The organism is bacterium (genome assembly GCA_016699045.1).
Classification (GTDB): domain Bacteria; phylum Babelota; class Babeliae; order Babelales; family RVW-14; genus AaIE-18.
This window is the reverse complement of the sequence record CP064957.1, coordinates 1,152,604-1,209,701: the sequence shown is the minus strand read 5'-3', so window position 1 is coordinate 1,209,701 and position 57,098 is coordinate 1,152,604. Positions and strand designations below refer to the sequence as shown.

Genomic DNA, 57,098 nt, shown 5'->3' with positions numbered 1-57,098 from the left:
TGATTCTATGATGCCATGTATTCTGAAGCGTTGAAATAAATTTTCACGATCGTTTTTAAAGTTTTTATCATCATTTCCCCATTTATCACCCTTAAGCGATAGAACTAACTCATAATAACGATTACCAAATCTACTATCAGAATGTAACCATATCAGCGGGGTACCTTGGGCTTGATTACGCAACTGAATCATATCTGTTTCATGAATCGTACCAGTCAACCCTGGCACTGCAGATTCTATGGTAAAAGCAGCTTCTGAACTTTGAACCTGAGGGTGCGTTGGGTGCATGACCACTACTTCCCCATGATCTTTACCAAAACGGCTATCTCGATGAGCAACCCAAAACTTAAAAGGATCAAGAACAGGATTAAATTCTTTATATGGATCCATTGCCAACGAAAGTATTTTAATAGAATCACCAAAAGCAACAGGCCCCACATTCATTTCATCACCAACTTTTTGCAACAAAAAGAATGATGCCGCGGTACTCACGCGAACATCATCAATTGGCCCTGCCAAAATTTCTTTGTGTGCATGAGGTTCTTGCGCTTGATTCTGACTGTCGTGGCGACTTGTATGATGAGTCCACAAGCGACGCGCATTTTGGTTTAGATTTACCCGAGCTTTATTACTTGATGCCGGATCCATATCGTAACTAGGTAAGCCAGTCGCAACTGGATCTATCCACACGATAGAATTGTAATGTAATTCTATTCCACGCATCTTGGACCACTGGTCAACAATCTGATCGTTTTGAGCATGTGTTTTTACTAACTCAACAACCCAACCATCATTGGAATCACGTTTGTCATAGCCTGTAACTTCTTGTTTATTTTTATCGCCCAATATAAAAAGGCCTCTGTTAAAATCATGTGAATGAAGAGCAATTGTTTTAAAAATAGCATGTTGCAAATTAAAAACAGTCCCATCATTAAGCTCGCCACCAGAACCTGCCCATACATTGCGTATCTTCCATGAATCATTGATATCACCATCACCATGCACAGAAATTTCTTTTTGCTTGGAAACCGGTGATCTAAAATTCATTGCCGGAATATACAAATTTCTTTGTGTACCAACATTTTCAAGGCGAATAATATCGTGTTCTTTAACGATCTGCCCAAAATCACAATTCCAACGATCTCCTGCATGAGGACCCTTAATAATCCACAACTGAGAATTATCGTCGACACGCGGCGCCCCATAAACAGCAAATCCATGATCAGTTATATTACTCGTATATTTATCATTTCCCGTAGACAAATAACGTTTGTCAGAATGATCCCCGTAGCCATTTTTGTCTTCTCTTTTATCAATACCACTATTGCGATGCCAAAGCCGTACAATACTGCCATAAGTGATAGGACGTTTTCCATCAGTTTTCGCTACGCCGGTGTGTGCTTTCTTAAAGGGATCGGAAGACTCTACACCCTTTGACGTAGGCACAAGTAACACTAAGAACGCTACGAGAATCGTTCTTTTTCTCGTTTGCTTCATCGCTCATCTCCTTTTTATAAAAAAATACACGACATGATTATTCTTAAAAAAAATGTATGCCACTCACTCCTTCTTGTTATTTTATTAAACTTAACCACCAAATAAATTAAACATATTTAATAAAACTTTTCTACTGGTATCTCATTATCTCGCCACACGATACTCAATAAAAAACTATAATGCTCACTCCTTATCTTTTTTATAAATAGTCCCATAATCATCAAGGGCCACCATAGCCCCAACATCATTGATCGCTACTTGCTTAAAACCGCAAGCCCCTGTTTTATTGTCGGCTGTTAGACGCAACCAATGATTATTTTTTCGCACCCAACAAAAATAATCATTGCCAACTGCCCGCGAACCAATCATAAGATTTTGGTGGGCAACCGCTATCCGCCCAAACCCTTGGATATGTGCCAGTTTTTCCCATAACTCATTCTCCCAATTAAAAGAAAAAGCTTCTTGAGCAGTATTAAGAGCAACAACCGCACCATCAAAACCAGCATCAAGCGCCATAATACCGTCTAGCGCTTCTTGCCGCCAACCATTTTGCGTATAGCGATAAACTGCTTGCGTTTTTTTATTCAGACCCCAAATAGAATTCTTATTACCAACAACAAGACGATCAAGTTTGATTTGCGAATCGAAGCATTCCCACGCAGCACGCTCGCTATGATAATGCAATGCATTGCCGTGATCATTCAAAGCCCACAGCTGATTATCACTAGAAACGGCAATATCTTTAAAACGCACAATCTCTTCACCGCTCACCATTTTTTGAGAAAGTTTTTCCCACGCATGCTGCAAAATAGATGGCGAATACTGATATAAACACCCGTCAGAACCAAGCGAAAAAATAAGATTTTTAGTACCACAACGCCCAATCGCAAGACGAGCAGCATTGCCAGGAATTATCGAAAAGCCTGACGCAAGATTAATATTCTTTGTCACTAATGGACGCTCATCTGTCTGAATCTGGCTAAATTCATGAACATGTTTTTTCCCCCCACCAAAAGCTACATAACAAACATTGCGCAAGGCAGCATCTTCAAAAGATATCAATTCATTATCGCCACGCTGAGCAGATTTACCCAATCGCAATACACCATTTTCAACCGAAACCCAATAATCGTTCCACGCTGTTTCTGGGCCAAGTAACCCACCATCATGATCACACACTTTAAGCGACTGCTCAACGCCACCAAGCTTGGTAATCAAAGCTCGTTTATTTTTTTTACTGCCAAGGGAAACATGAATTGTTTCGTCTTTTTTGTGATAAGGCACAGAAGAAAAGCGTAAAAAAAGATCCGCCTTAGAACGTGCTTTAAACTGCACCCATCCTTTACCAGGCTCTTTTAATCGCCATGCTTCATTAAAAATTGCTTCGTCATCTCGATCAGGTCCAAAATGAGTGTAAGTACGCCCGCCTGGCTGGATGCCGGGATACATAGTGGCAGCAAGCTTTTGCATTTTTCCTGGAATCTTACGCCAACCAACACCAATGCTGTTGGTGGACGTAATGCCAACACGTTGAAAAATTCTATAATCGTCAGCAATGCCCCAGACCTGTCCATCATGCCCAACAGCAACAGTCATTAAAGCTTTATTGCCAACCTTTTCCCAATCAGTACCTTGTATCAACGCAGGACGAATACCTCGACGAATATACACGTTGCCATCATGACTTACCGCCCACACATTTTGATCAGTACCAACAGCTACATGTGCAACTTGTTCAGGACATGAAACAGGCAGCCAAGCAGTTCCTTGCAAATTTTTATCGGTAACATCTTGCCGAACAAAACAAACACCGTGAGAATCTAAAGCCCACACGGCATAACGAGAACCAACAGCAATATCAACAAAAATATCTTCTGAAATTAATGACCAGTCAGCACCATCATTAAAAACCGGCTTGCCGTCAAAACGAATACCCCACATTTGCTTGTTGCTACCAAGTGCAATACTATCAAACGTAAAGGGTGTTGGCACCTGTTTCCATGCCTGCCCTTGCACGCAACCGGCCGTAATGCCCGTACGTTTGACCAAATGACCTTGCACGGTCAGCCCAAAAACTTCTAACGCGGCATTAACGGCAAGGTGTTTAAGCGGCTCTCCCAAAACAACATCCCAGCTATTTTCATGCTGTTGATACAACAATTTTTCGGTCACACTAACTCTGGCACCATTGCCACGATCAAGCCCCCAGACAATACTAAAATCACCAAATCCTGGATCTTTAAGCGCATAAGTAGAGCAAATCGGCATGCTCAAAAAACTCAGCATAAACAACAAGAATCGAATAGCTTTCATTGCTACACCTTGCATCAAAAGTTAAACCTTTTTAAAATGATATTCAGTGTAGCATCTGAAAAATAATCAAAGTCAAGAAAACTTTATAACAAAGACGATTGCTGAGCGCATCCCTCTTCTTTGACCACATTATGCATCATATTTTTCCCACCGTGTAATTGAAAACCAAGTTCAATAATGATATCAATAAAAGCCATTGGCTTACGGCCAGTTTCTGCTACTTGATGGAACAAACAGGTTGCAGGAGTTAATGCTGGCAAGGTATTTATTTCCAGAATCACCACACGCTGTTTACCGGTTGGGCTTTGTGCCGCCGTTTGATAAAAACAATCAATACGCACATAACCTTTGCACCCAATAACTTGATAAACATCTTGTAATGTTTGCTGCACAAAGGTTGTCGCTTGCTGATCAATGGGCGCCGGGGTAATATTTTGACCATCGCCAGGCAAAAATTTTTCTTGAATCGATAATACCGTATCCTTGGCAACAGAATATGAAGGCGGTAATGCAATTGGATCATCATTACCATAAACCCCGCACGTCAATTCCATACCACGCACGCATTCCTCAATCAACACTTCCTGCTTACCAAAAGAAAAGACATCATCAACCGCCATACACGCTTCGCTAACATTTGCAACTTTATGAACACCCACACTGCAACCATCATCTGATGGCTTAACAATAAATGGATAAGAAAAAGAAGAAGCTAGCTGCTCAATAAAAAATTCTTGTTCCTGCTGGTTTTTGTTAAACCACTCACCAACTTTAAGTAAATAATTATGAGGAACCTCAAATCCTTTTTGCTTCAACAAAAAATTGGTTTGATATTTATTCATGCACAAAGAACTAGCAAGAACACCAGAACCGTTGTATGGCATTTTAAGCATTTCAAGCGCACCCTGTACTGCCCCATTTTCACCCTTGCCGCCATGCAAACCAATAAAAACGAAATCCGCTATTGTTGGCAAATCCGACCAGGCTATTTGTATGTCATCGGAAATAAGCGCACTGATTTCACGCGTTGAATTTTGAATAAGCATGCGTTGCGAAAGCTTGAACAACTTCATCGATTCATGCACAAAAACAGGAATCACTTCGTATTTGTCTGACGAAAGTTTATAACAAACATTTCTACCAGATTCGAGCGAAATTTCACGCTCATTTGAATCCCCACCCAGCAATACCGCAACACGAACTTTTTGAGAGTTTACTACCATACTTTCATCCTTTTGAAGAGACAGAGATGTATTGATACCATAAGCGCGCAATTCACTGGCAATTAAAAAGTTAATCAGCTGCGCGTGACTCATACCAATTTCTGCTGCTTGATGAAAAAGAAAAGTAGCAGGCCCCATGCCCGTTAATGAGTTTGGATCTATAAAATAAACACTACCATCATCTGCTAAAATACCATCGATACGGGCAATCGTTCTAAACCCCAACACCTCTGCCGCTCGCTCACTGGCGCGCATAATCGCTTGCGTATCTTGCTCGCTACACATGGCCGGTGTAATTTTTGCTGCACGACCGGGCATATACTTTTGTTCATAATCAAAAAATTCAGTTCCTTCTTCGGGGATAACTTGCGTCAATGGCAACGAAAACCATTCGGTTGATCCATTAAGATTTTTTTGTAAAGACACACAAACAAATTCCATGCCCTCTATTTTTTGCTCAACAATAACATCTTGAGCAACCTGATTAACATACGCCGCTTTTTTTATAGCATTTAGTAAATCCACCTGCTCATGAACAACAGAAACCCCAAAGCTTGAGCCCTCATGCATCGGCTTGACAATACACGGCAAGCTAACATGCTCAGCACCTAAACGCTTCATCAGCGTTTCAATGTTAAGTGTCGCAATCTGAAAACCACGTATTACAATGCCCGCTGGAACCAAAAGGCCATGAGCTTTCAACAAATCTTTATGGAATCCTTTATCCATACCTGCAGCACTGGCAAAAATTTTGGCACCCAGATAAGGAATGTTATGCACTTCAAGCATACCCTGCAATATGCCGTCTTCAGCATAACGGCCATGCATAGCGATATAAGCAAAATCAATCAGATATTTTAAATCGTCCCATGAAATTTTTTCTGCTTCTCCATTTAACCGATCTACAAAATCTGCAATTTTACCACGATGCAAAAAGTGCCAGGGCAAAAGATAGAGATCACCCTCGTACGTCTGAAAAACCGCCACCACATCATAAAGATTAGTATCTAAATGATCACAAATGGTGCGGCCAGAATTGAACGAAACTTCTCGTTCAAGATTCATACCCCCCATCAAAACACCAATACGAAGTTTTTTGCTGATATTCATTGTTTTAATTTTCTCGTTTTTTTTAAAGTATTTTGTTGGTTAATGTTAACTATTTTTAAGATTTGCCAAGTAAAGCATATAAATTCATAAGCGCTTGGCAATAATTTGATGAAGAAAAAATTGCAGAAGCAACCGATACTATCTGAACACCAGCCTGCTGCAATGAACAAATGTTACTAGCACCAATCCCGCCATCCATACAAATGTTAAATTTAAGATTTTTTTGCTGACGCATGGCAACTAACGCAGGCACCTTATCGCACGCGCTTTCTATAAATTTTTGACCAGAAAATCCTGGATTTACTGACATTATTAAAATTTCATCAAGTAACGACACAAATGGCTCAAGTTGTTCGACGCCTGTTTTTGGATTAAGGGCCAGCCCAGCCTTAATATCTCGTTTTTTTAATTCTTCAATAAGCTTTACGCCATCCTGCACATATCGCACAACTTCGCGATGAAAAACAAAACTATCTTTTTTTTGTAAGTTTAAGCGCGTTACCCATGATGCAGGATTTTCCACCATTAAATGCATTTGCAGTGGCTTAGTTGTAGCACCGGCAAGCGCATTTACCAGCGTCGGCCCCCAGGTAAGATTAGGCACAAAATGGTCATCCATAATATCAATATGATAACCATCAACATGCGAATCAAGGGCTGCTAGCGTTGACGCCAAATTTAAAACATCACATGAAATTAATGAAGGATAAATTTTCATCACGCTCGCTCCTTGTTCATTCACTCACCGCTTCACCCATTTTAACTACTGTTTCTTTTACCTCAGCAGAATTTTTTATTAAATCTGCACGCACTTTGATGGCATTTTTTTTAAACAACAGCACAACGGTTGAACCACCAAATTCAAAAAACCCTGCTTCATCACCTTTTTTATAAGCCTGGTTTTCATGATGCGTTGAAACAATTTTCCCTACAAACATCGCCCCCACAACAATCATTAAAACATCCCCAAAAAGATCTGACTGCAAGGTTATCATGTGTCGTTCATTCTGCACCAACGGTTGTAAACCAGTTGCAAAAGTAATCGGATTAACTGATTCTAAAAAACCATGTATAACAATATTTTTTTGTACAAAACAATTAAAGGGAAAATGATACCGATGGTAATCGTAAGGCGCCAAGCGATAAACCATCATAGTGCCATGTTCATACTGAGCTGCTAATTCATCATTTTTTAAAAAATCAGCCAACGTAAATCGACAGCCTTTAATCAAAAAATCTTGTTCTCGTTGTAAATGCTCAAAAACAAAAAGCTTGGCATCTGCAATACTAATCATCATATTTTTGCGCTGATCAATCAAGCGAGCACCAGGTTTCAAGGCACGCGTAAAAAAATGATTAAAAGAACGATAACCGCCTTCAGGAACAATAAAGTCATTCATACTAATTTTATGATGATCAATAAATGGTTGGATCTTAGCTTTGGTAAATCGAGAGTTTTGATATATCGCCAACAATTTTGCCATAAAACGATGCCGCACCAACACGCGCAGTACTTTGCCAACCGGATGCGTATATAAAAAATTAAGGAGAGCAAACCTTTCGGTTTGCTCTATCTCGAGGCGTCCTTTATTGTAGAACTGAACGCCATTATTTTTTTGAATCTGTTTTAACCACAAGGCCATAATACTCATAATTTTTTATTGCTTTTGAGGCAGCTCTGCATTATTTTGTTGAGCAAAAAAATTTTCATCTATTTCGCCAACAATACGTTCATACATATAAGAACTCAACAAAATTGCCTGTTCTTTAAGATACAAACCAACATTTTTATTTTGATGCAAAATTGATTCTATCAAATGCCAAATAGACGCCATAACTGACAACACTTCTAACGAAAGTTGCGTACCATCTTCAAGAACCGGTATATCAGCTTGGTTGGGCTTGTCTATATTTTCCATCACACCATCAACCACTTCTAATGCCATATCGGTAATATTGTCAACAACTGACGTAGCACCAGGAGTAGATGCAAGATTTTCAGCATCTTCTACCCTTACAACATTTTGATCGATAGCAGCATCACGAAATGTTTGCTGTTGAGACTTAAGATACTTTACTACCGGAACAATATTTCTTTCCACAAATGGCATAATGCGTGCAAATAAATTTTCTGAAAATTCTTGATTATTAAATCTAACTTTAACTTGAATATCTGCAAGGGTCAAAGCATCAAGCATCATAGATTTGGTACAAGAAGAACACTCATCTGCCAAGGTCTTGGTAAGTTCTTCAATAGCACAAGCAAGACGCGTTGTTTGATCAGCAGCTTTAGCGGCTTTATCTTTTTCATTTTGTGCTGTAACGTTAGCAGCCAGCGACAACAAAGAACCTACAATTTCGCACGCCGCTTGTTGACGCTCTCTTTGATCTTGCGCACCAATAGCCTTGCCGACTTTGTCGCATGTTTTAGCAAGATCGCTTAAAAAATTTGCTGTCGCAATTTTTTTGGTCTCAAATTTTTCTTTGTAAGGACACGATGCATACACAGCCCCATTAAAAGCCATAATGCCCATCACCGCACATAATCCATATTTTGTGATAATTTTCATCGCTTCTCCTTGCTATCAAAAAAGATCATTCCCTCACCGTTCACCAACTTGGTTGGTTATAGCAAACAAAACAATCCTACGCAACAAAAAACAATATCAAACCGCCAACTATGGAAGAAAACCATCAAGCGCCAATGGCTGAGAAAAATCAAAATGTTCATCAATCATTAGTTGATGATCAACTAAAAACAAAACAGCACGAACATCAATCCCTGACTCACGCACTGTTTTAAAAAGACTTTCGATCAACTGCCATTTTTTTGCAATTGAATCATCTTTTTTCATTAAGGATTGAGTAAAAGAAAGATAAGCTTCTTGGTTGTACAAAGATAACGATACCGTCTCAAGACGCACAGCGTGATCAACAAGGCGCTCTTCTTGAACACACGTCAACCACCCACTCACCACTTGTTTAAGATTTTGTCCGTAATCATGCGTATGCCACATTAAAAAAGCTTGTTCGCTGTTTGGTTGGTCATGCTTTATAAAACGATAGGTAATCGGTTTACGCACAATCGCAGGTAGAGTTTTTTCATGAGCCTGGCGTATCGGTACGCCATGCCACGCCCAATGAATAACCAGAACATTTCGCTGAATCAAAAAAAAAATATGGCCACCACAAAACTTGCAGCAGCTGAAAGAATAAAAAGATTTTTTTTAATTGATATCATCATAACAACACACTACAAGCAAATATCTTGCACATTAATAACACCGGCCAATTCAATACGATATGAATCATCTTCCATATGAAAAGTTGAAAACTCCATTACTTCTGAAGGTAGCAAAGCGGTGATGCGATGCCAAAGGCCTGGCACAATATGCTGCGTATCGCCCGGCTCCATAACACGATTAGTCTTTTTGTCACCATCAACAAGTTCGATATAAACTTTTCCTGAAAGAACATAAAACGTTTCTTCTTTAATTTTATGATAATGCAATGAGCAGCGACCTCCGGAATTGAACACCAATTTTTTACCGCAATATTTTGCATTATTGACAATCCACTCTTCATGCCCCCAATCTTTAGAAGCAACATAAACAAGCTGATCGTATTTAATACCAAGAATAGAGCGTTGATCGAGATCTACCATGTCTTTATTCATTAAACTAACTCCAAAGAATCTCTTTTTTAAGTGGAGGAGAGAATGGGATTCGAACCCATGATTCCGGGTTAACGGAATAACTGCTTTCGAGGCAGCCGCTTTCGACCACTCAGCCATCTCTCCGCTCCATATAAACGCGCGCGTAGTATCAAAGAAAATAAAAAAATTAAAAAATAATTTGCTTTATAGGTATTTTAGCATATATCTTTACAAAAAGCTTTTCAAGATAACTAAGTTTAAAGCACCCTTTAAAAGAAGTAAATTCATTTTGATAAAAACAGCAACAAAAAAAATTCACCACAATAATGCTTAATTAAGAGGAGCGTCTGATGGAGAACACACGAATAAATTGGAATGCAAGAGCTATCGTTTTAGCCGCAGGCCAAGCAAGCCGTTTTAAAACAAAAAAAACGAAACTTTTATTCAATATTTGCGGCCGTAGCATGATTTTGTATCCACTCAAAGTTCTAGAAGATTTAAATCTTCCCATGACCCTTGTTTTGGGCTATCAAGCCGAAGACGTTAGAAAAGAAATAGAAAAAGAAGGCGTAGCAAAAACACAATTTGTTATTCAACAAGAACAAAAAGGAACTGGTCACGCCGTTGCTTGTTCTGAAGAAACGTGGGACCAAGATGACATTCTTATTTTGTATGGCGACACACCACTTATTTCAAAAGAATTAATTAGAACATTACTTATTGAGCATCAAGAAAGCAAAGCCATCATATCTTTTTGCTCAACGCTCGTTTTGGATGCTAGCGGCTATGGTCGCGTAATTGGTTATAACGACGGAATCGTTAGAATTATCGAAGAAAAAGATTGCACCGAAGAACAACGCGCTCTTAATCGTATCAATGCTGGTATTTATGTTATGAAAAAAAGTTTTTTGAAAGAAAACATTCATCACATAAAACCAAGCCCAGTATCCGGAGAAATTTATTTTACTCATTTAATCAACATGGCAAGTGATCAAGGACTTCCTGTCCACGTAGTCAATGTTCCTTATGATAATGTCCGTGGCGTTAACACACTTCAAGAATTATGGTCAGTTGAACAAATTAAACGATCAGAATTCATTAAACACTGGATGCTACAAGGCGTACGCTTTGAATTGGCACAAAGTATTCACATTGATATCAATGTTGAAATTGGTGCTGGCTCATTTATTGGTACTGGCGTACATTTGTTGGGTAAAACAAAACTTGGTGAGGAAAACACCATTGGCGCATTTTCAATCATAGAAAACACAATAACGGAAGATAACGTTAGTATTCACTCGCACTCGGTAATTCAAGACAGCACCATTCACCACAACGCACACATTGGACCTTTTGCACGTTTAAGAAATAATGTTATTATTGGAGCACATGCCGAAATTGGCAACTTTGTTGAAATTAAGCAGACAACCATCGGCGAAAAAACTAAAATGAAGCATCTTTCATACCTTGGCAATGCAACCGTTGGTTCAGGTGTTAATATTGGCGCGGGCACCGTTTTATGCAATTATGACGGCGAACGAAAACATCCAACAACCATTGAAGATAATGCATTTATTGGCAGCAACAACACCTTGGTATCGCCAATCACCATCGGCAAAGATTCCTACACCGCAGCAGGATCTACCATTACCAAAGATGTCCCACAAGACAGCCTTGCTATTGGTCGCTCAAAACAAGTAAACAAAGAAGGATACGCAAAAAAAATACGCGAGAAATTACAAAAAAAAACATGTTTAAACAATGATCAAGAAGATAAAAAATCTTTAAACTTTCTTGGCGCCGTAAAAACAACGAACTCGGAACATAACGAACTATGATCACTATTTTTCACACCGCAGACGTACATTTTGGCGTTGAAAACTATGGCAAAATTGATGCAGCAACCGGCATTCACACACGCTTACTTGATTTTAAAAATGCGCTTGAAGAATGCGTTAATAAAGCGGTTGCAGAAAACATAGACCTCTTTTTGCTGTGTGGGGATGCGTATAAAACCGCATACCCCACCCCCACCCAACAAAAGCTTTTATGCAGTCTTTTGCTCAAACTGCATACAGCAAAAATTCCGGTTGCTATCGTGATTGGCAATCACGACCATCCACTCAGCTTTGGCAAAGCAAACGCATTGGACATTTTTGCTTATCTTCCACTCGATAGTTTTTATGTTTTTTCAAAACCTGAAGCAATAAAGATCACTACAAAAAATGGCCCCGTGCAAGTCGTTGGCATTCCATGGCCAACCCGCAACACACTGGTTGCCAACACCGAACATCGCTTCAAAAACAATGCTGAAATTGCCACTTGTTTGTCTGAAAAAGTTGGCCACATTATCAACTCACTAGCACAAACACTGAACCCCAATCTACCTGCAATTTTAGCGGGACACTTAACAGTAAGCAGCGGTATTTTTTCAGGTTCTGAAAAATGCGCTATCTTTGGTACCGATCCAATTTTTTTACCATCACAACTTGCCATCTCACCTTTTGATTATGTTGCTCTCGGTCATTTGCATCGTTATCAAAATCTTAACCCAAAAGGCTTCCCGCCGGTTGTCTATTCAGGCTCCATTGAACGCGTAGATTTTGGCGAGCGAAAAGAAGATAAAGGTTTTTGCCGCGTCACGATAGACAAAAAAGCGGCCGACAAAACCGAATGCAACGTAGATTTTGTACACGTCAACACACGACCAATGATCCAAATTGAAGTAAAACTGACAACACTAGGCAACCAAACAGAACAAATTTTAGACCAACTCAAGAAAAAAAATCTGACGAATGCTATCGTTAAAATTGTCTACCATGTCCCTGAAGCGAGTACTGACACCGTTGATGTTTTAGCACTACAGCGAGCATGCAGCAAAGCTATGTACCTGGTCGGCATTTTCCCCAAACACACGCTTGCCACTCGTGAACATCGGGCCCAACTTAAAGTAGATATGGACTTACCAACGATGCTGCGCAACTACTTTGATGAAAAAAAAGAAATTGCCGATAGAAAAGAGCTTTTAATTAAAAAAGCTCTTGAATTAAATGAAACCATACAAACCTCACCGACCCAAGAATAAATAACCCAAAATCATTACTCAGCCAATACAAAATTACCCATTTCGTGATTCGTTGCCCCATTATTTTAATTTCTGTTATGATATAACGAGGCAAAAGGGGGAATCAGAAAAGAAACTGATTTGGGGAGACTCTAATGAAGTTTGGGCGGTTATTAATAATTTCTTTTATCTCGACACTTGGCATGACATCGACGATCATGCCTGGCAATATTCATGATATCAAAGGCACGTGGAATATTCTTTCTCCAGAAAGCCGCATCAGACTATCTCCTACTTGCGGCGCTCTTGGCATAGAAATGGGCTACATAGAAAAACTGTATCACTTTAGCAATCAAGACGATGCTACTGTCCATTTGATAAAACAACTCTTTCACGCTTTTCCAGGAAGTATTGCTCCCTCACAATTTGGACTGGCAGCAAAATTCACCACAGCAACCATCGGCGCATTATTAAATACACTCGAAAAAACACACAAGAAAAGCAACGATGATCGTTTTACTGCAATTGTCCATACTGTAGTAACCGACCAATCACTTCAAAAGGCAGTCGGATCTGAAACTCTTTCTGAGGACTATCAAAAATATCAAGCAAGTGAGTCCTTAGACCATCAAATAATCGCCGACCTTAAAAACAAGGCGACCCACCATCTTAAAATAAGCTTCAAAGATGCAAAGAAAAAAACACTCCTCGAGTTATTAAAACTCTTAGAAAGTCTTCCAGAAGAAAGACTCAATGACGAGGTCAAAGAACTCATTACAAAATGCAAAGCATGGGAACAAATCGATACCACAAAAAAACAACTTTCAAAAGATTCCATAGCAATATTCAAATCAATCGAAACATTTGCTCATACGTTAATCGATGCGTGCGACGAATGCAATCCGGCAAAAAATGCCGATGAATCCTCAGCATCTTCGGCTTCTTCTTTACAATTGAAACAAAATTTAATCTATCGGCCCTACACCGCGCAGCACGCCTTATTAGCATGGGTTTATAAAACAATCAATAGCAAAAAAGACTTTGTACCTTTTTTTCAAAAAATACATGCGGATTTATTTACCGAACAAGTCGATTTTCTTGATGCAGAGTGGCTCAGTGAATGGGTAGACGATATTTTTCAAATAGATGACAATATCAACCTTCATACAAAATTTCTTAAAACATTTGCTCCAAAAACCTCTCAAGAAGTTATAGAACTATGCGATGACAACTATTTTGATGAACTTTTATTCATGGAAGTAAAATATCAATTATACGGACAAAATATACCGATACTTCCAAACAGTAGACAAATATTCTTTCGCTCACACAAGTTTTCAGACTGCTCAGAAATGTTACTACTCAATTTATGCAATATCATAACTTATGATAAAAAAACAGGAACATTTGGCAACCAACCTGAAAATCTAGTTATGCCAGACATGCTAAAAAATTTCTATGCAGAAGAAGATATCAATGGCATAAAGATAAACGCTCTCGAAAAAACAACGGGAGATTTAACCGTAAGACAATCATGGAGTAATCTTCTTCAAAACAAGCCATACATTATTTACCACAACGCATGGAACCCCAACAATTCTAATTATTACTATGAATTTCCAAAAGATAGCCCCGAAAAAATTGTTGGTTTCATTAAATTGCCCGATATAATAATCCCTGAAAACATACCAACAGGACAAAAAACATTAATTGCAAAAAACATGTCTACCAATCATGTATCAGCTAACTCTCCCTCGCACACCTTTAACTATGTGACTGTTAATAAAAATTCTTATTTACTCGTTGAAAATGACGAGTATGAACTTTTTGAAATCATGCCGTTCATAAGAAATATCATCATTATGATGGACAGAATTTGGCATTTACAACTATTTTTGGACAAAAAACAATCTATCCATAATTTTTTTCAATCATCATTTTTCAACTCAACATATTTTAAACAATTATGTGACAAATGCGACTTTGAAATAGATAAAAAAATTCTTCCTAACCTGGATTATGAACTCAAAGAATATTCCTTTTCTCTTAGCAAAAAATCATGTAGCGCTTTTTTTTATATAGCACTTGTACCTCCTCGGCATATTTATGCTCAACGCTCTCCCATGCCTAGTAGCTTATTAGACTACGCTCAACCACTACAAAAATACCTTAATCAAAATTTAGAAAAAATAAAAAATCCAATAGCACCACTTATTTTTGATCTCTACCGACCATCTAATTCCGAAGCTCAAACTATTTATAGGTTTTTTACTCAAAATCTATTTGAAGATGATGAAAAAACTGAAATCATAGAAGATATCATTGAATCAAAAAAAACAGAGCCAGAGCTCGCTTCGTTAGTAAATCAACTTATAAAAAATCTTAACGTTAAAGACAATCTAGAAGCACAATTAGCAATAGCTAAAAGCCTACATGACGGTATATATTTTATACGTAATAATCGTAATAACTTTCATACAAAAGAAGCACTTGCTCTCTTTGTAAATAAAATAATTGACCATCACAATACTTCTGTTTTATTAGAAATTTTCGATTATATTATCCCATTGCTACAAATACTCAATGACAACGATACCATCACAAAAATAGCCGATTGGTTCATACACAAAAGCACGCACGAAAACACAGAGCAAGCTCTTCCGGCTTTAAAATTGTTACTTGATTTGGTCATCAACGATAATCACGATTTTTTTTCCGCAGCAACCACAGCTGCAAATCATACCATTTTGAACGAAAATCATACACTCTACAACATCGCGACTAAAATAATAATAACACTCATAAATAAGGATTATGAACCAGCGCTACAAGTCGGAACTGCTTTAGCAGTTAAAAAAGAACAATCCAAAATTACTTTCATATTTTTAGAACTTCTGCTTAAAAAAGGTTATGCCCCAGCTTTGCAACCAATAACGGACATAGCTTCTCAATTGAGCAACAGTGATAATTACGAATCAAAAAAACTTGGCTTCCAATTTTTCAAAGCACTCATAGAAAAAAATTATATTCCTGCTCTTGATACCGCTACAACTACTGCCATTCAACAAAATTTTGATAAAAATCCTGAATATAAAAAATTTGGATCAATGCTTTTAAAAACACTTATTGAAAAAAATTACGAACCAGCGCTACAAGCAACTATCGATCTTGCCATTAAACTTTGCTCACGAGACAATACCGAAGATAAAGATTCTGGTTTATTTTTGTTAAATCTTCTCATCACAAAAAACTGTCGTTCCGCTTTTGAAATAACAACTCAAACAGCTTTCGAATTATCTTCAAATAATAATGAAACAATTGCTTTTGCTTGCTTAAATTTATTAGAAAAACTTGTCGAAAAAAAATATGCTAAAGCATTGAGACATGCCTACCAAGCAGCATCTAATAACTTACAAAAAGATGATTTCCTTAAATCTAAATCAATGACACTACTTAAAGCTCTTTGTGCACAGCACTATATCCCTGCTCTTAAAACTACCTTGCAACTGGCGATAAACAATAGCAATAAATCAATCGCAGAACAGCACTTATCACTCGAACTTTTCGACACACTATTTCAACAAGGATATGAACCTGCAATAAAAGCAGCTCTTCCCATAATCAAGGAAAAAAGCAACGGCCCGAACAAACGATTACAAGGCTTTGCATCTTTGCTCAAAAAAAATATCGACAAATACTATGACATACCCCCAGATTTTGAATTTTAATCAACCCACCAAAAGATTGTATCAAAAGTAAAAAAGCATATGCGGCCGATATTTAAAGAAATATTTGCCGCATATGCTTTTTATGAGCCAACAATTTTTGTAAGAAGATTTTCAAATCTTATTCTGCTGAAATTATCTTTTTTAAAACGGCGATATAATCAGAAAAAGCTTTCTGCCCTTTGAGCGTAAGGTAATACGTCGTTTGTGGCTTATTGGCAACAAATGTTTTTTCATTTCAACATACTCATGCTCTAAAAGTTCCCGCATATGCGTTGTCATATGACCATCAGAAAGATCAAACATTGTTTTAAGGCCGCTGTACGTACACGACCCAGACACCAACAAATATGCCATAATTCGTGTCCGAATGGGTTGATGGAGGACACGATCCAATACATCATGCATCGCCCATCCTTACGATTGAACTATGTTTTTTTGTACATACCAAAGAGCTGCACCCATGATAATAAAAGTACACCCTTGATAAGCAACAAGATACGCCCACAAATGATTGATGGAAAGTTGACTAATACAAATACCAATAATGCCAGCAACAATATTTGCCCAAGCTGCAACACTCACAATGCGCGACGTAAATTGACCAAACCAAACAAATAAAGTTCCAATTAAAATAAGAACGATCGGCGAAATGATTTCAGTCTGTCCCACAAACGCTAACGCAGCAGACATAGCTACTGGAATGATGGGAAACAATTTGCCAACTTCAAACAATTGTTCTAGAAGAGCATTGCGCTCAGATTTTTGATGACGAAACAACCGTGGAATAAAACCAAAAACACACCAATAAAATATCGTTCTTAAAACAAAAATAAGCGCAGGCGCTGCCGTTGTAACACCAAAAATAAATGGATCAATCGTCGTATTTAAAAACCATTCTGCCAGTGGAATAAGCGCCACGCCGGTTCCCATCACCATCATCTTAGGTCCCGAAATTGCTACCTTGAGATTGCCTTTAATCACTCCGTAGATATCATTTATTTGACGCAACGCTGCTTGTTTATCGATTGAAAAAGCCGCTTGTTCGTTACTTATCTGCCGGTTCATAAAATACCCTTTCTTTGAAAAAATTAACCCAAAAGCCAGTAAAATAAGGTAGAAGATCATCCCTTTCTAAATGTTTAAAAAAATAGTACTATTAAAACAATAGTTAATTAAGCGCTAAAAGTCAACCACCAACGAAACCTTATTTAACTCATATGGCTGAAAAACTGGGAAACATTAGCCAAAAGACCATTCTTGGAGTATTCTTGATGGTGAGGATACTTATGGAAACAAACCAAAAAATACAATTAACCAAATACTTGGCCCACTGTGGGCTTTCATCGCGTCGAAAAGTGACCGATTTGATCAATGAAGGGCTTATCGCCATCAACGGGGCTATTGTTAAAAACCCCAGCGAACGCATAGACCCTACCGCTAGAATCACCTGCCAAGGCAAAGTTGTTCGACCTGAAAAGAAGATCTATATCCTTCTTAATAAACCCGAAGGATACGTCTCCTCGCTGTCAGACCCAAACAACGAGAGAACCGTTATGGAGTTGGTCAACTTGCCAGGCAAGCAACGCATTTACCCTGTCGGGCGCCTTGACCAAGATACGACCGGTGTCTTGATTATGACCAATGATGGTGATCTGGCTCAACAACTTGCTCATCCACGCTTTGCCAGAAAAAAAGTTTACCACGCCGTCATTGACCGCGCATTGCATGAACGCGATTTAGAAAAAATTAGAAACGGCATAACACTCCGTGATGGTAGAGTTAAGGCTGACCGTGCCTATTTTGTACAAGGAAAAGGCAGGCACCATATTGGTATTGAGTTGCATAGTGGTCGCTACCACATTATTCGCAGAATTTTTATGCATCTTGGTTATCACGTGGGCAAGCTTGACCGTGTTGCCTACTCTTCGCTTACTAAGCGCGGCGTAACTAAAGGTAACTGGCGCTATTTGACTCAAGAAGAAGTTGCCATGCTTCATGCACCAGAAACAGTGCACACACCAACAAAACGCAATTCAGATTCTCGTTCAAAATAAACTTTCTTGTAATTAAAAAAAAATAACCTACGAGGTAAAAAATCGTAGGTTATTTTTTAAGTAAACCACACTCATATTTTCTAAAGTATTCTCTCTCTATCTCTCACTCATTATATTTTATTTAATAAACAAAATGTTAATTTTAAAAAAAACAGATCGAGTAGAAAAGTTTTTTTCTTGACATAGAATTATCAGGCTGCTACCCTTTTGCAAGCATAAGTCAACAAGCTAAGATTGAATGATAATTCAGTAATATTTTTGTAAAAAAATCCCTAAATGAACAGTACTTTTGTATTGTTCGCCCCCCCAACCCTCCAGCTTGTCCTAAGTTGGAGGGAGTTTTTTTTAGACGCATTTTTTATTTATTCTTGAACAATGGTAACCTGACTCGCAGGCCCACGCTTTTGTTGATTATTTTTTTTAAAAACAGCACGCACAACGTATGCAGACTTATAAAAAATCGCGGCTTGATCAATATAACTACATGTTTCTAATGGCGCAGCGTTAAGTGGCGCGCGCGGAATAAAGCCTTGTTTATTTAAACGATAAACTTCATAACCAACCAACAGGCCAATCTCACTGGTCACAACAACTGGTTGCCATGAAATGAGGTGATGATCTCCAACGCACTCAACCTTGACACAATGCACCGAGGGAAAATTAAGCGTATTAATTTTTTCTTTTTTTTCAGTAGGGAAAGAAAAAATCGATCTATTTTTTTTTCCACAACTCGTAAAAAAAAACAAAGAAAAACATACTACAGAAACAATCAAAAAATGCATGCCAAAAATTATCATATGCTGTAAATTATTCAGAAAAAATTAATCCAAATTCTTCTGCAGCTTTTCGTAATTCAGCAGCATCATCGTCGGACAATTCTTTAGTCAACTGAATATGCTCATACAACGACTGACTAGTTCCGTGAACATAACTCACAAATTGTTGGGCAAACTGTTTGACATATTCTATCGTCAGTTTATCCAAAAAGCCTTCTTTCAAAAGAAACAAGAAAAGAACTTGATCAACAAATGAATAAGTTACATGCTCGTCCTGCTTTAATAACTCAGTCGCACGCCGACCACGGTCAAGAATGCGCCGACTTGCACGGTCAAGTTCTGAACCAAACTGCGCAAATGCCAACAACTCATTATATTGTGCCAAATCAAGTTTAAGCGTACCCGCTACTTTTTTAATAGCTTTTGTTTGCGCAGAACCACCAACGCGAGATACCGATAAGCCAACATTTACTGCTGGACGCATCCCACTATTAAACAAACTGGTATCAAGAAAAATTTGACCATCCGTTATTGAAATAAGATTGGTCGGAATATAAGCAGAAATATCATCACCCTGAGTTTGAATAATTGGCAACGCCGTCAACGACCCGCCACCTTGTTCTACAGAAAGCTGGCCTGCACGTTCAAGAAGACGTGAATGGATATAAAAAATATCCCCAGGATACGCTTCGCGCCCCGGCGGACGACGCAACAACAACGATAACTCACGATACGCAATCGCATGCGCGCTTAAATCGTCATAAACAATCAAAACGTCCTTGCCTTTACTCATAAAATATTCACCGATGGTGCAACCAGAATACGGCGCTAAAAATTGGTTTAACGCAGACTCTTTAGCGTCGGCATTCACCACAATGCAATATTCAAACGCGCCATGTTTTTCAAATTCATAAATAATTTTTGCCGTACTCGATTGTTTATTCCCAATCGAAACATAAATACAGATAACGTTATTACCCTTTTGATGCAAAATGGTATCAATAGCAATAGCCGTCTTGCCGGTTCCTCGGTTGCCAATAATCAGTTCTCGCTGACCACGGCCGATGGGAATTAAACTATCGGCAACCACAATACCTGTTTCCATCGACCGGTTTACGGGGCTGCGCTGGGCAATACCAGCAACCGCATGCTCAACTGGCATCTCTTTTTCTGCCTTTATTTCGCCATACGCATCAAGCGGCATGCCGCGAGCATTAATAACACGCCCAACAAGCGCTTCGCCTACAGGAATACAAAAAACAGAACCAGTACGGTAAGCAACTTCTCGCTCAATAACCATATTGCTGCTATCAAGCAAAACAACGGAAACGTAATCTTCATCCAAATCTAGAATGATTCCCTTGCCACCATTTTCAAATCGTATAAATTCGCCAAAAATAGCACTTGTCAGTCCATACACCTTACAAATACCATCACCAACTTTGATAACCGTCCCAATTTCTTCTAATTTTTCTTGCGGTTTATCACTTAATGATTTCTCAAGAATAGAAATTATATCCGTATCTCTTTCTACCATAGTCTCACTCGTCGAAGCACTGAACGTTTTACATTTTCTAAATGTTGCGTAACTGAACTTTCCCACAAAAGCGTTTCACCTTTTACTTTGATACCACACACTAATGCAACATCAACGAGAAAGGTAACCTCCACCTTTTTGACGTTGGGAATTTTTTCTAATGTTGTAATCACATCATGTTGTTCTTGATCTGTTAACTCATGGGATGTTGTTACTTCAAAGAGTAACATATTTTTACGGATGCGATACAACCGGATTACCTGACAGACAATATCGTAAATCATTTCAATGCGCCGATGTTTCAGCAACGGCTTAATTAAACGTACAATGGTTTTACAAATATTGAGGGTTTCTAAGATTTTTTTGAGCATCAGCTCTTTAACTTCATCACTAATCGTTGGGATGTCTAAATAAACACAAATATACTTATGTTTTTTAAAAAATGACTCTAATACTAGCAAGCTTTGATAACATCTATCATCAAGAAGATCTTGATACAAATTCATCAATGCTTCCGCATATTTTTTAGCAAGAGATTCACTTTTTACAATCATTGTGGGGTTGTGTTTATTGAGCCAAACTGTTCAATACATCTTTTAAGGCCATGCCGACCTTTATCATGAGCATACTTCTTAGTCAGCTCAATACGTGCAAGCTCTAATGCCTCTGGAATTGCCTGTTGCATTTCTTTTGACAACGTTAAGTACGTTGTTTGTTTTTTTCTTTTTTCAACAATCTGCTCGCGAATTTTTTCATACTCGAGCTCAAGAGCTTGTTGGTTTATAAGCTCACTTTCATGCCATAATTTAACTTTACGCTCAAGCAAAATAAACATTTTCTTTTGATGCGAAATAGTACGTTCAACGCGATTCATGGTCGATAAGACAAGCTTTTCTTTTTCAAAGAGCTCTGTTTCACGCTTTTGAAGAGCTTTAACATGGTCTTGCAAGAATGGCAAGAGATACGCTTTTATCAATACACAAACCTGATAAATCAGCAAAGAAAAAAGAGTAAATCTAAAAACGATTCCCCAAAACTCAGTCTCTATATGCATGAGAAACTTTCTTTACAAAAAATTCTTTGCTTACGTCTACGACATTTTTAATATCTGCGACATTTTTTTTATATAGTATCGGAACGAGTACCTCTGGATAACCATCCCCAGAAAAAACATATTCTCTTTTAAGATGTTGTTTGAAACTAACTAACGCATCAGCCTTTTGTGTAACTTTTTCTTTTAATTCAGCTTCATACTTTGCCAAAGAATTAAGCAAGCCTCTACGAACGAATGATCGCTTACGCAGCAAAGTAACCAAAGGCCGCAATAAAAAATGACTCAAAAAAGTGTACGTCAGCCAAAAATTTATAATCTGAACAAAAAGCGTCGCATTAATATTCATTGATCAGCATCCCACCCTGGGCTTATTTGCCAACATAAAATAAGAGGATGAGAGAAATAACTAATGCGTAAATCGCTGTTGATTCTACAAACGCCAAAGCAATAACCATCGTACGAAAAACAACGTTAGCACTTTCAGGCTTTTTACCGATGCTCTCACATGCTTTGCCGCCAATGAACCCTTGCCCAAGCGATGGCCCCAATGTACCGATTCCCATGCACAACCCTGCAGCTATGTACGCAGCTATTGGCACCCAATTTGTATCAGTCATATTAAATCCTTTGGCTTGAGATCTTCAGGTTAAACAATGTACTTTGTATAGTATGTAAAAAGAATAACTCTTTTGTCAAACATAAACAGGGAATTTTTATTTAAAAGAGCTTATTTCTCGCAAGAAGTCTGCTCTTTTACCTCTTGATTTTTCTCTTTATTTTCTTGTACTTCAAAGGTCGTTACCATTGCTGGCACCACCGTACCAATTTTTTCTATAAAATCTTGAACCGCTTGAATATGTTTTTGTTGTTGTTCAAGATCAGCTTCAAAGTCTTTATTACAATCAAGTGTTAATACCGGCACATTTTTTAGCCCCTCGATCACATCTTTCTTTTCAATCAGCCAATCTTCATGGCGTTGGTGCAGAGCCTGCAGGTAGGCCAATGGAATTTCTGTCTCTTCTGAACGATTACGCTTAGTCAAACGTTGATAACAAATTTCAGGACTTGCTTGCAAATAGACAAAACCACTTGGTCTCGTGGTATATTTTTCTACCAACCAGCCAAACCATTCTTTATAAATTTGCCATTCAAGCTCACTCATCAGGCCTGATTCAAAACAATTTTTGGCAAAACAATACCGATCGCAATAAACCGAGCGTTCAATAACATGCACTTTATCATCAGCCGAACGCTCTTCGTGCTCTTGCTGTGTTTGAACGCGACTAATAAACGCATATGATTGAAACGTATATGCCCAGCGCGGGGTATCGCTATAAAAAAGATCAAGCAAATTACCAGACGCACCCACATTTTGCCATTTATTCGTTGGCTCAAAAATAACATCAATATCAAGATTACGACGCAAAACATCTAAAAAGGTTGATTTCCCAGCGCCAATATTTCCCTCAAGTACTAGAATTAGTTTGTTTTTTTTGTGCGTCATTAGAAATCCTTAAAAATTTACCTGTGTTTCAACTTGAAATAAATGTTTTTACATTACAAAATGTGTCGTAGAATTTTAGCTCCTTATTACATGAAAATCTATAAAAAAAGAAAAAAGCCAACAAAATTAACCCCTAGGTTGGCAACTCTTGACAGTTTGATACTTTTTGGTTTATTGTCCGATATCGTGACAGCCGTCTCTTCGTTCCAAAGGATGGGTATATTGTTCTGCAAACTTTTATGCTATGATGACCAAAGTTGTGACTTTCTGGTCGTAATAAAAAAATGAATATGTAGGAATTTAAAAAAATGAATTTTTCCCCAATTCTACGAAATGTTTTTATTGTTTTAACACTCGCAGCCACTCCTTGCCACGCTTCAATTGATGACTTTGACGACCTCGATTTTGATTTAGACGCTCTTCAAAATTTTCAAGATAATTATTTACTCAGAACACCAACATCCATTCAAGCAACAACACTTCTACTCTTGGGCCAAATCAAAAGCCCTTTGTGGAATAATACTCAGGCACCAAAAGGACGAGATGTTCTGTATTTACTGCCTCATAAAATAACCTCGGTCGAACACGGTGGATTTGCAACCAGCTACTTTTTTAACAAGACTGATAAAATGCAAGTTTCAGCGTCTTCCCTTTTTGACCTTTCGTCAATTAATCCAGATTTAATCGATATTGTTGGTGATTATGTCGCACAAAACGCAAGCAATGACGTATCGTCAGAAGAGCTTTTAACATTACTTCCACTCTTTCAAAAAATGCGTATTCAAGAAAGAAAAACTGGTTTCTTTCTACAAGGTGCTTTTTTGCATGGACCATTTACCATTCAGCTCCACACCTCCTTACAATTATCAGAACGAAATTTCTTTTTGGACGATAAAGACAAAAATCAAGCATTAGCAATTATGCAAAAAATACGTCCCGGACAAGGAGTTGATGAGGGCGAATTTTTCATGATACGCTACGGCATGGGCGACTCACGACTCAAACTTGGCCTCAATACATTAAATATGACAAGTTTTAAAGTTGATACCGGTTTTGAGGCAATTTTACCTACAAGTTTGGCAGTATCTAGCCCACGATTTACCGATATATCATTACAGGTAGTTGACGATCTCGAAACTTTAAGCGACTCTGCTTTAGATCAGTTACGCGGCCTTCGCAATTATTTACTTAATCCACAGCTAGGCAATGGCGGTCACCTTGGATTTGGTTATTACTTAGAATCAAAAATTGGCATTTTTAGAAACCTCGCTAATCTCTGGTTTAGATTTTCTTATGATAAACTTTTCAAAGGCCATGAAACGCGTTTATTCATGTTCAAACAAACGATTAGTCCAGATACGTTGAACGAACCCGGTTATATCCTAGGCCTATCAGAATCAGAAGCCGCTTTATTGATACAACAATACATCGATCAATACGTTTTCCCAACAGCATTCAAAGCAAATGTCTACCCTGGCGGTATTTTTAATATTGTCGCAAGCGCCACCATTAATGCTAAACCTTGGCAAGTTGCTTTTGGTTATGATTTTTATGCGCAACAAGACGAACGTATTCTTTCTATTAAAAGCAATCGAGCAACATTGGAAGATTTACGCGTAGAAGATACTGAACATCCAAGCACCAGACAACACAAATTTTTCACTGAATTAAGTCACGTTAAAAAACATAAAGATTCCGAAATAACTCTCGGAATTGGCGGGGACCTTACCATCTACAGCGTTAACATTGGTAAAGATTGGACCGCATACTTCAAATTTGCAATGTCTTTTTAATAGGCACAAATCCAAAGGAAACAAGGTATTTTATGAAGAAAAGAACATTTTTTTTATTTTCTATACTCTTATTAATTACTCCTGAAAACAATGCTAAAAATGCTACCCACAACACCACAGCTCACGCAACTCACAAGAAGCATCATGAACCAAAATTAACCGGTAGCAACATGAAAAATCTTGACATGATTTTTCATACATTCCCCATGAGCTTGCTTAAAATAAATTTTGCTCAACGAGACATCGCTAAAGTACTGAAAAGTATTGAACAAAATCACACAGAACTTCGTAATGCAGACGCACCAGCAAAACAAGCAATAACCGCATCTGCAGAACTCGAAATTGTAACAAAGTACCTTGAAACAATGTTAAAGCCAGTAAAAGAATTTTTTGATATCATCACTGCCTACAGCAGCTTGATCGAGCCATTAGTAAAAGAAAGCCTTCTTGAACACCGTAGCATCAAAACAGAAGACTCAATCTTGATCAGTTTTTTAAACAGCAAAAAAGATATTATAACTTTTTGCGCACAAGACATTACCACAATCGACAAACTTTCTATTTTGTGCCGAGAAATTCTTGATTTCTTTCACGATCTGAATGAAAGCGTTTCTGAACAAACACAAACAGCCTACAAATCCTTACTAGAACACATTAAAAATAACCAAAAAAAACATACTAACGCTGGTGCATGAATACACAATTAACAGAACTCTGTGGCAGCATTGAAAAGGTCATTTACAAAAATAGTGAAACCGGTTTTTCTATTTTCACGATCAAAGTAAACGCCTCGGAATCTGTTATAGCCAAAGGTCTTCTAACCGACATCCATCAGGGTGAAACAGTATCGCTCCAAGGAATATGGGCTTTTCATCCAAAATTTGGGCGACAATTTGATGTCAAAGAATATTCAACCAAGGCTCCGGCAAGCGTTGAAGGTATTAAAAAATACCTTGCATCAGGCCTGATCAAAGGCATTGGCCCAAAATTTGCCGAACGCGTAGTTGACACTTTTGGCGAGAAAACTTTAGAAATTATTGAAAATCAACCCCACCGACTGATGGAAGTTGGCGGGGTTGGTCACAAACGAGTTGCTATGTTTATTCAAGCCTGGCAGGAGCAAAAAGAGATTTCTAAAGTTATGATATTTTTGCGCGGCAAAGATGTATCAACAGCCTTTGCGGTAAAAATTTTTAAAGCGTATGGCAATGAATCATTAGAAAAAATTCAAAAAAATCCTTACCAGTTAGTTGAAGATGTGTGGGGCATTGGGTTTAAAAGCGCCGACCAAATCGCCTTAAAGCTCGGACTTGAGCCAACCTCACTCGATCGCATTAAAGCGGGCATTACCCATGCCATTACCGAAGCTACCAACAACGGCCATTTATATCTTGAAATTTCAGCCGCCAAAGAACAAACACTGCAGCTTCTTGAAATAAACCCTGAAGAAAGCCAAGAAAGATTGAAACAAGCGCTGCACCAACTGTACGAGCAGAACAAAATAACCCTGATCAGTCACAACGAAAAACATTTTATTTCGTTACCAAAATTTTATTATTCAGAAAAAGGCATCGCAAAAAAAATACGCTTTTTCTTAGACAACCCATCCAAGCTCGATGTTGATTTTGATGCAATTTATAACTACATTCGCACGCCAGACAAAAACGGTTTTGAACTTAATGAAGACCAACAAAGGGGTATTCTTACGTGCTTGCAAAATAATGTTTCAATCATTACCGGCGGCCCAGGCACCGGTAAAACAACACTGATTAAGAAATTTTTGGAAGTACTCGAAAATGATCATATCAAGTTCCGATTAGCCGCACCAACCGGCAGAGCCGCCAAGCGCATGTTTGAAGGAACCGGCCGCAACACAGAAACATTGCACCGACTTCTTGAATTTTCTCCAGCAACTATGGGCTTTGTCCGCAACGAGCAAAACGCACTTGATTTAAAGTTTTTAATTGTTGACGAAGCATCAATGATCGACGTTTTTTTAATGCACTCGATCATGCGCGCATTACCACAAAAAGCACATCTTGTTTTGCTGGGCGATATCGACCAATTACCATCAGTTGGCGCTGGTAACGTACTCAACGATATTATTGCATCAGAAAAAATACCCGTCGTAAGACTCACACAAATTTTTAGACAAGCGCAAGACAGTTTGATTATTGTTAATGCTCACCGCGTGAACCACGGCGAATTTCCAACATCAGCAATCCCTGGCTCTAAAAAAGATTTTGTTTTTTTAAAGCAAGAAGAACCTGAAGAAATCTTCCCTCTCTTGCGTACCATTTACACAACAAAGCTCCAAGAGCGCGGCATACACCCCGACAATACCGTTGTTTTAGTCCCTATGAATCGGGGGACGGTTGGCACCCAGCGCTTGAATCAAGAGCTACAAATGATTTTAAATCCAGGTTCTAACGAAGAAAAGGAAATCTCACGATTTGGACAAGTGTACAAAATTAACGATCGCGTCATGCAAATTCGTAACAATTACGACAAATTTATCTTTAACGGCGATATTGGCAAAATAACCGATATTGACAAAGTTAACCAAAAAATGATCGTTACGTTTGGCGAGCGTGCACTTGAATACGATTTTAGCGAACTCAACGAATTGGTTCTTGCATACGCAATCTCTATTCACAAAAGCCAAGGTTCAGAGTTTGACGCCGTCATTATCCCCATTTTTATGCAACACTTTATTTTATTGCAACGAAACTTGATTTATACCGCCATCACACGCGCAAAAAAATATTGTATTTTAGCGGGACAAACAAAAGCAATTGCAATGGGTATCAAAAACAACAAAGGCGTTGCCCGCAACACCTTTTTAAAAGAATTTCTCACCACAGATCTTGAAGCCCGCTAAAGCAATGTCTACTATTCACGACCCATGAATTAGTTGACATTCATTGAAATAGTGAGAAAAATTAAGCAACGAACAATAACATTTATGTGCTTCTTAACGTGAAAAAATCATGACACAACAACATTGTTTTGATGAATGCACTTTCGTCATTTTTGGTGCAACCGGCGATTTAAGTAAACGAAAACTTATCCCCGCCATCTATAAACTGGTTCAAGACAACCGTTTATGCAAATTTACCATTATTGGCATTTCGATTGACTCAACTCATGCAAAAACAATTGTTGAGCAAGCAATGCACTTTATTGTTGATCCGCAAGCGGACATTATCGCCAAGCTGATTGAATCGTTCCATTATTATCAGATGGATTTTAGTGACAAGAAAGCCTATGCCCATTTAAAAAGCTTTTTAGAAACATGTGAACGCGAAGCAAAATTGCCGAAAAACAGACTCTTTTATTTTGCCACCATGCCAGAACATTTTATCGACATTACCAAAGGCCTGGTTAAATACAACATTGTTCACAAAAAAGATACGCCAACCAAACCAAACGAACAATGGTCACGCGTTGTGTATGAAAAGCCATTTGGCCACAATTTAAAATCTTCACAAAAAATTAATCGTTACCTGGCTGACATTTTTAACGAAAATCAAATTTATCGAATCGATCACTTTTTGGGAAAAGAATTGGTTGGCAATATCGCGCTTGCCCGCTTTACCAATCGTATTTTTGAACCACTCTGGAACAATAATAACATCGAAAATGTTGAAATAGTTTTAAATGAAAAATTGGCGTGCAAGGCCGCGGCATTTATTACGACGCACATGGCGCTATCAAAGATATGGTACAAAGCCACATGCTTCAACTCTTAGCACTCACGGCCATGGAAGCACCAAGAAAGCTTGAAGCTGCCGCGATTCGTAGCGCCAAAGCAAAAGTACTGAAAAAAGTACACATTGCCAAAGTTGTACGCGGTCAATACGAAGGATATCTACAAGAAAAGCATGTAAACCCACGTTCAAAAACAGAAACATTTATTGCCATCAAAGCACTGATCGATAACAAACGTTGGCGCGGCGTTCCTTTTTATTTAACAACCGGAAAATGCATGCCCAGCAAAGAATCTTATATTCAAGTTAACTTTAAAAAAGCTGACTGCCTTCTTTCAGCTTGCCCTTCAGAATCTAATTATTTTAGAATTAATATTGAACCAAACGAAGGCTTTTATTTAAGTTTAAATGCAAAAGTGCCCGGCAAAGCAATTGAAGTAACACCCGTAACTATGGAACTACCACACGCTCGATTGCTCGGCCCCAACACGCCAGAAGCATACGAAATTTTGTTGGCAGACATCATGAAAGGTGATCAATCAGCATTTGTCCGCGGCGATGAAGTACAAATTTCTTGGAAAATTGTTGAACAAATCGATCGTGTCCAAGATGCCAAACTTTATAGTTATCAACCAGGCAGCGCAGGCCCTAAAGAAACAAAAAAGATTTTTTCATAAAAAAGAAGGTTATCATGAACATAGGCATTGTTGGCTTAGGCCGCATGGGGCAAGGAATTGCCGCCAGACTGATCGACAACAATCATACCGTATTTGGCTTTGATCCAACACCACAAGCACAGCACGACGCACAAAAAATTGGCGTCACACTTGCCAGTAGCCTTGACCTGCTTGCAAAAAAAGTACGCGTTTTTTGGTTGATGATACCAGCTGGCGCCCTTATTGATACAACGATTGAACAATTGCTGCCCCATCTGCAACCAAACGATATTCTCGTTGACGGTGGCAATAGCTGGTTTAAAGATTCGCAACGCCGCGCGGCTTTGTTGGCTGAAAAAAATATTCATTTTCTTGATTGCGGTACTTCGGGAGGCTTGGCGGGACGCGAACAGGGTTACTCACTCATGATTGGCGGCAAACAAGAAATTTTTGAACAACTCGAATCGGTTTTTTCTGCATTAGCCGCACCAAACGGTTACGGTTATGTTGGACCAGCTGGTGCCGGGCATTATGTAAAAATGGTGCACAACGGCATTGAATATTCGCTGTTGCAAGCATATGCTGAAGGTTTTCATTTGCTCAAACAAGGCAGCTACCCCCATCTTGATCTTGAAAAAATTTCACACATTTGGCTCAACGGCTCAATCGTCCGTTCATGGATCTTACAACTTGCCAACAACGTTTTTACGCGCGATCAAAAACTTGAAACTATTGCGGGCGAAATTGGCGAAAACCAAACCGGCCGCTGGACGCTTGATGAAGCACAACAACACAACGTGCCCATGGCCATGCTCAAAGACGCACTCGATATCCGTACGTGGTCACGTGAAACAGGCGGCAATTATGGAACCAAAGTGGTAGCAATGCTGCGCAATGAATTTGGCGGGCACACCGTAAAAGAGAAAGAATAAGATGCAGATTATTGATATAAGCTGGCCAATAACCCCAGACATGACTAGCTACAAAAACAGCAAGCCAGCAACTTTTACATGGAACAAAAATTTTCCAAACGACAGCGTGCGCGATTCAAGTATCACATTCAATACCCACACCGGCACTCACGTTGACGCTCCATCACACTTTTTAGAACATGGCGGAATGATCGAAACAATTAAACTTGAACGATTAGTTGGACCATGCCGCGTTATAGATCTTTGCCATGTCGCTGAAAAAATTATGCCTGCAGATTTAGAACTACACAATCTGCTGCCAAACGAACGCATCTTACTCAAAACAACCAACAGCAGCCACACGCCAACAGAACTTTTTGATACAACGTTTGTGTACGTTGGACAGGAAGCAGCACAATTTTTAGCCAACAAAAAAGTTTGGTGCGTTGGTATTGATTATCTTGGGATTGAACGCAATCAGCCCCATCATGCAACGCATGATATCTTATTCAAAGGCGGCGTTGTGATTATTGAAGGCGTACGTCTTGGTAATGTTAATGGAGAATCTTACGACCTACATTGCCTTCCGCTAGCAATCAACGGCCTTGAAGCAGCACCGGCACGCGCGGTACTCATTAAAAATTAAGCATTAAAAAAGGCCCCCTTGTTGAGAGCCTCTAAAAATTTATTCAAAGCAACGATTGCGCTGGATAAGTGTTTTTACCGGCGGTCGCAAAGCAACTTTATGTTCTTTAATTAACTGTAAGCACGCATCACTGCAAGCATTTTCAATTTTTTTAAGACATGGCGTACATGAAATAAAAAGCTTATTGCATGAAGCATTTAAGCAATTCGTATACTCATCGCACGAAACACCGCACAAATCGCACGAACCTAAAATATCGTCGTTAACTTTCACGGTCACGCGATTATCAAAAACATAATTTTTGCCGCGAAAGAAGCCGTCAGGAAATTTTTCAACATAGCGATGAATGCCGCCTTCGATCTGCATGACATTGCGCGCTACCCCTTTGACATTGAGATAGGCAGTTGCCCGCTCACAACGAACGCCGCCTGTGCAAAACATCAACACTTCCTTATCTTTAAATTCGTCAAGATGCTGGTCGATGTAGTCTGGAAAATCACGAAAATTTCTAATGTCAGGAATGATGGCATTTTTAAACGTACCAACACGCGATTCATAATCATTACGCGTATCAAGAATTACTAAATCTTTGGGAGGGTTCGCCATCAACTCATGCGCTTGTTCTGGCGTTAAATGTTGCCCGGTGCTCTCAACCGTCACTTCCTGCGCCTTTCCCCCAAGACCCACAATTTCATCGCGCAATGCTACACGTAACCGCGGAAAGTAAGCAACACCATCTTCGCCGTCACTTTCCTTAAAATCAATATTGGTAAAAAGCGGCGCTTCATTCATAGCTTTAATATATTGTTGCGTTGCATCAGCCAAACCTTCAAGCGTCCCATTTATACCTTCATGCGCAATCAAAATACGGCCCTTAAGTCCCAAGCTTTGGCACAGCTCTTGCTGCCACTTAACAATCAGCTGAGGCTCAACAATTTCAACATATTTGTAGTACAGCAAAATTTTTTTCATGCCTTAATTCCATTGTTATGCAGGTAATTTTCTAAAACAACGTCCTGCTTATTTTATCACCAAATCTGGCAAGAGTCGACTTCGTATGATTTTTAACGTAAAAAACCTTCGTATTTTAGTTGACAATAAGATGCTAAAAAGATACTATACGTTGCATACATAATACTTTGACAAGTGGCCATTCGGCCATCATAAGATATGCCGGGATAGCTCAGGTGGTAGAGCAGAAGACTGAAAATCTTTGTGTCGTCGGTTCAACTCCGTCTCCCGGCACCAATTACTTAAATGATTTACCTGATCAAATCTTCTTTAAAGCTTTAAGACCAAATATTGAGCATTTCTTCAAATATGATAAGCTCTTCATTGGAACAGCAATAAAACTTGAAGCATTCATTACAGTTAGTAAAAACAGGGTTAGCAATGTTTGAATTCTTATCACAAAAATTTTCAGGGGTCTTGGGCTGGCTCAAAGACCGTGGCCGCTTGACCGAAGAAAACATCCAAGAAGCCCTTAATCAAGTACGAGACGCCCTTCTGGATGCCGACGTACCACTGGATATCATCCAAACCTTCTTGCAACAAGTTAAAGAAGAAGCCGTTGGTCTTAAAACGTCAACTGCTTTAAACCCTGGCCAGCAAATGATCAAAATTGTCCACGACAAGGTACTTGAGTTTCTTGGTGGCAAAAATGTCATTGCCGGCGTCAGCTTTCAAATTCCGTCAGTCATTATGGTAATGGGCCTACAAGGTTCTGGAAAAACTACCAGCATCGCAAAAGTTGTCCAGTGGATCCTTGAGCAAGCAAAAAGCCGTAGCAAAACAAGAAGAATCCTTGTCGCATCGGTCGACTTTTACCGCCCTGCCGCTGTTGAACAATTAAAAATTTTAGCAAAGACCGTCGGTGTCGATTTTTATCAAGCAACCAACGCCGACCCGGTTAAAGCTGCACAAGAAATTAATACCTATTTCAAAAACAATCGCTACGAGCTGCTCTTTTTGGATACAGCAGGACGCTTACACGTCGACAGCAGCATGATGCAAGAACTCAAGGCCATTAACCATGCATTGGCACCAAAATATAAATTTCTTGTCCTTGATGCCATGACCGGCCAAGAATCACTCAAAGTCGCCCAAAGCTTTAACGAAGCGGTAGGTTTTGACTCCGCAATCATGACCAAAATGGATTCAGATACCCGCGGTGGCGCAGCGTTTGCTTTTAAATTTGCGTTAAAAAAGCCAATTACGTTTGTAGGGGCTGGTGAAAAAATAGAAGATTTAGAAAATTTCATTCCAGAACGCATAACATCGCGCATGTTGGGCATGGGCGACATTATGACGCTCATCGAAAAAGCATCCCAAACGATCAATGAACAAGAACAAGAATCGATCAGCAGACGATTTATGAGCGGCAACTTCTCCCTCAAAGACTTTGCTGAACAGATGGACATGATCAACAAATTAGGCTCTTTGCAAAAACTTATGCGCTACCTTCCCGGCATGGGATCGGTCTCTCCTGAAATGATGGATAAAGGCCAGGTAGAAATGAAAAGATTTAGAGCGATTATTAGCTCAATGACTAAAAAAGAACAGTGTTTACCCCATATTATTGATGCCTCGCGCAAAAAGCGTATTGCTCAGGGATCTGGTGTTTCTGTGCAGGATGTCAATCAATTACTCCAAAGATTTGAACAAAGTAAACAATTTGTGAAAATTTTTAAGAAAGACAGTAATTTTAGAAGATTTTTTAGATAATTTTAAAAGTTGCTGTATACTGTAGAAATTGCATTGAAAAACCGATTACTGACAATTGTTTTGCCGTAGTACTGAAAGGATTTTGCCAATGGCAGTTAGAATTCGCTTGAGCCGTTTAGGAAGAAAACATAGACCTTACTGGCGCATTGTAGCCGTAGACTCGCGAGATAAGCGTGACGGTGCTTGTTTAGAAAACCTTGGAACATATGATTCATTGAATCATCAGTTGATTCAAATCAAAATGGATCGTATTCAAGATTGGGTTTCTAAAGGAGCTCAATGTTCTGAAACAGTTACCAAACTGATGAAGACCCAAAAGTAAGCATCAAAAACGTTACGTTTTCGTTTATTATTTAAAAACATTCGCGATATTTATAGTTGCTCAGGAGAGATAACATGCTCAAAGAACTTGTTGAACACATTGTGAAAAAGCTTGTTGACCGTCCAGAAAGCGTTGTTGTTTCTGAAGTTAGCGGTGAGCAGGCAATCATTATTGAACTTCGTGTCGCTCCAGAAGATCTTGGAAAAGTTATTGGTAAAGAAGGCAGAACTGCCCGTTCAATCCGCACACTGGTACATGCAGCAGCATCAAAAGAACATAAGCGCGCTGTACTTGAAATCCTTGAGTAATTTTCATCACGCATGAACATATCTATTTTAACGGTATTTCCTGAACTTTACGAAGCCTTTATCTCCTCCAGCATTATTGCTCGGTCGGTAGAAAAAGGCCTCGTTTCATTTAATCTAGTTCGCTTTTCAGATTTGGTTTCACCAAAAGTACGTATCGATTCACCAACCTGTGGTTCTGGCGCAGGCATGCTGCTTAAGCCAGATGTTATCGAAAAGGCTTTGAGTGCCTGCCAAGAAAAGTGGGGCGTGGGTACCGTTATTTTTTTTTCTCCGCAAGGCACTACGCTTAACCAACGCATTCTTGAACAATTTGCAGCTCGGCATTGTCATAATACTCAGAACGCTGACGACACTATCGAAAGCACACCAGGCTCGAATAAAAAAAACCATCTCATTTTAGTATGCGCACGCTACGAGGGAATTGATACTCGCGTAGAACATGCTTATGCCAATTACGTCTTTTCAGTTGGCGACTATGTGTTGATGGGCGGCGATATTCCAGCACAAGTTTTTCTTGAAGGACTCCTGCGCCTCATTCCTGGCGTTGTAGGCAAGCAAGAATCGGTTGAGGATGATTCGTTTAGTGGGCCACTACTTGACTATCCAGAATACACCCACCCAATCGAATGGAACGGAGAAAAAATACCGGAAATTGTAACATCGGGCAACCACGGAGCTCTTGCAACATGGCGCACCGAACAAGCATGTAAAAAGACGGTACGACAACGCTTTGACTGGTTTCGCCAACAACAGCCTGAAAAGAAATACCGCGACTGCGCCAAAAAATTTATTCCTAATCATTACGTAGCAGTCATGCACACGCAAATCGTTCTCAAGGGAGGAACAATTGGCCAAAGTTCAGTAGCGTCGCTTGATATTCACGACATCGCCCGCACCGCACGAACCTATGGCATTGAAAACTTTTTTATTGTCTGCCCATTAATTGATCAGCAAAAAATCATTGCCACATTTTTTGATTTTTGGCTTTCAAAAGCAGGCCAAGAATATAACATAACACGTTACGACGCCATCAAGGCGGTACGACCAGTGAATGAGCTGCATGAAGTATTGGCATACATTGAAGAAAAAGAAGGTAAAAAACCTTTGATTATTACCACCTCGGCACGTGGTTACGAAAACATTGAAACCATCGATTATTTCAGCCAACAAGAAGTATGGGAACAAGTACGCCCGGTTCTCCTTATTTTTGGCACCGGACAAGGCTTGGCATCAGAAATTTTAGAACAAAGTGATTATATCTTATTGCCCGTTGAAGGCTTGGGAGACTATAACCATTTGTCGGTCCGATCGGCTGTTTCGATTATTCTTGACCGATGGCTAGGCCTACAACCAAAGCTTAATAAGCTAAAACCAGCAAAATAGGTATTGCTAAGCGCGGCAAACATGTCTATAATGGTGGGTAGTCGCTATTTTTTTAAAGATTTCAAATTTTTGATAAAAAAACACCCTTATCGCTCTAAAAGGAAATCATGAAAGCAAACCATTTAACCAAAGAAACTATCGTCGATTATGGTACTCAAAACCGTAATTTTCCTGAGTTTAGAATTGGTGATACTATCGAAGTAGCACAGAAAGTAACTGAAGGCGCCAAATCGCGTATTCAAATGTTTCAAGGCATCGTTATTATGCAACACAGCAACGGTATGGCTACAACCTTTACCGTACGCAAAATTGCTGCTAACAACATTGGCGTTGAGCGTATTTTCCCTTACTACTCAGAAAATATTACTGACATTACCGTTATTAAACGTGGTAAAGTGCGTCGCGCTAAACTCACCTATCTTCGTGATCGTGTTGGTCGCGCAACAAACGTTAAAGAATTGATTCTTACCAAAGAAGAAAAAGCAGCAATCACCGCTCGCGATGCAGCAGCGCGTGAAACACATGCAACAACAGAAGACACCAACGTAACCGAGTAAACATCCCCATGTTCGGCTTCTTTCGTTTTATACCAAGCCGTTCAATTTTTTTCGTTTATTTTGTTATAGTGCTGACAAGCTCCAGCTGTAATAAGCAACAAGATACGCACCTGGCAAGCCAACAGCATTTTTTAGAGACATTAGAAAAAGCCAAGCGGGTTGATATACCAATTCCGCTTGGCTTTTTTCTTGCCCACAAAGAAGACTCTTCTCAAGCCGAAGCACTTACGTATCACGGCTCTTTGAACATTAATCTTGTTCAAGATTTTTATCGCAAAGAAATGGAACGCGAAGGCTGGGACATTGTTGATTTTTCTAATGATCACGAAGGCATGTTTTTTTGTGAAAAAACGGGCCGTAGCTGCGTTATCAGCATCACAACTCATCGTAAAAAAACCTTGCTGCGCTTGTTTATCAAAAACAATTCATTTACAGATCTGGGCAAAATCCCCAACATTGTTCATGACTCGCAGACAATCAGCTTGTCAGATTTAACCAAGGATACTCATGCTACTCGTCTTTAAAACATTTTTTTTAATTGCGATTGTTTTGATCGTAACTCCAATTGTCTATTTTTCGCTTGTTAAATACGTTGGCCACTTTTTCTGCGTAACGCCGCACCAGGACTCTTTGTACACTAAATTATTTAAGAAATTCTAGCGCTACTTATGCCACCACGCTACTAAACGATCTTTCAACGATAATAAATACTTGGCAAGCGTATGATTACCCAATAACGCAAGCCCCGCCACAATCATAACAATGCCCTGTAGCACTGGCAGAAAGAGACCAACAATGCCAAAGACTATCAAAACAACCCCGACTATTCTTTTTGCACAGCATATGCAAAATGGTATCAATTTATCCTGTTTCACGCTTCTCCTTAATCATCTTCTTACTCTTCAGTAATCCTCTTGCTTCTCATTTTCTTAATCGTACTTTTGTGTGCTTTTACTTTCAAACGCTTCTCTTTTGCCCCAGTCGAAACTTTAGTAGCTATACGTTTTTTGGGAACATACAACGCCTTGCGCACCAACTGAGCCAACTGCTTGAGCGCCTCTTCTTTGTTTGTTTGTTGACTACGCGAGGCGCTGTTGTGCACTAACAAATCTCCATCAATGGTTAAGCGCGCTTGTAAATTTTGCATCACACGAGCTTTTTGTTCATCGTTCAGGGCAATTGTGGTTGGCACGTGCCAGCGCACGGTTATGCGCGTGCTAGTTTTATTGACATGCTGCCCACCTGGTCCACCCGCTCTGCTCGTGGTAATTTCTAATTCGTTGAGCGGTATCACTATCCCATTTTTTACCGGTAATCCATCGTTCATAACCCAAACCTCACTGCCAATTTTAAAATAAGAAAGACTCTTGATTTCTTTACTACCGCAGCATACACTAATTTTTTTATGGCATTCAACTCATGAGAAAGAAAAAACAGTCACGGGTAAATTTAAGAAAAACGTTGCCTTGAATTAAAAATCTATCGTAAAAAACAGTACTATTGCTTTTTTTACTCAAGTAAACTATGTTGTTAAAGATGTAACTTATATTGAACGTAATGACTGGGATGGGTGTATGAGTCCAACGGTTTTTAGATATAAAAATTTTAGATTCTTTTTCTTTTCTCGAGAAGAATCTCGTATGCACATACACATATCATCGCCACATGGGGAAGCAAAATTTTGGATCAAACCTGTAATAGCACTGGCTGATTACAGCGGCTTCTCCGACCGTCAACTTAAAGATCTCGAAAGGATTGTTGAGGAACATGGCAAAGAAATTGAAAAAGCCTGGAAAAAGCACTTCAATTGCTGAAGTCCAAAATATATCTAACCACGGTATTTGGATTTTAATTGATGACAGGGAGTTTTTTTTATCCTTTGCTCAATATCCATGGTTCCAAAAAGCAACAGTCGACCAAATTTATGATATGCACTTTTATCATGAAAAACATTTACATTGGCCATCATTAGATGTTGATCTTGAAGTTGAATCATTAAAATATCCCGATGCTTATCCCTTAATTTATAAATAAAAAATGCAAGACGCTATTGGCATTATTCAACTACCACCTGATTCATGGCAGGTATACCGCGAGCTGCGGCTTGAAGCCCTACAAAACGATCCTCAGGCCTTTGGTGGAAGCTATGAAGAAGAAATTAATTTAACGCCAACTAATTGGCAAAATCGACTTAAATCAATGTGGTTTGCATGGACAGATAACCAAATCATTGGCATGATCGGCCTTGTGCAAAACAAAGAAATGGGAATAAAGCATTATGCTTTTCTTGTTTCATTGTGGGTTAAACCGGCCTACCGTCGACAAGGAATTGGCGCCCTTCTCATAAAACATGTTCAAAAAGATGCCCCCACCAAACAATTACGCAAAATTTTGTTACATGTCACCAAAACGCAACCAGGCGCCCTGCGGTTGTATGAAACTGTTGGTTTTAAAAAAGTTGGCACACTAAAAGAAAATCTTTTCAAAGATAACCGCTACCTCGACCAGGACTTGATGGAATGGCATGTGTCCCAATAAGATAAAAGTTTATAAATCAATATTCTAATAAAAGGCAAAATTATGAAAAAGATTGTAGCTCTCACCCTTGGCCTAGTCCTTACCACCACTGCCATCATCTTCGGCCCTCGCTATTTTCAGACACCCGAAGAACCGTGCACTTTCCCACAAGTGTACTCAATCAATGACATCCAAGACGAGCTTGCCCAAGCAGATAGCTCAACGTTCGTGTTTTTTGACTGTGACGACACGCTCATCACCGCCAGCGACTTTCTGCCGCGCACCTTTGTTTTGCCGCTGCCATTAAAAATTTTGACACTCATTAAGCACCCAAGCTTGTTCCTTGACCCAAAGGCCGGAGAAAATTTATTTAGCATAATGCTCGAAAAAGCGCCACGCAAACTTACCGAGCCAGCTTTAGCCGACGTTATCAAAAAACTGCACACTCAGGGCGCTCACGTTCTTGGTATTACCGGCATGGAGACAGGAAAATTTGGCGTTATCGAAAGCATGCCGGCTTGGCGGGCAACTATGCTCAAAGATTTTGGTATTGTTTTGAGCAACGAATTTGAAAATATAACGTTCGATCAACTACCACGCTACCGCAACAACGCTCCCGTTTTGTACAACGGCCTGATTTGTTGCAACCAACAAGCAAAAGGAACATTGATTGGGGCATTTTTAGATCATTTTAAACTTAGGCCAAGCACTATCGTTTTAGTCGACGATTCACACGAAGAGCTGGTATCACTGCAAGAAGAATGCACCAGGCGCCATATCAAAGCAATCTGTTACCACTACAAAGCCACCTCGCACGCGCAGCACAAACCATTTAGGCTTTGGCACGCACTCAAACAAATTGACCATTTATTTGAACATCATGCCTGGCTTGCCGATATCTAAAAATTAGCCCTTCATTATTTCTAATTGGCACAATTTTATAAAAAAACTTAAAAATAGCATGTTTTTATAAAATTGTGCGTTTCAATTAATACAAATTATGCTTTATAATCATAGTGATTGATTATACACATGTTCACTTTTTTAGTTGAAAGGTAACACGATGAACATCAAAAACATTGCTTTGCTTGCCCTATTTTTAGCATTTTTAACCAACACCGGGCAATCAACCATTTTGCATGACGCAGTTCAAGACAACTCTCTTGCAACCGTTGAAGCATTACTTAAACAACTTGAAATCGATATTAATGAAGCTGATGAATATGGCCAAACCGCGTTATGGTGGGCAGCTGAAAGAAACAATCCCGATATCATAACTTACTTGCTCGAGAAAAAAGCCACGGTTGATGCACCGGCACGTGATGGTAGCACACCGTTGCACATCGCCGCTCTTGAAGGCAATCATGAGGCCGTCAAACTTTTGCTTGAAGATAAGGCCAAACCAAATCTTAAGGACAACAAAGGCAACACCCCACTTCATGACGCAGCTCGTGGCGAAAATTGGCAGTATCCGTCAACAGATCCAGAATTCAAGAAATGTGACTCAGAAAAGCTAGAAGACTATTTAAAAACAATTTCGTTATTAAAAAAATATGGCGCATCAACAACGATTAAAAACAATAAAAGGCTGACGCCGGCAGAAGTTGCCAAAAAGCAGCAACAGAAATTTTATCCAGAAAATAAAGTCTTTTCTTTGGCAGATCTCATCGACACAAAGTAAAACTAAACGAAAACACCAATGACACCAACAACCAAACCAAAACCAGCACCATCAAAAACTAACCCCGACCTGCAGCACATCAGAGCCATGGCAGCGCCAACGGCAACGGACGAGGAATTTAAAACGTTCATGTACTTATGTAACGCCTACAACCTCGATCCACTCAAAAAAGAAATTTATTTCATAAAATATGGCGGCAAATCGACCATTATTACCAGCAGAGACGGCTACTTAAAAATAGCCAACGTAAATGAACATTTTGATGGACTTGAAAGCGATGTCGTGTATCAAGGCGACCAGCTAATCAAGCGCGACAACGGCAGCCTGCACATTACCTACGGCCAAGAACATTTGATGTTTGATAAGTCAAAATTGACCGGCGCCTTTTGTAGCGTTTTCCGCAAAGACCGCCAAAAAGCTACCACCGTTTTTGTCAGCATCAGGGATTATTACAAAAAAGAGGCGCCCATTTGGCAGCAGTATACCAACGCAATGATTCTCAAAGTTGCTGAAGCAATGGCACTCAAACGAGCCTTTGCCATCAGCGGGCTGGTAACCAAAGAAGAAATCGACGACTACAAAGAAAATGCTGAACTGGATTTATAATCTACAGCCCTTCGACAAGCTTAAGGCGTACGGAATCATGACAGGCAAAGCTTATTTCCCAAATATTGTTTTAGGTAAATTTAAAGGATTTATAGCGCTGCCAATATTTTTTATAGTACCACGCGTAATTCTCTTAGTTGCATCGTCAATTATAAAAATATATAACCGGTAAGCTCCATAGCCACCAATAATTAATGCGGCAATAATTAAGACTATTTTAAGCGGTTTACTCATTACCATAACAGCTCCTTTTTTTATAACTTTTTTAAATACCAAAAACTACACTTTTGATTATGATTAATTAATTGTTATAAAATCAAGAGTTAGCATAAAGAAAGGTTTGCATCAATGCCCCACCAACCATTAACAACATACAAAAAATTATGCACCGAATTTTACGACCTTGAGCTCAAACAACGGTCAGATGCACCAGCAGCCTTATCTTTTTTTATGCACTACGCACGCCAAGCCAAGGGCCCCATTTTGGAACCAATGTGCGGCACCGGCCGCTTTCTGATTCCCATGCTGCAAGCCGGCTTGGACATTGAAGGCTTTGATGCTTCAGAATATATGCTCGCCGCACTACGACAGCATTATGCCCAAATCAGCAACCAGCCAGCACCAGTCTGGCAAGAGTTCGTCCAAAACTTTAACAATCCAAAACTTTACCAGCTTATATTCGTACCTTTTGGCTCATGGGGTTTGATGGCAGACCTTGAGACAGCAAAGCAAAGTCTTGAAATCATGTCCCGCCATTTAGCGCCGGGCGGCAAGCTGGTCCTTGAAATTGAAACCATTGCTTCGCTACCTCAACCAGGCGGCATATGGCGACGCGCCACGCACACCCGACCAGATGGCTCACTCATTGCACTCAACGTTTTAACGTCATACGAACCAAGTAAACAATTATTTAAATCGGTCTGCCGCTACGAATCTATCGTTAACAACAACATCGTTGCGGTTGAAGAAGAAGATTTTTATATGTACCTGTATCGGTTTGACGAGATGGATGAATTGCTCACGAATGCTCAATTCAAGGTACTTGAAAAATATCAAAACTATAAAAAAGAGTCGGCAACCAATCCGGCTACCGACATTATTATTTACGAATGCACTAAAACGTAAAAGAGTTACCCGACAAACAAACTGACGATCGGTTTAAGCAGCAATTTCACGATATCGATTATGGCATCAACCATCATCATAAAAGTTTGCCACAAGGTTTTTTCTCGATCAGGTTCACCAAGTGGATGTTCTTCGCTAACGGTTAGTGTTTTTTTTTTACTTGAGCAGATTGCTCATTTTCCATATTTTCTTTATCTTCTGATCGCATCGAGCGTCTTTTCCTAAACCCATGACGCTTTTCTTCCGGCATCATGGCTTCAATTTGGCTAGCCGACATCGTCACAACAATTTTGCTAATCTTTTCTAAGAACCATGCTTTTTGCATGCCTGTTTCTTCTTCAAGGCCACAAATCGTTACACGTTGAGGTACCAATACTTCGCGGATTAATTTCTTTGTCTTATTTGGATCTTTTTTAGATCTAAGCGTCACGTTGACGCGCACAAACGTATTGTTAAAGCGCTTGCTTTGAAAATTTGGTTCCACAACTTCCAACGTATGAATACGAGAAAGGTCAAAACTGCTTACCGAATCATTATCTTCTTGTCTCAAACCCCCAACACTCGTACTACCGTAAAATGACAAATGACTCAATTTTGTTTCAATTTTTTCATCAAACACACTACCAGAATAATTACCCGCTCCTTCCTCAAGCGGCGCAAACGTAGGTTCATTAGTACTTGATCCGTATTTTTTTGCCCCGCCCTCGCCCATATTCACACAAAAAAATACAACGACCAACATACTTGGAACCAGCACAAAATGCTTCAATATACGCATCTTCATATTTCTCCTTCACAAACGACAAAAAACTTGTCATAAAACAATGTAGAAACTCATGATACGTAGCATACAAAAATTTATACGCAAGATGCACCACCATAACAATCTTTTACAATCTGAATAAAAATAAAAACCCACCAGTTGCTATAATACAAAATTATTGCAATAGTATTTCAACTACTTCCTTAATTTGAACATTTTTAAAAATAAAAATTATTACACTACACGGGATCGTCTATGAAAAAAACTTTTATAATCATCGGCCTTATGATCTTTTCAACACCAGCTCTTTTTGGTCAAAAGCCAGACCACAAAAATCTTTTGCCGTGTAAAAAAATGAATGCTATCATCACTACACGCTCTGTTGAAGAAAATTTAAATCAACAAATGACGCTGGCAGAACTCTTGGAACAGCTAGAAAAAATCAATCTCGACTTAGAAAAAGTTCGCGATCTTGATCGGTCAGATGTTGATGAAATTGGTAAAGTATTGCTCAAAAAAAAGACATTGAGCCTTTGCTTTTTACCAATACCACAAGCTCTCAGCACAACATTGGAAGAAACAATACTTGATTCATGCAACGAACTACAGGAGCTTCTCAGAAAGCCATCCTTTGAAGATGGCTCTGAACAACTCATTGCTTTACAAAAAATTCTGGGCCAGCTTGAAAAAATTAATCAAAATCTAGAAAATACCAACACCCTTGTGCCGATGGATACAACGATGTATCGAGTATTGCTTGAGCAAAAAGACTCAACAATTAATCAGTTACGCTTAATCGAAGCACTCAACAATATTGATCAACCAGAAGAAACACCATTGTGGCTCAGCGTGCTCAAAGTAGTTGGCATGGCCGCCATTATCGTTGGAATTCCAACCGCAATTGTATTCGCTTGCTACGACTCACGCAAAAACAGCCTTGAAAAACCATCACTTAATCGATTCAAGAGAAATTTGAATCAATTTCTTAGCTCGGCAGGAATAATTGAAAAAAAACCTGAACCATTTCTTAATGTTAACGCCAACATTAAAGTTGGTAAATTTTGGTAAATAGGAATGAATATGCCAATTATCACATACGAAGAATTTGAACGCGTAGATCTACGCTCAGGCACGATCGTTAATGCAGAACCTTTTACTAAAGCAAAAAAGCCCGCCTACAAAATATGGGCGGACTTTGGACCAGAGCTTGGGATCTTGCAAACATCAGCACAAGTAACGGTACTTTATACGCCAGAATTACTGGTCGGCCGTACCATTATTGGCTGCGTAAATTTGGGTGAAAAAAATATTGCGGGTTTTATATCACAATTTTTACTGGTTGGCTTTTCTGATAACAGCGGCGCTATCTGCTTGGCAACGGTTGAGCCCAAAGCACCTAACGGCAGGAAACTGCACTAACGATTGCCAGAGCAATTTTTTTGTTGCGTATGCGCTCGTATTCCCAGGCTTCGTACAACATTTCGCGCGTAGCATCAGGATGGTGCTTAAAAAACTGTTGGCTAAAATTAATGTACGCCCACTCTTCTTTTGGTGTGCTACCATACTTTTTGCGCCGATCATACTCAGCCTGCCACATGTCAGCAAATTCTTGATAGGTTGGTGGGTTGCCATTGAGCCAGCGCTGATGCAGCCAATCAATACCAAAGGCGGTAAAATGAAAATACTCTCCAATCAACTGCTTAAAAAATAAGCGCGTTTTCAAATCATTTTTATAAGCACCTTTGAGCATAAGAGTATCGGGTTTCAAAGGATAAAGAACGCCACGCTTGGCGCGCGATATGGCTGGAATTAATAGCTCAGTAACAATCTGCCCCGTCTCGCAAAAATAAACTATACGACTGATTAAAGAAAGTTTGGTGCCTGCTTTTGGCAAAGACAACTGAACGCACAGATCACGCAACTCAGCCACGTGAAAAAAAAGTAATGCCGCTTTGAGCGCGGTTAATGATTGTTTGTTGGTAATAAGCATCGGCACTCCGTAAAAAAAGTGTTTAAGAATCAGCAAAAATTTCTTTGATCATGCGGTGCGCCACCGCCACAAGCTCAGGGTTGGTATGCTGGTAGTATGGCACAATAATTACCGCGATTGATAACGCCCATCCTTTGCCACGCATCCATGTTGCGTCGTCAACGGCCAACAAGATTCGAAACGTTTCACGCGTATCGGTAGAAAAAATGCTCCAGGCGGGAAGCAAATCAATAGCAGGATCTCCAACGCCTAGTAAACCAAAATCGATCACTAAGCTCAATCGTCCATCCTGAATCAAAAGATTTGCGGGAAGTAAGTCACCATGAACCAAAAGAGACGGCTTATTCCAGGCGGGTGCCACCAAACATTGTTCCCAGATGGCCATTATTTTTTCGGTATCAATAGCGCCCTGCAGCAACGCCAGAGCATTTCTCATTTCATAATCTTGTGTTGCCAAAGGCGCACCGCGAAGTGCCGGCAGCGCATCTTCAGCTACTTCGATATTTTGCAAAGCGCGCAAGAAGTTGGCTAAATCACGAGCAACCCAATCCATATCAATTGCTGGCACACTCGATAAATTCTCTCCCTCGCGCCAACTCAAAATTACCCAACAAAAAGGATAGTCGGCATTTGGCTTTCCGGTACCCACCACCTCAGGAATTGCCAGCGGCAACAGCGGCACCAGTCGAGGTAACCAGTGCAATTCTTTTTCAATTTGCGCAGCAGTACTCGGAATGCGCGGCAAGCGCACGCACATGTCCGTGCCTAGTCGATAGATTGCATTGTCAGTACCCATCGATACAACACGCTCAAGAGGCAAGTTTGCCCACGCAGGAAACTGTTCACGCACCAATTGCCGCACCAGCAAGTCGTTAATAATTATTTCGTTAGCATGCACCTTTTTATCAACTATTTTAGTGCCAGTATTTTTTTACGCTGCTGTTCTGGAAATTTTTCAATCGAATAACGCAGCATTGTTCGGGGCATTTTCAACACGTTACAATCTACAAAATCCATGAGGGCCTGCCCGTCACTTTTGCCTGCCTCACGGAGCATCCATCCAACAGCTTTGTGAATAAGATCATGTTTATCATCAAGAAGAACACGCGCTATGTCAAATGTCCATGTTAAATCATTTTTTCTGATAAAATACCATGTTGCAACAATAGCAATTCTGCGCCTCCACAAACATTCTGATTGTGCAAGAACAAGCAGGATACTTCTATCACGCTCCCATAAATGAGCTCCCATAATCCAATGAGCTGAAGCATCAACAAGATTCCAGTTATTAACATGGTTAAGATTTTTAAGATAAAATTGGTAAATTTCTTCTTTATGTTCGCTCGTCGCTTTTTTGTATTGAGCAATAAGAATGAGGAGCGCCAACAATCTTTCTTCGTTTATTTTTGAGGTTATAAGCTCCTGCAGATCATCGAGCGATAAATCGGCAAATTGCTGGGCTATTTTACGTAAACACGGAACAGTCACGCCAATAAAAATATCATGTTCTGCGTAGTGCCCTGCGCCAGTTTTAAAAAAACCAGAAGCACTCGACATAGAAACACTTACTGAATTTTGTAGAATAGATCTGATATGCATAAGCGTAGAGACATGGGATTGATTTGTCATAGCAACGAACCTTTTTTTTCATGATCAAGAAGCCATTGCTTACGCACAACACCGCCACCATAGCCACCAAGATTGCCATTGCTATTAATAATGCGATGACACGGAATAATAATGGCCAACTGGTTTGCACCATTGGCATTTGCTACCGCTCGATAAGCAGTACTTTTTCCAATCGCGCAAGCCTCTTGAGCATAGCTTCTGGTTTGGCCGTACGGAATACGCATAATCTCGTGCCACACCACCAGCTGAAACGAGCTACCAAACAAACGCACGGGTGTCTTGAATGCTGTTACCGTTCCATCAAAATAAGATCTAAGCTCAGCTTCAATTGATCTAATGGGATTAGTTAAACCAGGAACAATGGTTGCCTGAGTTTTAATACGCAGATTTTCTATTTCTCGCTCAACACCACGCCCATCAACAAACTCTAACAAGCACAGCGCTTCGTCATCGCTAATGGCAACCATGGGCCCAAGTTGTGTATCAATCAGCGCTTTTGTAAGATTTTTTTTCATACCTGCCGTTCATGCCGTTACTTTATTAACGTACTTAAAATGGTCATCAGCACTTTTTGTTCCTGCGCAGACGCTTTATCAAAAAACAGCTTATCAATTTTTTCAACAATGGGCACCAAGGCACGCACAAGATCTTTACCCTTTTCGGTCAGCGTTACACTCTTTGCCCGCGTATCTTGTGCATGCTCAAGACGACTCACATAACCACACGCCGCCAATTTTTTGAGTGCTTTTGACACGGTCATTTTATCAAGCTTGGTCCAATTAACAATCGATACTTGCGTTGTATCATGCTTATGTGCACCAAACCACATAAGCGTTGCCATGATCACAAACTGCGCATGAGAAATATCATAAACTTCCAACGTTTTTTTTATCTGGCGCTGCCAAAGCGTAGTCGTTTGCCACAACAAAAAACCGGGGCTATCTTCGGGCCGGTCGAAACCAAAGGGAAGCTTAGTCATGTAAACCTCGCGCCAAAGCAACAAGAGCGTCCATGTGGTCAAGAGAAGTATTAGCAACATTTTGCGCTACCAGCTTAATCCACAACCAACGCATTGGACCGGTTACCACCACGGTATTGGTAAGCAACAAACCGTCGGGCGTTTCTTCAAGCGTGTGTGTATCGTACATTTTAGCACCAAGGAATTTGGTACAATCGGTAAACGAAAAACCTTCTTTTATGTCAGTTAGCTCAATTTTAACCGCCTTCATGCCCTTAGGCTTGAGCCAGAAAAAATTGCCCACCTCAAACGGCCCTTCCATGGTGCATGAATCTAAATCATCATGCCACAACGGCCACTTTGCAATATCAATCCACAAACGCCATACATCTTCTTTTTTAACATTTTGATAAAGCTTCTGAACTGTTTGCTGCCACATAATAACCCTCGCTTAGTAAAATGAGCTTATTTTTAGTAACCATAAATATAGTATGCGAGTTTACAATGAGTGTCAAATGAACTGAAATTATGCAGCTGGTTAAGTAAAATTTGGGGTAGATAGTTTGAAAGTGCCAGCCCTACTACGCTCTTACAGAGCTTCGAAGGGCATACTTCGCATTGTTCTAACGAAGCATAATATTTTATGTAAATTAATCATTTAAAGAAATGGCCGTGCCATACGAAGCCTTGGCGAAGTATGGCGGAGAGAGGGAGATTCGAACTCCCGATACCGGTTTCCCGGTATGACGGTTTTCAAGACCGTTGCTTTCAACCACTCAGCCATCTCTCCACGCTTAAGAACGTGTTTTTTTAGAATATGTTTTTCAAAAGAATTGGGGAATCTGAATAGCGGTACTTAATGCCCGCCCTCCTACGCTCTTACAGAGCTACGAAGGGCACACTTCGCTTTTTAAGCAAAGCTAACTTTTCTATCAATACTAACTTAACCGAGAAAATGGCCGTGCCATACGAAGCCTTGGCGAAGTATGGCGGAGAGAGAGGGATTCGAACCCTCGATCCCGGTTTCCCGAGATACTTGCTTAGCAGGCAAGCGCTTTCGACCACTCAGCCATCTCTCCTTCCCTACAAAAATAAAAAAGTGCGCCCAAGAGGAATCGAACCTCTAACCGTCAGATTCGTAGTCTGATACTCTATCCAATTGAGCTATGGGCGCATATTATTTTATAGTATTTTGTATTTCAATTTTGTTTCTTCAATCTCTCATTTTAAGATAGTATAAGAGATAATAATAAAAATGTCGCGCTTGTCTATCATTTTTTTTGTTTTTTTATTAAAAAATTTAATGAAAGGGGCCCTATGAGCATACTTTTAGAGATAAAAGTAACGCCAAACGCTGGCAAACAAGCGTTACATTACGACAAAAACAACACCATCAAATGCTGCCTAAAAAGCGCTCCAGAAGCGGGAAAAGCAAACGCTGAGCTCATAAAATTTTTAAGCAAAAAATTAAACATCGCTCAAAAAAATGTAGAAATTGTGCGTGGCGGGGCAACGCGCTTAAAATTAATAAAAATTGATACAGAAAAATCGAAAGAAGAAGTACTTCTTGAATTAGGGCTTGAAATACAGCTCACTATTTAAGGGAGATCTATGCCAACATTTTTTTGGAAAGGCATTGATACTCATGGCAACAACCAGCATGGTTATCACGAAACAACAACCCCAGAAGTCCTCAAAAAAGACCTTCTTGACCGCCACATAGCCCTCTTATCGTACACCCAAAAAAAGCCACTTTTTTCTTTTTTCAAAAAACATCGCACCAAGCTATCGCTCCAGGAGCTGGAAAGCTTTTTTGCAACGCTGGCTTTACTGCTTGAAAGCGGCATAGATTTGGCACAAGCACTCCAACTTGTTGGCAAGCAAACACGCAAAAGTGCGCTCAAAAATATCACGCAACAACTCATAAAAGATATCAGCGCCGGCAATAGCCTGTCACACGCTCTCGAAAAGACCGCAAGCTTTTTCGCCATTTATTATCAACGCTGTCAAAGCTGGCCAAGCGGCAGGCAAGCTGTCTGATTCTTTTTATACCATTGTTGCCTACCTCCAGCAACGCATCCAACTCACTAAAAAACTTACCCAAGCCGCCTTGCTCCCTGGTATCACGTTAACGTTTGCCGTACTGATCGTCAGCAGTATTATGATTTTTATTATTCCCCAGTTCCAAGAGTTGTTTTCGTCAACCGGCAAGCAACTGCCACCACTCACACAAAATATCATTGCTCTCAGCATATTTTTACGCTCGCCCGCTGGTTTGATTTTTTTACTCAGCATTCCCGGCTTTGTTCTGCTCACACGTTTGTTGTTAACAATGCCACTGGTAAAAAAAATGGCTGACTGGACAGTAGCTCGCACGCCATTTATTCGTACCATCTGGCTGCATTCAAACTTAATTTATACCTTTCAAATGATCGCCATGCTACTCAAAAGTGGTGTATCGCTCAGCCAAGCACTCAACGTTGCCCAGCAAGCGAGCCAGCACGGCGAGTTTAAACATCAACTCGAACTAGTAAATACTACCATTATGCAAGGCAAATCGCTTGAACAAGCACTCAAGCAAAGCGGTACCAGATATTTTCCTGATGACGTACTCGCGTTTGTGGCAACAGGCGAGCAAACCGGCAAACTTGCCCTCATGCTTGATAAAATGATTGTCGCACTTCAAACACAACTCTCACGCTCGCTACATCTTTTAACGATCATTGCAAACCCACTTTTACTTGTTATTGTCGGCATTATCATAACTATTTTGATGCTCAGCATTTACCTGCCAATTTTCAATTTAGCAAACACACTTTAAAAACAACAAAAAAATAGGGGAAAACACTTGACCTTAAAAGCGATTCTGGTAGCATAGAGCTTAATTACATGGGCATGCCGAAGTGGCGAAATTGGTAGACGCACGGGACTCAAAATCCCGCGATGGCGACATCGTGTCGGTTCGAGTCCGACCTTCGGCACCAGTCATTTCCGTCAGGAAATGCCTGGCAAGCCAGTTCTTTTAAATGAAAGGATGGAAGTGTTCAGCTCCTCATGTATCTTTTGCAAAATAATTCAGGGAACTCTTCCCGCAAAAAAAATTACCGAAAATGATTCCGTTTTAGTTGTTCAGGACATCGCACCCAAAGCGCCGATCCATTATTTAATTTTACCCAAAACACATATTGCTGATATGAGCGCACTTACTGAAAACGAAAATCATTATGCCCTTGCCATGGTCAACATGGTCACAACGCTCAGTAAAACATTAAAAAATCCACCGTCTTTTAATGTTGTAAGCAACAATGGCGCCGCATCCGGACAAAGTGTGTTTCATCTTCACTGGCACTTTCTTGCTGGTAAAAATGTTTACGAACATGGATTGAAATTACAATGATACACTTTTCGCGCAACACTTTTTTTATTTTCTTTGGAAGTATTTTTATAGCTCTCATGATGGTTATGGGTATTTCATACTACACGGTTTACCGTTTTGTAAGCGCTGGCGACCGCATTGTGTATGGCACCAAGCTTTCAACCTTAACTCTTGATATTCGCGATGAATTACTCAAACGCACCGACGTTCAAACCGTTACCTTCAACACCAGTGATGATTTTACGCTACACGGACTGCTTTTTGCGCGACCAAACGCACAAGCAAATTTAGTATTGTGCCACGGCTACCAAGGCTGCAAAGAGTTTATGTACGGCCTGATTGATATGTTTCCAACGTACAACCTTTTGGCATTCGATTTTCGCGCACACGGCCAAAGCCCCGGCAACACCACTTCAATTGGCTGCCATGAGTACAAAGATGTTATTGCCGCGGCCAACTTTATGAAAAATTATGATAAAAAAATACCGCTCATTGTCTTGGGCATTTCGATGGGCGGCGCCTCCGCACTCAAAGCAGCAGAAATGAAACAGGACTTATGCGATGCATTAATTATTGATTCGACATTCTCTGAACTGAAAACAATGTTTTTGCGCGGCTTCATGCTCAAAGTTAAACTGCCATACTATCCATTTTTCCCATTGGCCCGCGCTATGTTTCACTATGTTAACAACTGTGATATCAACAATATGTCGCCCTTTGAAAGTGTGAAAAAAATCACCCAGCCGATTCTGCTTATTCATTCGTGCAACGACAAATTCATTAATCCTGAAAACAGTCTGCAACTTTTTTCGGTTGCACAAAATAAAAGCACACGTTTGTGGATCGGCCCTCGCTGCCGCCACGGCTGGCTGCATACGTACCATGCGCCGATGTACCAAAAGAAGGTAAAACGTTTCTTGGATCAGACTATCTTTACTTCACAGGTTACACAATGAGCAATGAACACAACCAATTCGATACCTATAAAAAGCTATTACTTGAGATTATCCAAAAACATATTCCTGGATGCTCGATCTATCTCTTTGGATCAAGAGCTCGAAAAACTAATCGGTCCGGCGCAGATATAGATCTTGCTTTTGATTGCGGAAGAATCGTTGATTTTGATATACTTTTAAAACTACGCAGCGAAATTGATGATACCAATATTCCCTTAACGGTTGATTTAGTTGATTTACATAATGCGTCAGACACACTAAAAAATGTAATAAAACAAGAAGGCATTATATGGAAAGCTTAAAATTAGCTCATGAAAACTTAACCTCTGCATTAGAACGACTCAACGAATCAATCGACCATCTTGAACAATGCAGAAAGTGCGAATCAACAAAAGAAACAATGCTAACTTTTATGGATAATAGCAAACTAGAAAGATCTTTGCGTGATTCACTCATCCAACGATTTGAATTTTGTACCGACCTTTTTTGGAAATATTTAAAAAAATATCTCGAACTTATTGTCCAAATCACCCCAGACTTTAATGGCCCAAAACCAGTCATTCGAGCAGCACTCAAGGCAGGGCTTTTATCTGAGACCGACGCAGAAACGTTATTGAAAATGATTGAAAGTCGCAATATGACTTCCCATATTTATAAAGAAGAAATCGCTGATCAAATAAGCGCCAACATTCCCATGCACTACAAAATTATGCACAAATATGCCGATAGCCTCATGCCTCAGGCTTAGACCGGCTATCCGTTCATTTTTGCTCCCAAATCCTGATTAATACAATTTGCAACAAAAAAACTCGCATTACCCCCTACTTTAAGCACTTTCGAGCCTTTGCGGCCCCCACTTTTATGGGGTAAAATGGTACTAGTTACTAAAATAGAGGTTTTATTAATTCAAGGGAACTCTTATGAAACGTTCAAACCTATCGTTACTTGCGCTCGCTACAGCACTCAGTCTTTCGACGTTGTCTGCAGCAAAAATACATATTTCCAGACATAGTCCGGCTGAATTTCAAAAGATCGAAAAATTACAAGAAACGCTCACCGATCTGCAAAAATCAGAAAAATTGGAAGAAGAATTGGACGCAATGTATTTAAATAATACTCCCAAGGGCCGCCACATGATCAGGGATCGCGACCTGACAAGAGACCATGCTACCTTTCTAGCATTTGATACCATCAAACAAGATTCAAATCCATCACGTTATGAATACTATCTTGCATGCAAAATATTAAAACAGCTGGTGAAAGAAAAGTATGAACCAGCATTCCAACCAGCTCTTATCTTTGCATCGCAGCATATCGGTAATATCAATTGGTTTTGCGGCGTAGAACTTTTTGAAGCGCTCCTCAAGCAAAACTACGAACCTGCACTTGAACCAGCTTTTCGCATGGCAACCAGACCCGTTGCTGAAAGACAAGGCAACATTTTTGACGCCAATGCCAGCCTGTTAGCATTACTGATTTCCAGAAACTATGAACCGGCATTTCAACCAGCGCTTGAAATGGCAATCGCAGGAATAGAAGAACTATCGTGGAAATTTAGCAACTGGCTTCGCATCAGAGATATTTTTGAAAAACTCATAGAAAAAAACTACGACGCTGCATGCCACCCAGCATTGCAAATGACCATCAAAGGCCTTGCAACGAGCAAGGGCGGAGACGAATACATGCTTGCTTTAGAAATGCTCCACTTGTTGAGCCAGCACCTCTACGCACCAGCATTAAGCTATTGTCATGAACATAAAGACACGCTACCAATTGATAACGCAATAAAAAGAAGCATCTACGTTTCTGCTGATAATAACTCAGTCCATAGCCGCACTATTTACCCACGCCCAGACACAAGCGCAAAAGCAACATTAAAAAAAATGTATGGTTACTGCGCAGAAAAGCTTTCTGACATCAAAACTTTAATTACATAACATTTGATTATTACATAAAAAAAGAGGCGACTGCATAAAACAGCCGCCTCTTTTTTTATACAACTAAAATTTTTACTTAACCAAAATACGCTTGCAGGCCTTCTTGCGTTGTCTTCATCGCTTTCTGCCCCTGCGACCAATTGGCGGGACACACTTCGCCGTGCTGCTCGTTGTGCTTTAACGCATCAACCACACGCACGAGCTCAGCAATATTGCGGCCAAGCGCCAAATTATTAACCGCGGCATAATGCACCACATTGTTTTTATCAAGCAAAAACGTACCGCGCAGCGCCACGCCCTGCTCTGTCAAAACGCCATAATCGCGTGCCATGTTTTTAGTAATATCAGCAAGTAACGGATAGGTAACCCCACCAATACCGCCCTTACTTTTTGGCTGTTCAAGCCACGCTAAATGGCTGTAGGCAGAATCAACCGAAACGCCCAGCACGCAAACATCGCGCTTTTTAAATTCTTCGTAATATTCTTGCAAGGCATGTAACTCCGTTGGACACACAAACGTAAAATCCAGCGGATAAAAAAACAGCAGTTTGTACACGCCATCAAAGTCTTTTAAACTCACACGCTTGATGCTGCCATGCTCGACCATATCGCATGAAAAATCAGGTGCTGCTTTCCCTACAAAAATCATTCTTTTCTCCTCGAAAAATTTTGTTAGACTTAACCTTTCTCTGACAAAAATTGTGGTATACACTATACCTTCATTTATAATGGTTGCCTAACAAAAAAAAGTTCAAAGGAGCATCTATGACGTATGATATTGTTGTTATTGGATCAGGACCCGCAGGGCTTACCGCCGGCATTTATGGCTCACGCGCGGGCTATAAAACATTAATTTTAGAAGGCAACCTTCCTGGTGGCCAGTTAATGACAACCACCATCGTTGAAAACTGGCCAGGAGATTTGGCGGTTCAAGGACCAGATCTGATGGATCGCATGCGCTCTCATGCAAAAAAGTATGGCGCCGAATTGGTACAAGATCCGGTTGTTGCTACTGATTTTTCACAACGACCATTCACGCTGACTACTGAAAGTGGCAAAACAATTACCACGCACACCGTCGTTATCGCTACCGGCGCTGAGCACAAAAAATTGGGCTGTTTGGGCGAGAAAGATTATTTCAACAAAGGCGTTTCGACCTGCGCAACCTGCGATGGTCCATTTTTTAGAAATAGAAAAGTGGTCATTATTGGCGGCGGCAACACCGCGGTAACTGAAGCTGAGCACTTGAGCCATTTAGCAAGCAGCGTAACCCTCATTCACATTCTTGATAAACTTACTGCCAACGATCCAATCGTTAATAAAATTTTAAACAACCCAAAAGTGAATTTTATTTACAATACCACGGTTGTTGAAATGAAAGGCGATGGCGATAAATTGACAGAAGTCGTTCTTGAAAATCAACAAACAAAAGAGCGCTCAACGGTTGAAACTGATGGCGCGTTTGTTGCAATCGGCTTTAATCCCAGTACCAAAATTTTTGCTGGCCAACTGAAAACTGATCAATACGGTTATTTGGTTCTTGAACAAAATACCAAGACCAGCGTGCCCGGCGTTTTTGCAGCTGGCGACGTTGCTGACTATCGCTACCGCCAAGCAGTAACTGCTGCCGGCATGGGCTGCATGGCAGCGCTGGATGCACAAGCGTATCTTGGAACGTTAGAAAAAAAATAGCAGAATAGATTTTTTTAGAATTTTATAAATCGGGCGGCTCAAAAATTATGTTAAGCTGCCCGATTTTTGATTCAATAGCAAAAAATTGATGCGATAATAAAAAGTGGCGGCTAATTCATTTTCACATAAACGCTCTTCTGAATCCCATATTGCACAACATTCATGCCTTGATCATTTTGCAGTACCAGCACTTCTTCGATATATGCACCACATTCACCAAACAAACGCGCACACAAAAATTGAAACAATCGGTCAAATTCTCTTCGATCATGCTGATCGAGCGCCCTGAAAAGTAAATCAGCACAATGTCGTAATAATATTTTTTTAACTTTTTCTCTTATGACAGCAGCCTCTTGTTCCGTCCTAAGGTTATGCCGTTGGACAAGGCAAGGTGCTATCTTGTTCAGATAAGAAAAAACCGATAACTTTTTATCATCCAACAAAGTGATGTCGGCGCCGCCTTCAAGTAATGCCGTCACAACTTCAACAACGCCATACTCCACAGCGAGAGAAAGGATCGGCGCATTATCAATCAAACAACGCGAATAATCAGCATTTGGGTCAGCCCCAGACTGCAGCAAAAGCCTTACACAATCAGCGTGCTGCCCTGAATACCATAATGATCCGTAAACAACCGCAGATAACGGCGTTGTTCCACGCACATCCCGAGGAGACTTATCACAATAATTTGGGCTTACACTTTTAGTTGAAAGTGCCCACGCCAAGCGCTCCGGGTCGCCTTTTTGCGCGCAGTCCATAATGAAATGGCGTGGTTCTTGCGTAAGCTCTTTATTTTGTTTGAACACAAAAACTTTACGATCATTATCGAAAAACCACGCAGGATCTTCGGCAACAGCCGCCGCCCAGCAATCACTGCCCGCCAACGCAAAACAAAATGACAATGTTAATATTTTTGAGTTCATTACTCCCCCCCCAAACAATTTATGCTACGCGTCTTCTTTTATGGTTACCCAATTTTCTCTTGCCAACCTTAGAAGCATTATGTACTACCGCAGATTTCGCTTGCACTGGCGCACCATACGCTTCAAAAACTTCCACTACTTCGCGATGTCCCAAATAACGGGCATAGTGTACCGGCAGACGGCCATCAAAATCTTCCACATCAATACTTGCGCCAAACGCAAGCAACGTGCGGACAATATTGGGACAATTGTACTCAGCAGCACGATGCAACAAACTTACCTTAAGGTCTGGGTCCCGCCAATCAAGAGCGTAACACAACTCGCCATTCAAATTAGTAGCAAGCACATTCCAAGCATTCATGAATTTTTCATCACTACGCACTTCTATCGCACTGCATAACAATCTAATAAAATGCTGGT

Annotated in this window: 66 protein-coding genes and 6 tRNA genes (2 of these 72 only partly in view); 37 read left to right on the top strand and 35 right to left on the bottom strand. The window is 39.9% G+C overall.

What is annotated here, in order from left to right:
* The 9 genes from IPF37_05545 to IPF37_05505 form a co-directional block, all read right to left on the bottom strand.
* A protein-coding gene (locus IPF37_05545) for a hypothetical protein (GenBank protein ID QQR48991.1) crosses the window boundary here: on the bottom strand, positions 1-1,497 show its beginning. Its footprint begins 1,560 nt before the window's first position; the window shows 1,497 of its 3,057 coding nt (coding positions 1-1,497); it begins with the start codon at positions 1,495-1,497; its stop codon lies off the left edge, out of view.
* Positions 1,498-1,680: 183 nt separating this feature from the next.
* Positions 1,681-3,810, bottom strand: a complete 2,130-nt coding sequence (locus IPF37_05540) for a hypothetical protein (GenBank protein ID QQR48990.1) — start codon at positions 3,808-3,810, stop codon at positions 1,681-1,683.
* Between the two features lie 83 nt (positions 3,811-3,893).
* Complete coding sequence (locus tag IPF37_05535; GenBank protein ID QQR48989.1) at positions 3,894-6,143, bottom strand: ATP-grasp domain-containing protein; 2,250 nt, start codon at positions 6,141-6,143, stop codon at positions 3,894-3,896.
* 55 nt (positions 6,144-6,198) lie between these two features.
* Positions 6,199-6,864, bottom strand: coding sequence for a ribulose-phosphate 3-epimerase (locus IPF37_05530; protein ID QQR48988.1), 666 nt, complete (start codon positions 6,862-6,864; stop codon positions 6,199-6,201).
* 13 nt (positions 6,865-6,877) lie between these two features.
* A complete protein-coding gene (gene psd, locus IPF37_05525; GenBank protein QQR48987.1) occupies positions 6,878-7,795 on the bottom strand; it encodes a phosphatidylserine decarboxylase in 918 nt (305 codons plus the stop codon).
* Positions 7,796-7,801: 6 nt separating this feature from the next.
* The gene (locus IPF37_05520; protein ID QQR48986.1) at positions 7,802-8,713 is read right to left on the bottom strand and encodes a hypothetical protein; all 912 of its coding nucleotides are present in this window, start codon (positions 8,711-8,713) and stop codon (positions 7,802-7,804) included.
* A 108-nt stretch (positions 8,714-8,821) separates the two neighbouring features.
* Complete coding sequence (locus tag IPF37_05515) at positions 8,822-9,313, bottom strand: hypothetical protein (protein QQR48985.1); 492 nt, start codon at positions 9,311-9,313, stop codon at positions 8,822-8,824.
* Between the two features lie 83 nt (positions 9,314-9,396).
* A complete protein-coding gene (locus tag IPF37_05510; GenBank protein QQR49851.1) occupies positions 9,397-9,807 on the bottom strand; it encodes a cupin domain-containing protein in 411 nt (136 codons plus the stop codon).
* A gap of 43 nt (positions 9,808-9,850) precedes the next feature.
* Positions 9,851-9,942: transfer RNA gene (locus IPF37_05505), tRNA-Ser, on the bottom strand.
* 206 nt (positions 9,943-10,148) lie between these two features.
* Between IPF37_05505 and glmU the strand changes: the two genes are divergently transcribed.
* The 3 genes from glmU to IPF37_05490 all read left to right on the top strand — a co-directional run bounded on the left by glmU (position 10,149) and on the right by IPF37_05490 (position 16,590).
* Complete coding sequence (gene glmU, locus IPF37_05500; GenBank protein ID QQR48984.1) at positions 10,149-11,636, top strand: bifunctional UDP-N-acetylglucosamine diphosphorylase/glucosamine-1-phosphate N-acetyltransferase GlmU; 1,488 nt, start codon at positions 10,149-10,151, stop codon at positions 11,634-11,636.
* On the top strand, positions 11,633-12,883 hold the full coding sequence (gene sbcD / locus IPF37_05495) for an exonuclease subunit SbcD (GenBank protein ID QQR48983.1): 1,251 nt from the start codon (positions 11,633-11,635) through the stop codon (positions 12,881-12,883). Before glmU ends, sbcD begins: the two co-directional genes overlap by 4 nt.
* 134 nt (positions 12,884-13,017) lie before the next feature.
* Complete coding sequence (locus IPF37_05490) at positions 13,018-16,590, top strand: hypothetical protein (GenBank protein ID QQR48982.1); 3,573 nt, start codon at positions 13,018-13,020, stop codon at positions 16,588-16,590.
* Between the two features lie 141 nt (positions 16,591-16,731).
* Here IPF37_05490 and IPF37_05485 read toward each other — a convergent pair whose 3' ends face one another.
* Both IPF37_05485 and IPF37_05480 read right to left on the bottom strand, forming a co-directional pair.
* Entirely contained in the window at positions 16,732-16,995 is a 264-nt protein-coding gene (locus IPF37_05485; GenBank protein QQR48981.1) for a transcriptional regulator, read from the bottom strand.
* Between the two features lie 9 nt (positions 16,996-17,004).
* The gene (locus tag IPF37_05480; protein ID QQR48980.1) at positions 17,005-17,655 is read right to left on the bottom strand and encodes a hypothetical protein; all 651 of its coding nucleotides are present in this window, start codon (positions 17,653-17,655) and stop codon (positions 17,005-17,007) included.
* 221 nt (positions 17,656-17,876) lie between these two features.
* Between IPF37_05480 and IPF37_05475 the strand changes: the two genes are divergently transcribed.
* Positions 17,877-18,644, top strand: coding sequence for an rRNA pseudouridine synthase (locus tag IPF37_05475; GenBank protein ID QQR48979.1), 768 nt, complete (start codon positions 17,877-17,879; stop codon positions 18,642-18,644).
* A gap of 362 nt (positions 18,645-19,006) precedes the next feature.
* On the opposite strand, the gene IPF37_05470 is transcribed toward IPF37_05475, so the two are convergent.
* The 7 genes from IPF37_05470 to IPF37_05440 form a co-directional block, all read right to left on the bottom strand.
* Complete coding sequence (locus tag IPF37_05470; protein ID QQR48978.1) at positions 19,007-19,441, bottom strand: hypothetical protein; 435 nt, start codon at positions 19,439-19,441, stop codon at positions 19,007-19,009.
* 10 nt (positions 19,442-19,451) lie between these two features.
* Entirely contained in the window at positions 19,452-20,957 is a 1,506-nt protein-coding gene (locus IPF37_05465) for a F0F1 ATP synthase subunit alpha (GenBank protein QQR48977.1), read from the bottom strand.
* Positions 20,951-21,511, bottom strand: a complete 561-nt coding sequence (gene atpH, locus IPF37_05460) for an ATP synthase F1 subunit delta (protein ID QQR48976.1) — start codon at positions 21,509-21,511, stop codon at positions 20,951-20,953. The genes IPF37_05465 and atpH overlap by 7 nt, the downstream gene beginning before the upstream one ends.
* The gene (locus tag IPF37_05455) at positions 21,508-22,011 is read right to left on the bottom strand and encodes a hypothetical protein (GenBank protein ID QQR48975.1); all 504 of its coding nucleotides are present in this window, start codon (positions 22,009-22,011) and stop codon (positions 21,508-21,510) included. The genes atpH and IPF37_05455 overlap by 4 nt, the downstream gene beginning before the upstream one ends.
* Positions 21,995-22,219, bottom strand: coding sequence for a hypothetical protein (locus IPF37_05450; protein ID QQR48974.1), 225 nt, complete (start codon positions 22,217-22,219; stop codon positions 21,995-21,997). Before IPF37_05450 ends, IPF37_05455 begins: the two co-directional genes overlap by 17 nt.
* 160 nt (positions 22,220-22,379) lie before the next feature.
* Positions 22,380-22,628: an ATP synthase F0 subunit C gene (atpE, locus tag IPF37_05445; protein QQR48973.1), complete on the bottom strand. Its 249-nt coding sequence runs from the start codon at positions 22,626-22,628 to the stop codon at positions 22,380-22,382.
* Positions 22,629-22,738: 110 nt separating this feature from the next.
* The gene (locus IPF37_05440; protein QQR48972.1) at positions 22,739-23,515 is read right to left on the bottom strand and encodes a deoxynucleoside kinase; all 777 of its coding nucleotides are present in this window, start codon (positions 23,513-23,515) and stop codon (positions 22,739-22,741) included.
* Positions 23,516-23,823: 308 nt separating this feature from the next.
* Here IPF37_05440 and IPF37_05435 point away from each other — a divergent pair, with 308 nt between their 5' ends.
* The 7 genes from IPF37_05435 to IPF37_05405 all read left to right on the top strand — a co-directional run bounded on the left by IPF37_05435 (position 23,824) and on the right by IPF37_05405 (position 31,231).
* Positions 23,824-25,308: a hypothetical protein gene (locus tag IPF37_05435; GenBank protein QQR48971.1), complete on the top strand. Its 1,485-nt coding sequence runs from the start codon at positions 23,824-23,826 to the stop codon at positions 25,306-25,308.
* A gap of 32 nt (positions 25,309-25,340) precedes the next feature.
* Positions 25,341-26,003, top strand: a complete 663-nt coding sequence (locus IPF37_05430) for a hypothetical protein (GenBank protein QQR48970.1) — start codon at positions 25,341-25,343, stop codon at positions 26,001-26,003.
* Entirely contained in the window at positions 26,000-28,189 is a 2,190-nt protein-coding gene (locus IPF37_05425) for an ATP-dependent RecD-like DNA helicase (GenBank protein ID QQR48969.1), read from the top strand. The genes IPF37_05430 and IPF37_05425 overlap by 4 nt, the downstream gene beginning before the upstream one ends.
* A gap of 109 nt (positions 28,190-28,298) precedes the next feature.
* Positions 28,299-29,060: a hypothetical protein gene (locus tag IPF37_05420; protein QQR48968.1), complete on the top strand. Its 762-nt coding sequence runs from the start codon at positions 28,299-28,301 to the stop codon at positions 29,058-29,060.
* A complete protein-coding gene (locus tag IPF37_05415) occupies positions 28,982-29,695 on the top strand; it encodes a hypothetical protein (GenBank protein QQR48967.1) in 714 nt (237 codons plus the stop codon). Before IPF37_05420 ends, IPF37_05415 begins: the two co-directional genes overlap by 79 nt.
* A 14-nt stretch (positions 29,696-29,709) precedes the next feature.
* Positions 29,710-30,606 carry a decarboxylating 6-phosphogluconate dehydrogenase gene (gene gnd, locus IPF37_05410; GenBank protein QQR48966.1) on the top strand — a complete coding sequence of 299 codons (897 nt, stop codon included), beginning with the start codon at positions 29,710-29,712 and terminating at the stop codon, positions 30,604-30,606.
* Between the two features lies 1 nt (position 30,607).
* Positions 30,608-31,231, top strand: a complete 624-nt coding sequence (locus tag IPF37_05405) for a cyclase family protein (protein QQR48965.1) — start codon at positions 30,608-30,610, stop codon at positions 31,229-31,231.
* Positions 31,232-31,270: 39 nt separating this feature from the next.
* On the opposite strand, the gene IPF37_05400 is transcribed toward IPF37_05405, so the two are convergent.
* Positions 31,271-32,203: a rhodanese-related sulfurtransferase gene (locus tag IPF37_05400; GenBank protein ID QQR48964.1), complete on the bottom strand. Its 933-nt coding sequence runs from the start codon at positions 32,201-32,203 to the stop codon at positions 31,271-31,273.
* A 200-nt stretch (positions 32,204-32,403) separates the two neighbouring features.
* On the opposite strand from IPF37_05400, the gene IPF37_05395 reads away from it, so the two are divergent.
* The 7 genes from IPF37_05395 to IPF37_05365 all read left to right on the top strand — a co-directional run bounded on the left by IPF37_05395 (position 32,404) and on the right by IPF37_05365 (position 37,049).
* Positions 32,404-32,479: transfer RNA gene (locus IPF37_05395), tRNA-Phe, on the top strand.
* A gap of 105 nt (positions 32,480-32,584) precedes the next feature.
* Positions 32,585-33,955: a signal recognition particle protein gene (ffh, locus tag IPF37_05390; GenBank protein ID QQR48963.1), complete on the top strand. Its 1,371-nt coding sequence runs from the start codon at positions 32,585-32,587 to the stop codon at positions 33,953-33,955.
* 88 nt (positions 33,956-34,043) lie between these two features.
* Positions 34,044-34,277, top strand: coding sequence for a 30S ribosomal protein S16 (gene rpsP / locus IPF37_05385; GenBank protein QQR48962.1), 234 nt, complete (start codon positions 34,044-34,046; stop codon positions 34,275-34,277).
* A gap of 74 nt (positions 34,278-34,351) precedes the next feature.
* Positions 34,352-34,585: a KH domain-containing protein gene (locus IPF37_05380; protein QQR48961.1), complete on the top strand. Its 234-nt coding sequence runs from the start codon at positions 34,352-34,354 to the stop codon at positions 34,583-34,585.
* 12 nt (positions 34,586-34,597) lie between these two features.
* Positions 34,598-35,968 (top strand): tRNA (guanosine(37)-N1)-methyltransferase TrmD, encoded by a 1,371-nt coding sequence (trmD, locus tag IPF37_05375; protein ID QQR48960.1) that lies wholly within the window; start codon positions 34,598-34,600, stop codon positions 35,966-35,968.
* 107 nt (positions 35,969-36,075) lie between these two features.
* Positions 36,076-36,525 (top strand): 50S ribosomal protein L19, encoded by a 450-nt coding sequence (rplS, locus tag IPF37_05370; GenBank protein ID QQR48959.1) that lies wholly within the window; start codon positions 36,076-36,078, stop codon positions 36,523-36,525.
* A 68-nt stretch (positions 36,526-36,593) separates the two neighbouring features.
* A complete protein-coding gene (locus IPF37_05365; protein QQR48958.1) occupies positions 36,594-37,049 on the top strand; it encodes a hypothetical protein in 456 nt (151 codons plus the stop codon).
* A 138-nt stretch (positions 37,050-37,187) separates the two neighbouring features.
* Here IPF37_05365 and IPF37_05360 read toward each other — a convergent pair whose 3' ends face one another.
* Positions 37,188-37,337 carry a hypothetical protein gene (locus tag IPF37_05360; GenBank protein QQR48957.1) on the bottom strand — a complete coding sequence of 50 codons (150 nt, stop codon included), beginning with the start codon at positions 37,335-37,337 and terminating at the stop codon, positions 37,188-37,190.
* Positions 37,338-37,420: 83 nt separating this feature from the next.
* Positions 37,421-37,852: an aminoacyl-tRNA hydrolase gene (arfB, locus tag IPF37_05355; protein QQR48956.1), complete on the bottom strand. Its 432-nt coding sequence runs from the start codon at positions 37,850-37,852 to the stop codon at positions 37,421-37,423.
* A 247-nt stretch (positions 37,853-38,099) separates the two neighbouring features.
* Here arfB and IPF37_05350 point away from each other — a divergent pair, with 247 nt between their 5' ends.
* The 6 genes from IPF37_05350 (at position 38,100) to bet (ending at position 41,329) form a co-directional block, all read left to right on the top strand.
* Positions 38,100-38,339, top strand: a complete 240-nt coding sequence (locus tag IPF37_05350; GenBank protein ID QQR48955.1) for a DUF4160 domain-containing protein — start codon at positions 38,100-38,102, stop codon at positions 38,337-38,339.
* A complete protein-coding gene (locus IPF37_05345; protein QQR48954.1) occupies positions 38,293-38,559 on the top strand; it encodes a DUF2442 domain-containing protein in 267 nt (88 codons plus the stop codon). Before IPF37_05350 ends, IPF37_05345 begins: the two co-directional genes overlap by 47 nt.
* Positions 38,560-38,562: 3 nt before the next feature.
* The gene (locus IPF37_05340) at positions 38,563-39,063 is read left to right on the top strand and encodes a GNAT family N-acetyltransferase (protein ID QQR48953.1); all 501 of its coding nucleotides are present in this window, start codon (positions 38,563-38,565) and stop codon (positions 39,061-39,063) included.
* A 42-nt stretch (positions 39,064-39,105) separates the two neighbouring features.
* Entirely contained in the window at positions 39,106-39,945 is an 840-nt protein-coding gene (locus IPF37_05335) for a DUF2608 domain-containing protein (protein ID QQR48952.1), read from the top strand.
* A gap of 160 nt (positions 39,946-40,105) precedes the next feature.
* Positions 40,106-40,723 carry an ankyrin repeat domain-containing protein gene (locus IPF37_05330; protein ID QQR48951.1) on the top strand — a complete coding sequence of 206 codons (618 nt, stop codon included), beginning with the start codon at positions 40,106-40,108 and terminating at the stop codon, positions 40,721-40,723.
* An 18-nt stretch (positions 40,724-40,741) separates the two neighbouring features.
* The gene (gene bet, locus IPF37_05325; GenBank protein ID QQR48950.1) at positions 40,742-41,329 is read left to right on the top strand and encodes a phage recombination protein Bet; all 588 of its coding nucleotides are present in this window, start codon (positions 40,742-40,744) and stop codon (positions 41,327-41,329) included.
* Positions 41,330-41,380: 51 nt separating this feature from the next.
* On the opposite strand, the gene IPF37_05320 is transcribed toward bet, so the two are convergent.
* Positions 41,381-41,569, bottom strand: a complete 189-nt coding sequence (locus tag IPF37_05320; GenBank protein QQR48949.1) for a hypothetical protein — start codon at positions 41,567-41,569, stop codon at positions 41,381-41,383.
* 108 nt (positions 41,570-41,677) lie between these two features.
* Between IPF37_05320 and IPF37_05315 the strand changes: the two genes are divergently transcribed.
* Positions 41,678-42,454 (top strand): class I SAM-dependent methyltransferase, encoded by a 777-nt coding sequence (locus IPF37_05315; protein ID QQR48948.1) that lies wholly within the window; start codon positions 41,678-41,680, stop codon positions 42,452-42,454.
* Positions 42,455-42,596: 142 nt separating this feature from the next.
* On the opposite strand, the gene IPF37_05310 is transcribed toward IPF37_05315, so the two are convergent.
* Entirely contained in the window at positions 42,597-43,238 is a 642-nt protein-coding gene (locus IPF37_05310) for a hypothetical protein (protein ID QQR48947.1), read from the bottom strand.
* Between the two features lie 234 nt (positions 43,239-43,472).
* Here IPF37_05310 and IPF37_05305 point away from each other — a divergent pair, with 234 nt between their 5' ends.
* Both IPF37_05305 and IPF37_05300 read left to right on the top strand, forming a co-directional pair.
* Positions 43,473-44,285: a hypothetical protein gene (locus tag IPF37_05305; protein ID QQR48946.1), complete on the top strand. Its 813-nt coding sequence runs from the start codon at positions 43,473-43,475 to the stop codon at positions 44,283-44,285.
* A 12-nt stretch (positions 44,286-44,297) separates the two neighbouring features.
* The gene (locus IPF37_05300) at positions 44,298-44,636 is read left to right on the top strand and encodes a tRNA-binding protein (protein QQR48945.1); all 339 of its coding nucleotides are present in this window, start codon (positions 44,298-44,300) and stop codon (positions 44,634-44,636) included.
* Here IPF37_05300 and IPF37_05295 read toward each other — a convergent pair.
* The 9 genes from IPF37_05295 to IPF37_05255 form a co-directional block, all read right to left on the bottom strand.
* Complete coding sequence (locus IPF37_05295) at positions 44,614-45,207, bottom strand: SAP domain-containing protein (GenBank protein ID QQR48944.1); 594 nt, start codon at positions 45,205-45,207, stop codon at positions 44,614-44,616. The genes IPF37_05300 and IPF37_05295 overlap by 23 nt on opposite strands.
* A gap of 22 nt (positions 45,208-45,229) precedes the next feature.
* The gene (locus IPF37_05290) at positions 45,230-46,105 is read right to left on the bottom strand and encodes an aminoglycoside phosphotransferase family protein (GenBank protein QQR48943.1); all 876 of its coding nucleotides are present in this window, start codon (positions 46,103-46,105) and stop codon (positions 45,230-45,232) included.
* 11 nt (positions 46,106-46,116) lie between these two features.
* Positions 46,117-46,836 (bottom strand): DNA alkylation repair protein, encoded by a 720-nt coding sequence (locus tag IPF37_05285; protein ID QQR48942.1) that lies wholly within the window; start codon positions 46,834-46,836, stop codon positions 46,117-46,119.
* Positions 46,833-47,351: a methylated-DNA--[protein]-cysteine S-methyltransferase gene (locus IPF37_05280; GenBank protein ID QQR48941.1), complete on the bottom strand. Its 519-nt coding sequence runs from the start codon at positions 47,349-47,351 to the stop codon at positions 46,833-46,835. The genes IPF37_05285 and IPF37_05280 overlap by 4 nt, the downstream gene beginning before the upstream one ends.
* A 17-nt stretch (positions 47,352-47,368) precedes the next feature.
* Entirely contained in the window at positions 47,369-47,815 is a 447-nt protein-coding gene (locus IPF37_05275) for a winged helix-turn-helix transcriptional regulator (GenBank protein QQR48940.1), read from the bottom strand.
* Entirely contained in the window at positions 47,808-48,233 is a 426-nt protein-coding gene (locus tag IPF37_05270) for an SRPBCC family protein (GenBank protein QQR48939.1), read from the bottom strand. Before IPF37_05270 ends, IPF37_05275 begins: the two co-directional genes overlap by 8 nt.
* Positions 48,234-48,492: 259 nt before the next feature.
* Positions 48,493-48,584 (bottom strand) — tRNA-Ser (locus IPF37_05265).
* Positions 48,585-48,781: 197 nt separating this feature from the next.
* Positions 48,782-48,873, bottom strand: a tRNA-Ser gene (locus tag IPF37_05260).
* A gap of 21 nt (positions 48,874-48,894) precedes the next feature.
* Positions 48,895-48,968: transfer RNA gene (locus IPF37_05255), tRNA-Arg, on the bottom strand.
* Positions 48,969-49,111: 143 nt separating this feature from the next.
* Here IPF37_05255 and IPF37_05250 point away from each other — a divergent pair.
* The 9 genes from IPF37_05250 (at position 49,112) to IPF37_05210 (ending at position 54,063) form a co-directional block, all read left to right on the top strand.
* Complete coding sequence (locus tag IPF37_05250) at positions 49,112-49,396, top strand: DUF167 domain-containing protein (protein QQR48938.1); 285 nt, start codon at positions 49,112-49,114, stop codon at positions 49,394-49,396.
* Positions 49,397-49,405: 9 nt separating this feature from the next.
* Complete coding sequence (locus IPF37_05245) at positions 49,406-49,834, top strand: type II secretion system F family protein (protein QQR48937.1); 429 nt, start codon at positions 49,406-49,408, stop codon at positions 49,832-49,834.
* 70 nt (positions 49,835-49,904) lie between these two features.
* Positions 49,905-50,615 (top strand): type II secretion system F family protein, encoded by a 711-nt coding sequence (locus IPF37_05240; GenBank protein QQR48936.1) that lies wholly within the window; start codon positions 49,905-49,907, stop codon positions 50,613-50,615.
* Positions 50,616-50,691: 76 nt separating this feature from the next.
* A tRNA-Leu gene (locus IPF37_05235) sits at positions 50,692-50,778 on the top strand.
* A gap of 56 nt (positions 50,779-50,834) precedes the next feature.
* A complete protein-coding gene (locus tag IPF37_05230; GenBank protein QQR48935.1) occupies positions 50,835-51,191 on the top strand; it encodes an HIT domain-containing protein in 357 nt (118 codons plus the stop codon).
* A 56-nt stretch (positions 51,192-51,247) separates the two neighbouring features.
* Positions 51,248-52,126: an alpha/beta fold hydrolase gene (locus IPF37_05225; protein ID QQR48934.1), complete on the top strand. Its 879-nt coding sequence runs from the start codon at positions 51,248-51,250 to the stop codon at positions 52,124-52,126.
* Positions 52,123-52,428 (top strand): nucleotidyltransferase domain-containing protein, encoded by a 306-nt coding sequence (locus IPF37_05220; protein QQR48933.1) that lies wholly within the window; start codon positions 52,123-52,125, stop codon positions 52,426-52,428. Before IPF37_05225 ends, IPF37_05220 begins: the two co-directional genes overlap by 4 nt.
* Positions 52,416-52,874, top strand: coding sequence for a nucleotidyltransferase substrate binding protein (locus IPF37_05215; protein ID QQR48932.1), 459 nt, complete (start codon positions 52,416-52,418; stop codon positions 52,872-52,874). The genes IPF37_05220 and IPF37_05215 overlap by 13 nt, the downstream gene beginning before the upstream one ends.
* Before the next feature lie 172 nt (positions 52,875-53,046).
* Entirely contained in the window at positions 53,047-54,063 is a 1,017-nt protein-coding gene (locus tag IPF37_05210; GenBank protein ID QQR48931.1) for a hypothetical protein, read from the top strand.
* A 76-nt stretch (positions 54,064-54,139) separates the two neighbouring features.
* On the opposite strand, the gene IPF37_05205 is transcribed toward IPF37_05210, so the two are convergent.
* Complete coding sequence (locus IPF37_05205; GenBank protein ID QQR48930.1) at positions 54,140-54,712, bottom strand: peroxiredoxin; 573 nt, start codon at positions 54,710-54,712, stop codon at positions 54,140-54,142.
* A 116-nt stretch (positions 54,713-54,828) separates the two neighbouring features.
* On the opposite strand from IPF37_05205, the gene trxB reads away from it, so the two are divergent.
* Entirely contained in the window at positions 54,829-55,755 is a 927-nt protein-coding gene (trxB, locus tag IPF37_05200) for a thioredoxin-disulfide reductase (GenBank protein ID QQR48929.1), read from the top strand.
* Between the two features lie 110 nt (positions 55,756-55,865).
* Here trxB and IPF37_05195 read toward each other — a convergent pair whose 3' ends face one another.
* Together IPF37_05195 and IPF37_05190 are read right to left on the bottom strand one after the other, a co-directional pair.
* A complete protein-coding gene (locus IPF37_05195) occupies positions 55,866-56,678 on the bottom strand; it encodes an ankyrin repeat domain-containing protein (GenBank protein QQR48928.1) in 813 nt (270 codons plus the stop codon).
* Between the two features lie 19 nt (positions 56,679-56,697).
* Positions 56,698-57,098 carry the 3' portion of an ankyrin repeat domain-containing protein gene (locus IPF37_05190; protein ID QQR48927.1) on the bottom strand. It continues 298 nt past the right edge of the window, so only the last 401 of its 699 coding nucleotides appear in the window; its start codon lies off the right edge, out of view; its stop codon occupies positions 56,698-56,700.

What these genes read in the sequence shown, in the direction of transcription:
- IPF37_05335 (QQR48952.1), top strand. Translation starts at nt 39,106, where the DNA reads ATGAAAAAGATTGTAGCTCTCACCCTTGGCCTAGTCCTTACCACCACT.
- IPF37_05245 (QQR48937.1), top strand. Translation starts at nt 49,406, where the DNA reads ATGCCAACATTTTTTTGGAAAGGCATTGATACTCATGGCAACAACCAG.
- bet (QQR48950.1), top strand. Translation starts at nt 40,742, where the DNA reads ATGACACCAACAACCAAACCAAAACCAGCACCATCAAAAACTAACCCC.
- IPF37_05310 (QQR48947.1), bottom strand. Translation starts at nt 43,238, where the DNA reads ATGAAGATGCGTATATTGAAGCATTTTGTGCTGGTTCCAAGTATGTTG.
- IPF37_05455 (QQR48975.1), bottom strand. Translation starts at nt 22,011, where the DNA reads ATGCATATAGAGACTGAGTTTTGGGGAATCGTTTTTAGATTTACTCTT.
- IPF37_05220 (QQR48933.1), top strand. Translation starts at nt 52,123, where the DNA reads ATGAGCAATGAACACAACCAATTCGATACCTATAAAAAGCTATTACTT.
- IPF37_05225 (QQR48934.1), top strand. Translation starts at nt 51,248, where the DNA reads ATGATGGTTATGGGTATTTCATACTACACGGTTTACCGTTTTGTAAGC.
- IPF37_05540 (QQR48990.1), bottom strand. Translation starts at nt 3,810, where the DNA reads ATGAAAGCTATTCGATTCTTGTTGTTTATGCTGAGTTTTTTGAGCATG.
- IPF37_05320 (QQR48949.1), bottom strand. Translation starts at nt 41,569, where the DNA reads ATGGTAATGAGTAAACCGCTTAAAATAGTCTTAATTATTGCCGCATTA.
- psd (QQR48987.1), bottom strand. Translation starts at nt 7,795, where the DNA reads ATGAGTATTATGGCCTTGTGGTTAAAACAGATTCAAAAAAATAATGGC.
- IPF37_05300 (QQR48945.1), top strand. Translation starts at nt 44,298, where the DNA reads ATGCCAATTATCACATACGAAGAATTTGAACGCGTAGATCTACGCTCA.
- IPF37_05430 (QQR48970.1), top strand. Translation starts at nt 25,341, where the DNA reads ATGAAGAAAAGAACATTTTTTTTATTTTCTATACTCTTATTAATTACT.
- IPF37_05345 (QQR48954.1), top strand. Translation starts at nt 38,293, where the DNA reads ATGGCAAAGAAATTGAAAAAGCCTGGAAAAAGCACTTCAATTGCTGAA.
- IPF37_05480 (QQR48980.1), bottom strand. Translation starts at nt 17,655, where the DNA reads ATGAACCGGCAGATAAGTAACGAACAAGCGGCTTTTTCAATCGATAAA.
- sbcD (QQR48983.1), top strand. Translation starts at nt 11,633, where the DNA reads ATGATCACTATTTTTCACACCGCAGACGTACATTTTGGCGTTGAAAAC.
- glmU (QQR48984.1), top strand. Translation starts at nt 10,149, where the DNA reads ATGGAGAACACACGAATAAATTGGAATGCAAGAGCTATCGTTTTAGCC.
- IPF37_05195 (QQR48928.1), bottom strand. Translation starts at nt 56,678, where the DNA reads ATGAACTCAAAAATATTAACATTGTCATTTTGTTTTGCGTTGGCGGGC.
- IPF37_05210 (QQR48931.1), top strand. Translation starts at nt 53,047, where the DNA reads ATGAAACGTTCAAACCTATCGTTACTTGCGCTCGCTACAGCACTCAGT.
- IPF37_05485 (QQR48981.1), bottom strand. Translation starts at nt 16,995, where the DNA reads ATGCATGATGTATTGGATCGTGTCCTCCATCAACCCATTCGGACACGA.
- IPF37_05380 (QQR48961.1), top strand. Translation starts at nt 34,352, where the DNA reads ATGCTCAAAGAACTTGTTGAACACATTGTGAAAAAGCTTGTTGACCGT.
- IPF37_05205 (QQR48930.1), bottom strand. Translation starts at nt 54,712, where the DNA reads ATGATTTTTGTAGGGAAAGCAGCACCTGATTTTTCATGCGATATGGTC.
- IPF37_05270 (QQR48939.1), bottom strand. Translation starts at nt 48,233, where the DNA reads ATGTGGCAGCAAACAGTTCAGAAGCTTTATCAAAATGTTAAAAAAGAA.
- IPF37_05405 (QQR48965.1), top strand. Translation starts at nt 30,608, where the DNA reads ATGCAGATTATTGATATAAGCTGGCCAATAACCCCAGACATGACTAGC.
- IPF37_05425 (QQR48969.1), top strand. Translation starts at nt 26,000, where the DNA reads ATGAATACACAATTAACAGAACTCTGTGGCAGCATTGAAAAGGTCATT.
- IPF37_05470 (QQR48978.1), bottom strand. Translation starts at nt 19,441, where the DNA reads ATGATAATTTTTGGCATGCATTTTTTGATTGTTTCTGTAGTATGTTTT.
- trmD (QQR48960.1), top strand. Translation starts at nt 34,598, where the DNA reads ATGAACATATCTATTTTAACGGTATTTCCTGAACTTTACGAAGCCTTT.
- IPF37_05490 (QQR48982.1), top strand. Translation starts at nt 13,018, where the DNA reads ATGAAGTTTGGGCGGTTATTAATAATTTCTTTTATCTCGACACTTGGC.
- IPF37_05475 (QQR48979.1), top strand. Translation starts at nt 17,877, where the DNA reads ATGGAAACAAACCAAAAAATACAATTAACCAAATACTTGGCCCACTGT.
- arfB (QQR48956.1), bottom strand. Translation starts at nt 37,852, where the DNA reads ATGAACGATGGATTACCGGTAAAAAATGGGATAGTGATACCGCTCAAC.
- IPF37_05440 (QQR48972.1), bottom strand. Translation starts at nt 23,515, where the DNA reads ATGACGCACAAAAAAAACAAACTAATTCTAGTACTTGAGGGAAATATT.
- IPF37_05280 (QQR48941.1), bottom strand. Translation starts at nt 47,351, where the DNA reads ATGAAAAAAAATCTTACAAAAGCGCTGATTGATACACAACTTGGGCCC.
- IPF37_05420 (QQR48968.1), top strand. Translation starts at nt 28,299, where the DNA reads ATGACACAACAACATTGTTTTGATGAATGCACTTTCGTCATTTTTGGT.
- IPF37_05295 (QQR48944.1), bottom strand. Translation starts at nt 45,207, where the DNA reads ATGCTTATTACCAACAAACAATCATTAACCGCGCTCAAAGCGGCATTA.
- IPF37_05315 (QQR48948.1), top strand. Translation starts at nt 41,678, where the DNA reads ATGCCCCACCAACCATTAACAACATACAAAAAATTATGCACCGAATTT.
- IPF37_05510 (QQR49851.1), bottom strand. Translation starts at nt 9,807, where the DNA reads ATGGTAGATCTCGATCAACGCTCTATTCTTGGTATTAAATACGATCAG.
- IPF37_05465 (QQR48977.1), bottom strand. Translation starts at nt 20,957, where the DNA reads ATGGTAGAAAGAGATACGGATATAATTTCTATTCTTGAGAAATCATTA.
- IPF37_05520 (QQR48986.1), bottom strand. Translation starts at nt 8,713, where the DNA reads ATGAAAATTATCACAAAATATGGATTATGTGCGGTGATGGGCATTATG.
- IPF37_05350 (QQR48955.1), top strand. Translation starts at nt 38,100, where the DNA reads ATGAGTCCAACGGTTTTTAGATATAAAAATTTTAGATTCTTTTTCTTT.
- IPF37_05275 (QQR48940.1), bottom strand. Translation starts at nt 47,815, where the DNA reads ATGACTAAGCTTCCCTTTGGTTTCGACCGGCCCGAAGATAGCCCCGGT.
- IPF37_05215 (QQR48932.1), top strand. Translation starts at nt 52,416, where the DNA reads ATGGAAAGCTTAAAATTAGCTCATGAAAACTTAACCTCTGCATTAGAA.
- IPF37_05330 (QQR48951.1), top strand. Translation starts at nt 40,106, where the DNA reads ATGAACATCAAAAACATTGCTTTGCTTGCCCTATTTTTAGCATTTTTA.
- atpH (QQR48976.1), bottom strand. Translation starts at nt 21,511, where the DNA reads ATGATTGTAAAAAGTGAATCTCTTGCTAAAAAATATGCGGAAGCATTG.
- IPF37_05305 (QQR48946.1), top strand. Translation starts at nt 43,473, where the DNA reads ATGAAAAAAACTTTTATAATCATCGGCCTTATGATCTTTTCAACACCA.
- gnd (QQR48966.1), top strand. Translation starts at nt 29,710, where the DNA reads ATGAACATAGGCATTGTTGGCTTAGGCCGCATGGGGCAAGGAATTGCC.
- IPF37_05535 (QQR48989.1), bottom strand. Translation starts at nt 6,143, where the DNA reads ATGAATATCAGCAAAAAACTTCGTATTGGTGTTTTGATGGGGGGTATG.
- trxB (QQR48929.1), top strand. Translation starts at nt 54,829, where the DNA reads ATGACGTATGATATTGTTGTTATTGGATCAGGACCCGCAGGGCTTACC.
- IPF37_05435 (QQR48971.1), top strand. Translation starts at nt 23,824, where the DNA reads ATGAATTTTTCCCCAATTCTACGAAATGTTTTTATTGTTTTAACACTC.
- IPF37_05285 (QQR48942.1), bottom strand. Translation starts at nt 46,836, where the DNA reads ATGACAAATCAATCCCATGTCTCTACGCTTATGCATATCAGATCTATT.
- rpsP (QQR48962.1), top strand. Translation starts at nt 34,044, where the DNA reads ATGGCAGTTAGAATTCGCTTGAGCCGTTTAGGAAGAAAACATAGACCT.
- IPF37_05250 (QQR48938.1), top strand. Translation starts at nt 49,112, where the DNA reads ATGAGCATACTTTTAGAGATAAAAGTAACGCCAAACGCTGGCAAACAA.
- IPF37_05340 (QQR48953.1), top strand. Translation starts at nt 38,563, where the DNA reads ATGCAAGACGCTATTGGCATTATTCAACTACCACCTGATTCATGGCAG.
- IPF37_05400 (QQR48964.1), bottom strand. Translation starts at nt 32,203, where the DNA reads ATGAAAAAAATTTTGCTGTACTACAAATATGTTGAAATTGTTGAGCCT.
- atpE (QQR48973.1), bottom strand. Translation starts at nt 22,628, where the DNA reads ATGACTGATACAAATTGGGTGCCAATAGCTGCGTACATAGCTGCAGGG.
- rplS (QQR48959.1), top strand. Translation starts at nt 36,076, where the DNA reads ATGAAAGCAAACCATTTAACCAAAGAAACTATCGTCGATTATGGTACT.